Consider the following 57,671-nt stretch of genomic DNA (forward strand, 5'->3'; position numbering starts at 1 on the left):
CCGGTGGCCGTTTGTCTATGCGGGCACCAACCCGTACGCCGGAGCAAACCCCCGGATCAGGTCCACCCCGCTACACCACTTCCAAGGACGCAACCTGATCGCGGCGGAGCTGGTCCGCCGGCTCATCGGTTCCTTCATCTCGCCCAAGGACCGGTGACCGCCGCAAGCACAAGACCGGCGCAGCGGCCTCGCCCGCTGCGCCGGCAGCACGCGTCTGTCGTGTGCCCGGTTGCGATCCGTGCGCCTCAGCGCAGTGGGATACGCCGGTAGCGCGAATCCGGTGGCCCGAAACTCAGGCCGTTCTCATCGAGAGCATTGAAGACGGTCAGTCGGCTGTACGGAAAGCGGAAATTGATGGCAACAGCGCCCTTGGCCATGTCGTTCCCGATCCATTCGAGGAGCTCCACGTCCTGGAGGATCTGGCCTTGGAGGGCTTGGAACTCATGGCGCATGTCGTGGCGCCACCGGAGATCGAAGTCGGGCCACAGGACCGGCTGGTGGGGGTCCACCGTGTTCCAGGTGATCGAGACGTCATCGAATTTCGCATGGTTGATCTCCACCTGTTCTCCGGAGAAGTCGAGCAGGACCGGGCAGTCGGAGAACCATTCGTCGTTCGGGACCTCCCAGACCAGCCAGACATGGGTCAATGGGCGGCCGATGAGCGCTCGCAGTTGTTCGCCTCGGCTTGCCGCGACTGCGGAGTGACCGTTCAACCATTCAGGCCGATACCCCTCGATCCCGAAGTCGAACACCTCGCTCACGTCCTCTCACCCGGCGCCTGGGCCGTGTCACCGGCCCCGATGGTGGACGGGTGCCCTGGGCGGCGGCGCTCGAGCCACACCGCGATGCGCTCCTTGAACTCGCGGTTGGCGTGGGGGCTGTCGTGAAGCGTGATCCACTCCAGGTGCCGCAGGATGTTCTCCGAGTGGTCGGGGTGGCGCACCGCCAGCACGTCGATGCCGGTCTCGCCCGTCGAAGCCTGAACGTACACGCTGCTGTCGAGCGCCATCATGGCGAAGCCGGGGTGACCCGCTCGCACGCCGAGGAACGCCGATGCCGCGCCCCGCCCCATGATGTCCCAGCGCTCCAGGAGCCGGACCCGGGCCCAGACGGCAGGCGGGACTAGGTCGTGGCTGTGCAGGTCCCACAAGACGGCCTGGTGCGTCCGGGCGCCCTGAGGGAGCTGGACGAGGAACTCGCGCTGGCGGTCGAGAAGGCCCGAGGAGACGGCAAGGTCGTACCAGTCCCGGTTGAGACGCTCCACGAGCCGCGGGGTGCCGTACCGGTGGGAGAAGGCACCGCTCACGTCCTCGGCACCGTAGCCGACGACGAACGGCATCGTGCCGTCCGGCACGGCGTCCGGGATCACTTCGAGGCCGGCCCGCCACAGCGGCCGGTGCACCTTGCGGTCGCGCTCGCGGATGCCCATCGCTGACCGTTGTACCAGTTCGTGTCCCTCCCTCTCCCGGCCCCTGAGCCTGGGGTGCACCACCGCAGGGCGACCTCCGCCCTCCCCTGCATCCGCTCCTCCCGCTCGAAGTCGAAGACGTCCGGGTGAACGGGCACGCGCGCCGGCGCGTCGAGGAAGGCGACGAAGTCCCGTGCCCCTCCCGGGAACCGGAGACGTACCGGCTTGGGCTCGCCCGGGACGTGCGCGTCGGTCAGGGAGACAGACGGCCATGAGCTTGTTCAGGAACGCGGGTTCCCCGAAGCGCTCGGCCAGCACGACGAACGAGTACTCCACGGTCTCGAAGATGTCCGAGCCGGGACGGAAGATGGGACCCGTCATACCCCGCGCAGCGAATGCTCACGCCGGAAGCGGGCGGGTGTCGTGCCGAGGTGGGCCCGGAAGGCCCGTGAGAACGCGGACTCGGAGTAGTACCCGACCTGCCCGGCGACGCTCGCGACGGTGGCGTCGGTGGCGGTGAGCAGTTCCGCCGCCGCCATCAGCCGCGCCCGGGTGAGGAAGGCGCCCACGGTCGTCCCCGTGTCCCGGGTGAAGTGGCGCAGGAAGGTGGCGCGGGACATACCGGCCGTACGGCTGAGCCGTTCGATCGTCCAGTCGGCTCCGGGGTCGTCGAGCATGCCTGCGACGGCCGACGCGATGCGGCCGTCGGCCGCCGCCGTCCACAGGGTGCTCCGTGTGGTGTCGCCCCGGGCGGTGCGCAGCACCATCGCCAGCAGCACGGTGCACAGGGCGGAGAGGATCGCCGCGGTGCCCTCGCCCTCACGGCGCGCCTCACCGCGCATCAGGGCGCTCAGCATGCGCAGCACCTCGTCGCTCTCGGCCGACTGCCCGAACGAGACGTGCACCGGGTCGGGCAGGCTCGCGAACAGCAGTGAGCCCGTACCGGCGTCGAACGTGTAGTGCCCGCAGAACAGGTCGATGACCGGCTCCGCACCGTGCTCGCTGCGCGTGGTCACGAACACGTCGCCGGCCGTCTCCGCCGTCCCCACCTCGCCGCCTTCGCCGCCTTGGCCGTCGGTGATCACCCGGTGCGGGGCGCCGCTCGGAATCATCACCACGTCCCCGGGGCGCAGGTCGAGCAGAACCGTGCCCACCTGGAGCCGGCATGTGCCTTCCAGCAGCACGTGGAAGGGCGCCTCGAGTTCGCCGTGAGCCGGCACCTCCATCCTGGTGCCGGCCCCGAGCAGGCAGTGCTTGTCGAGGTCGGCCCGGAGCCGGGCCAGGCGCAGCAGTCGGCTGACTGAGTCCACGGTGAGACTTTCGGGCAGGACAGTGAGACGCTCGAGTCTATTTGTCCCCGTGGGCGCGCCGCAGACTCGACGCATGGAGATCACCACAGCACTCACCGCGGATGTCCTGGTCATCGGCTTCGGCAAAGGCGGCAAGACCGCCGCTCACGTGCTCGCCGAGGCCGGCCGCCGTGTGATCCTGATCGAGCGGTCCGCGAACATGTACGGCGGAACCTGCCCGAACGTCGGCTGCGTACCGACCAAGATGCTCGTCCACTACTCCGGCACCAAGCGCCTCGAGGACGACGCGCAGGAGTTCTTCGCCCAGTCGATCGCCGGCGTCCGCGCGCTGACCAGTGCCTTCCGCGCCGGTAACTTCGAGGCGCTGAACGGCAGGAACACCGCGACGGTCATCACGGGCACGGCCCGGTTCGTCGATCCGTACACCGTCGCTGTCGGGGAGGAACCGGACCTCATCACCGTCACCGCCCCCACCATCCTGGTCAACACCGGGTCGGAGCCGGTGATCCCCCCGATTCCCGGGCTCGCGAGCAGCTCGCATCTGGTCTCCAGCGCGGAGCTCACCCGCACGCAGAACCTGCCCGAGCGTCTCGTCGTCCTCGGAGGCGGCTACCTCGGCCTGGAGTTCGCGGGGATCTACCGGCGCTTCGGCACCGAGGTGACGGTCCTCGAAGCGGCCGACCGGCTCCTGCCCCGGGAGGACGAGGACATCGCCGGGTCCGTCGGCGAGATCCTCACCGGCGATGGCATCCGCGTCGTCACCGGCGCGAGGGTCACGGAGGTGCGTGACAGCGGCGCCGCCTCCACCGTCGTCTACGAGAAGGACGGGCGGACCCACACCGTCGAGGCGTCCGCGCTGCTGCCCGCCACGGGGCGCCGTCCCGTCACGGACGGCCTCCGGCTCGACGCCGCCGGCGTCCGGACCGCGCCGAACGGTGCGATCGTGGTGGACGACCACCTGCGCAGCAGCCAACCGCACATTTTCGCACTTGGGGACGTCAACGGTGGCGAGCAGTTCACCTACATCTCCCTGGACGACGCGCGCATCGTCCTGGACCAGCTCCTCGGTGAGGGCAAACGCACCAGGAGCGACCGCAGGGCTGTGCCCCACACCCTGTTCATCACACCGCCGCTCGCCACGGTGGGACTGACCGAGAGCCAGGCGCGTGCACAGGGGCGGAACATCAGGGTCTCGCGGGAGAAGGTCGCGGACATCGTGGCCATGCCCCGCGCCTACACGGTCGAGGAGACCCGTGGCGTCATGAAGTTCATCGTGGACTCGGACACCGACCTCATCCTCGGGGCCGCCCTGCTCAGCATCGACGCGCAGGAGATCGTCAACACCGTCGCGCTGGCCATGCGGCACGACATCACGGCCACGCAGCTCCGCGACTCGATCTACACCCACCCGAGCTCGACCGAGGCCCTCAACGAGGTCTTCGACAAGGTCCTCCGCTGACCGGTGCGGCCCCGCCCGCGGCAGGCACCTGGCCGGTCCCTGTGTGCGGTCAGGCCCGAGTCGCATGTCTCGACGGCCCCTCACGTGAAGGCGACGGAAAAACGCGTCGGGGCAGGATGCAACCGCCGCCCACTCATGAGACAAATAGGACAGGGCCACAGCACAAAGCGACGTCATCCCTCAAGCCGCGGACGCCGGAGGACACCGACCAGCCGACCAGCCTTCCAGAAGAGAAAAGAACGATGCAGCAGAAGAACAGGCCCTTCGACATCGCCGAAGTCCGTATGCACTCGCGCGAACTCGCCGACGGCGTGTACGCGGTCATGGCAGCGGATGTCGAGGAGACCGACCACACCGCGACCAACGCGGGGTTCGTCGTCGGCGATTCGGGAGTGCTGGTGGTCGAATCGCTGAGCAACGGCCGTTTGGCGTCCCAGGTCATCGGCGCGGTGCGCACCGTGACCTCGCTGCCCATTCGATTCCTGGTCAACACCAGTTTCCACGGTGATCATTGCTTCGGGAATTTCGCCTTCCCGTCACAGACGGTGATCATTCACCATGAGGCGACCAAGCGTGTGATCGACGAGCGCTTCGAGCAGGACCGCGCCTTCATGATCGACCTGCTCGGTGCGAACGTCGGCATCGAGGAGGTCGTGTCCCGCTCGGCGGACATCGCGGTGTCCGGGCCGTGCTCCCTGGATCTGGGAGGAAGGCATGTGGACATCGAGCACATCGGCTTCGCCCAGACCGACGGCGACCTGATCGTCCGCATGCGCGAGGACAACATCGTCTTCGTCGGGAACGTACTGCAGGCCCCGCCCCCGGCATTCCCCTGGCTGCTGGAGGGGCGAGCCGACGAGGCACTCGTCACCTACCGGCGCCTCTACGACATCCTCGACGACGACACCCTGATCGTGCCGGGCCACGGGCGGCCCATGCGCCGTGCGGACATCCTGCACTCGATCGCCTACCTCGAGGAGCTGACCGGCCTTGCGCGGGACGCCCAGGGCAAGGGACTGTCGGCCGACCAGGTCCGCGAAGCACTCGAGATGAAGGAGTACAGCGACTACAGCATGTACGAATTCATCCACTTCCAGGTCAACGTCCCCGCGGCGCTGAACGCGCAGTGAGCAGCGTGCGCACGATGACAACGGGAGCAACTCGACGTCCCGTCAGGCGTCCGTGCGGGCGCCCCGGGTCGCGCCCGCTGACGCGGCGACCACGCACAGCACCGCGATCCACTGCGTCCAGCGCAACAACTCCTGGAGCACAACGAGACCGATGACGGCCGCCATCGCCGGTTCGAGGCTCATCAGGATGCCGAACACGCGTGGGGGGATCCTGCGCAGTGCCTCCAGGTCCAGCGTGTACGGGACCACCGAGGACAGCAGTGCCACGCCGAGCCCCGCGAGCAGGACCCACGGCTGGATCAGCGCCGTTCCGCTGTCGGCGACGCCGAACGGCACAGCCACCAGGGCCGCGACGGCCATGCCCAGGGCCAGGCCGTTGCCTTCCGTGGTGTGGCGGCCCAGTGCCGCGCCGACCAGGATGTACAGGCCCCAGCACGTGCCCGCGGCGAGGGCGAACAGCAGGCCGACGGGGTCGAGGTCGCCGTGTCCCTCCGTCAGCAGGAGCACACCGCCTGCCGCGAGCGCGACCCAGAGGGCGTCCAGCCATCGTCTCGACCCGGCCAGGGCCACGGCCAGCGGGCCGAGGAACTCGACGGTCACCGCGATCCCCAGCGGGATGCGGGCCAGCGACAGATAGAAGCACAGGTTCATCGAGCCGAGGATCACGCCGTAGGCGAGCACCACCGCCCACGCGCGGCGCTTCATGCGCAGCGACGGCCGCCAGAAGAGCATCAGCACGGCCGCCGCGAACAACAGGCGCAACGCGACGGTCCCGAAGCTGCCCACGGCGCTGAACAGGTGCTTGGCCAGTGCCGAGCCCAACTGGACGCTGACGATGCCGAGCAGCACCAGTGCCGTCGGCGGGATCGCGCCGAAGGCCCGTCCGGTCAGAGCGGTCAGGGAGGACCGGGGGGACGGGTCGCGGCTGCTCGTGTCGGCGTTCATGGTGGCCACGCCTGGATTCTCGGCGCTCGGGCGCTTCGCGTCACGTGATTTCCCGGCCCGGGAGTCAGGGGCGACAGTATGCTGTATACGACACGCTCAACGGCCCGAGCCTGGAGGGGACATGGAGCATCTGGATCCCGAGGTGGTGCTGAGCATGACGGCCCAGGCACCCGACGGCGTCGTGATCATCGACAGCGAAGGACTCATCCGCTACTGGAACCACGGGGCGGAACGGATCTTCGGGTTCCCGGCAGCCGAGGTCGCCGGCCGCAGCCTCGACGTGATCATCCCAGAACGGCACCAGCAGCGACACTGGGACGGCTTCCAGAAGTCCATGACCACGGGGACCACCAAGTACGGGGACGACGACCTGCTCTCCGTCCCCGCGGTGGGCGCGGGCGGCCGGAAGCTGTCGATCGAGTTCAGCGTGGTGCTGCTGAACGACGCGGACGGGCAACCGGGTTGGGTCGGGGCGGTCATCCGGGACGTGACGGAACGGCGGGCCCGCGAGAAGGAGCTGTACCGCCAGGCGGCGGCCGCCAAGGCGGACCACACGACGGCCACCTGACCTCCGCCGCCACAAACGCGACGCCCCCGTGCGGAAGATCGGATGCCGCTGGGCGGTCCGCGGGGCGTGACGTCGGCCTTCAAGACACGGCTTCGGTGATCGTGAAGGCCGACGTCGCCGTTCGGGATGAGGTCCGGATGGTAACGCAACCGAGCGGACCGGGTCGGGCATGGCCAACCGAAACGAGACCCCCATGGAGCCCGCGCACTCCCATACGGTCGACGGTCGTTCTCCTGCACCAGGCCAACTGCGGTCCGCAGTTGGCCTGGTGCATCTAGAACGGCGGCGGCTCGTACGGAGGCTCCACGCGAGCAGATTCGGCATCGGTCAAGCCCTCCAGGCCGAACCGCGACGCGTACCGCTCGATACGTGAATCGGACGGAGCCGCAAAGGTCAGCATCCACAGCTGCTCGCCGGGGCTCGCATATCCCGCCGGCGGAGGCGCCATGCGGACGAGTGCGTCCTCGCTGCACCACAGCTTGACCTGAGGCTCTTCACTCCCGAGCGCCACGAACTTCAGCGGCTCGAAAGACTCCAGAGCCTCGTTGATTTCTGAAGCATCGACAAAAACGGTGAACTTGGACGCGCCTCCGATGACGGCTTCCCGCACGGTGCAATGCAGAAGGAAATCACCGAGAGCCTCCCCCGTCCCCGTCCAGCTGTCCTCTCCTGCCTCCCTGGAGAAGACCTGGAGCCTGTCATCATCGAGGTCGACGGCCCAGAAATAACCGTTCTGATTCTCGACCCAGAATTCGAGCATGCCGCAGGAGTCCGGCGCAAGGTCCGTAATCGCAACAGGCCGGTCCTGGAACGCCACAAGGCCACAGGCAAGCGTTGCCGCCGTATGCCACTCAACCAGTTCGGCAGGCACGTGAGGGCCGGCGTCGAGGTGAACTTCGCTCACGCTCCCCACAGTGCCGTACCAACGCCGGAGGAAACGTCCGACGCTGTCCGAATCAATTGAAAGAAGTTCATCCACAACGCCCGAGTATACGCCATGGGCCGGCCCGGCCGACATGTTCACAATCGTCGTACCGATGCACATTCCACTGAAAAGTGTTTCGGCAGGGCGCCTGTCACACCCTGCCGAAACACTCCGGTCGTGACTAGCGGGAATTCCCCGTGAATTTACCGAGGAATTTTCCGGCCTGGTCGTAGACCCACATTTGTGCACCGCTTGGAAGCGCATCCTCGATGGGGTCGACACTAGGGCCACCAGGACGCGTGTACGCCGATCCGTCGCAGAATTGACAGATACCGTCGGGGTGGTTTATATAAAGCACTCCACGTCCGACCTCATTGCGGCGCATATAGGCGGCGGCCTGCATCTCGACGTGATGATAATTCGACGACGTCATGCCGGGCACCCGAGCGCCCATATCGTCAACGAATCCGCCCGAACCGCGACCACCGCTCGCGAACGGGACGACATCCACCTGGATGTCGAGGACTCCCGACGTCACGTGATCCATTTCCTGCACGCCGAGCTGACACTGCTCCGGACTGATGTTGTGAACCAATACCGCAGTGACACCGGCCAGCGCGTAGTACGTGTGGACGTCGGAGACCGTCAGGTTGTGGACGGTGGCGCCCTGCACTGTCCAGCGCCGGATCGACGCGATCTGGACGTAGGTACCCGTGCTCGTCTGCAGCCACTGGCCGGGGCGCAGATCGGTCGCCTTCAGCCACGCGCGCAACTCAGGGACCCAGAAGGGGTGGCCGTCGGTCGCGGTGACCTGGGCCGTCCTCGAACCAGCCTTGCCGTCGACGTCGATCGTGACCTTGACCAGGTGCTTGAGGCCCTGGCCCTTGATCTTGGCGGTGACCGTCTCGATACGGGTCTCGCCCGTCTTCGGGTCGGTCGCCACGACCTTGTCGCCGGTCCTCACCTTCTCGATCGGCTTGGCGGAACCGTCGGCCAACAGGACCTTCGTGCCCGGCACGAAACTGTTGCAGCCACCACCACCGCCGCCGCCCTCGGCCTTGCCGGAGCCGCCGCCGCCGCTGCTTCCGCCGTGGCTGCGGGAGGAACCGCCGGACTTGCCGCCGCCTCCGCCGCCACCGGATTTGCCAGCGCCACCGCCCTTGCCCGCACTCGGGTGCGACGAGGACTTCGGTGCTGCCTTGGCCTGGGACTGCTTCTGGACGGGGTTACCCGTCTTCCGCTTCGCGGCCGCCGCTACGTCTGCTCTTCTCTTGGCGGCCTCGGCCGCCTTCTTCCTGGCCCTTTGTGCGGCTTCCTTCTTTGCTCTCTCGATGGCCAGCTTTTTGGCCCGTAGCGCGGCTGACTCAGCAGCCTTTGCCGCCTTGAGCACCATCTCGGCCGCCCGCTTGGCGACCTTGAACGCCTTGATGGCCTCGATGGTGCGGTTGACCGCCTTGATCACGGCCGGGATCTTCCCGAGCTTGGACCACGGGATGGCGTCGACGGCGATGCTGACGCAGGACCACATGTCGCCGCCGAAGCAGGCTATGGCGTCGTTGATGCCGATGAAGTCCTTCAGCGTCTCCCACGCGACCGCGAGGATGACGGCGGTGAGGGACTTGCCCTGCATCGACTGCGCCTGCGCGACCTGCGCCGCGGACAGACCCGCGCCGGCAAGGGCCGCGGCCTGCTCCGAAGCGGTCAGGACGATCGACTCACCGGTCGGGTCGGAGTACGTGACCGGGTTGTTCTGCGCGTAGGCGTACCCGTTGGACTGCAGCGGGTCGTTCAGGTCCAGCACCGGGTCGACGGACAGGAAGCGTCCGACCACCGGATCGTAGAGACGGACGCCGAGCGGCTGGTAGCCGGAGGAGTCGTCCCGGGTCTGGCCCAGGAAGCCCTCGTGGCTCTGCCGGCCCACATTGGCGGTGCCCCGCTCGTTGCCGAACGGGTCCTGCTTGCGGACGCGCACCGGCATGGAGCCGTAGAGACCGACCTCGGTGTACGCGCTGCCCTGGTGGTCCGTGGTCTGGGCGACCAGGACGTCCGCGCCATTGCCGTAGGCGTAGCGCGCGACGGAACCACCGGGGGCGGCGTAGGTGCGCAGGGTCTTGACCAGGACACCGCCCTTCTGGACGGTGACCTCGGCCTCGCCCAATTGCAGCGTGGCCTGCTTGCCCGCGATGGTCAGCAGGCGGCTGCCGTCGGGGCCGTAGATGTGACGGGTGTCGTTCTGCGGCTCCCACTGCTGCGCCGCCGAGGAACCGTCACAGGTCGCCAGCACGACCGGGGTCGAATTGGCGTTGACGGCACCCTGGACCGCGAGGCACAAGGTGGGCTTGTTGGCCAGCATGAGCTGCCCGACGGCGTTGCGCATCAGCTCTTGCGCGCCGGAGCCGTCGCACTTGCGGATCTGGACCGCCGACCCGACCGACTCCGCGGTGGGCTGGAGGCACCAGGTGTCGTGCGTCGAGAGCGTGCCCCGGTTGGAGTCGGTCTGCCCCGGCGTGGGCGTGAACCTGAAGTTCTGTGCGCCCGACAGGTTGCACGAGTAGAGCTGGATCACCTGGTTGGCCGACGGAACCCCGCCCTTGAGGTCGAGGCACTTCTGCCCCAGGCCCACGTACGGGGTCTTGCCGCCGCTGCCCTGGCCGGTGATCCGGTCGACCTGGCCGTCCCAGGTCCAGGTCAGGTCCTGCTTGTCGCCGTTCTGGATCGAGGTGACGGTCTTGGTCTCACCGGTCAGCTCGTACAGACGCGTGGCCTCGGCCGTGACCTGCGCACCCGCCGGGGTCTTGTACGTCTTCGACACCTTGGTCAGCGTGTGCGGCTGGTCCTTGGCGGCGTTCTTGCCGTACGCGTACGTGGAGACCGCGTTCTTGGTGGTGTCGCCGGAGAGGTCGTTCTCGGTCAGCTTGGTGCGGTTGCCGAGCAGGTCGTACTCGTACTCCTGCCAGTAGCCGGAGGCGTCCGCGCCCGCGGCGACCCGCAGCGTGCCGTCCGCGTTCTTGTTGAGCGAGCCGTCCGGGTTCCTCGGGTTGACGCAGGTCGTCTGGTCCTTGGCGGTCCAGGCCGACTTCAACTGGCCCATCGGGTCGTAGACGAAGCACTGGCGCTCCGCGATCCCGTCGGACTTCTCCTGGATCGAGGTGACGTTGCCGGCCGGGTCGTAGGTGTACGCCCGGTCGGACACCAGGGTGCCGCCGACGACGGTCTTGTCGGCGGTGGCGTCGCCCTTCTCGCGGTAGACCGACTGCTCGGTGAGCTCGCCGCCGCCCTCGTCGTAGGCGTTCTGCGTCCACACGCGGTACGGCTGGGCACCGAGCGTGGAGCGGAGCACCTGGCCGTAGGCGTCGTAGGCGGTCTCGGAGCCGTACCAGTCCTTGCCGGAGATCGAGAGCGGATTGCCGTCCTTGTTGTAGCGGACCACCAGCTTCTCGGCGTCGAAACCGCCCACCGCCGGAACAGTGGACTCGTCCAGCATGCCGTTGTCGTTGTACGTGTAGTCGTACCTGTAGTCCTTCTTCAGACCCCAGGTGTCGACGATGGACTGCGGCAGGGACAGCGTGGTCGAGGTCGGCTGGTAGTCCTTGGTGTAGCCGTCGACCGTCTGCGTGTACCCGAGACCGTCGGTGTAACGGGTGGCGGTGGCGGGCATGCCCTTGCCGCCCGGGGCGGAGTCGTACGTGAACGAGGCCAGCAGCTTGCCGCTGGAGTCGTTCTCCCTCGTCTCCTTGGGACGGGACAGCTCGTCGTAGCCGTTCCAGACCTTGATGCCCCGGTCGTTCGTGGCCGTCTGGGGTCGGCCGAAGACGTCGTACGTCGTACGGGTCGTGCCCGAGTCGGGGTCGGTCGCCGTCTCGACCTGGCCGTTGTGGTTGTACGTCCACGACCACGGGTGCGTGCGGTCCTCCGAGGCGGTCGCCTTCATGACCTGGCCGCGCGCGTCGTACGCGTAGCGCGTCGACGTGAACCCGCCGGGGGCCGCCGGGTTGAAGGTGTCCGTCCGGACGGTGCGACCGGTCGCGTCGGTCCAGACGCGGTAGGTCGAGTCGCCCTGCGGCTGGATGACCTTCGACCAGTCCTCACCGTACTCGTAGCGGACGGCCCGGTCCTCGTACGCCTTGGAGAAGGACTCCTTGGTGTTCGGGTCGATCCACTTGAGGTACGGCGTCTCCTGCAGCACGCGGCCGAGGCCGTCGTAGGTGTAGCGCGTGATGTTGGGGACGGTCGTGTCGGACAGCGGGCTGAAGAGCTCGCCCGGCTTCGCCTCCTGGGTCAGGTAGGCATTGTTGGTCTGGTAGACCTCACCCGAGTTGTTGTACAGCGTGTCGGTGATCAGCCAGCCCGCGTCGTTGTCGGCCTCCTCCTGCGTCTGCCGCTCACGGCCGAGACCGTCGTAGAGGGTGACGGACGTCTCGATCCGGTCCTCGTAGCCGCGCGCGTACGTGGTGACGTACGGAGGCTTGCGGATCTTGATGTTGGGGTCGGTGGGGTCGGTCTCCTCCGGCGGAACCGTGTAGACCGCGCGGAAGTCCGCCACGCCGGTGCCGGGAGTGCGGCCCGGGGCCCAGGCCTCGGCGAGCCGGCCCAGCGGGTCGTACACGGCCTCGCTGACCAGGTTGTTGGCGTCGGTCGTCCTGACGGTGACCGAGCGGCCCGGCTCCAGCTCCTGGATCTGGCTGTGCCCGAGGACGTTGGTCGTGGTGACCTTGAAGACCTGGCCCGTGGCCGGTCCTATGGAGTCGTAGGTGATCGTGGCGGACTTCGGGGTCGGCTGGGTCAGCTGATCCGCCGGAGTCTCCTTGACCACGCGTCCGACGGCGTCGAACTCCGTGGTGCCGGTGGTCTGGAATCCGGTGCCGGCGCCGTTGAGCGTCCACGACTCGCTGGCCAGGCCTCGGGTCGAGGAACCGAGCGCCGTGCCGTACGACGTGCCGTCGTACGCGGTGCGCTGGCCGCCGCTGAGCGTCGACAAGTCCGACCAGTCGGCGTTCGCGCAGGTCGTCGGTGAGACCAGGACCTGCTTGGACAGACCGATGAGGTTCTTGTCGGTCCGGTGCAGGTATTCCAGCTTGGTGCAGGACTCGTCACCGGTCTTGTTGGGGTCGGCGTCGCCCAGGGACTCCACCAGGGTCGGCAGTCCGTAGGTCGGGTCGTACGTCGTGGACGTCCTGACCGTGCGCAGGGTGCGCGCGTCGTCGGTGTTGGTGCCGGACGACCTGGTGTACGCGATCTCCTCGGGCTCCGTGACCCGCCAGGCCCGCAGCGGGCTCAGGCCGTCGTCCCGGTCGCGCCTGGCGAGCTCGGTGGCCTCGGGCTTGGTGACCGAGCGGGACAGCCAGTCGGAGTCGGCCTTGGTGGAGTCGGTGTACGTGATCTCCTCGGCGATCCGGCCGGCGAACGGCTCCTCGTCCTTGGCGATCTCCGCGCCGGTGATGTCCTTGACGGACACGGTGTCGCCGAGGCCCCGGAAGAAGCGGGTGACGGACTTGGAACGCTGGTCGACGGCGTCCGGGGTGCCCTCGATGACCGGACCCGTCAGGACCGTGGTCTGCTCGACGCCCGCGAACTGCGAGTAGGTGCGCTGGGACTTCTTGGTGAACTCGGCCTCGGCGAGCTTCCAGGCCGGGTTCTTGTACCGGTACTCCGTCCTGGTGGTGAAGTTGCCGTCGATGTTCGGGAGTTCCTCGACGGTGTCCACGACGTACTTGTGGAACCAGTCGATGTCCTCGACCTCGGGGTCGGGGTTCCAGAACGACGGGTAGCAGAGCCGGTCGTTCACCTTGAGCTGGGCCTGCAGCCGGGCCATCGCCGTGGCCCTGTCCTCGCCGGGCCGCTGGTCGAGCAGGGGAAGGTCGCCGGTGAGGCAGTCACCCTCGATCGGCTTGTACGTGACGATGGTCTCGCCGCCGTACTCGTTGACGACGCGGCCGATGCGCAGCCGGGAGAAGCCGGGGCGCGACGGGTGGACCGCCTTGACGCGGTTCGGCATGTCCTCGGTGTTCGGCTCGAACCGCACCGAGTTGAGCTGCACGCTCGCGTCGGTGGAGCCCTTGCGGGCGTAGCCGGTGCGCTGGACGGACTCCAGCCACAGGGCCGTGTTCGGGCCGGTCAGCAGCTTGGCGAAGCTCTGCTTCAGCTGGTACTCGTCGACGACCTGGCGGGCGGCGGTGTCGGTGCGCCGCTGGGCCGAGGTCGTGATCTTGTCGAGGCGCTTGCGGGTCCAGAAGGACGGGCCGGCGTTCCAGCACTTCTTTCCGGCCTGACAGCGCAGGTCGGCCGGGGTGTCGAACCAGGGCCGGTAGTTGCGCGGGTCCTTGGAGGTGAAGTTGGCCTCGGAGCAGGTGACGTCGTCGACGGTGTAGCAGCGCTCCGCCACCGTGAAGCCGACCCGGGCCGGGGCTTCCGCCGTGAAGATGGTGTTGCTGCGCTGGCCGTAGTAGATGTGGTCGAGCCAGCCGTCGCGGTCGTAGGGGACCGGGTCCTTGAAGTTGAAGTTGCGGGCGTAGTAGTTCGGGGCGTCCTTCTTCCACCACATCGACATGGCGTTGCCGTGGACGTCCTCGATGTAGTCGAGGCCCCAGCGCCAGCCCTGCGTGCACCAGGAGTTCGTCCAGTCGGTGGTCGTGGGGCCCTTGTAGCAGTCCTCGCCCGAGTGGTTGCCGTAGACCGGGACCGTGAGCACCGAGTCGGTGGTCGGGTCGTCGGCCGCGCTGCCGTGGTCCGACCAGCCCGGCAGCTTGTTCTTGCCGAAGTGGTACTTCGTGCCGTCCTTGGTGGTGACGACCCAGTACTCACCGTCCTTGGCGCCGTTGCCGGTGGCCTCGCCCTTGATCAGCTGGACGGTGGAGCCGTCGCCGTTGGCCGTGAACCACGTGCCCTTGGCCGCGTCCCAGACCAGCTCGGTGGTCATGCCGCCGAGGGAGAGGGTGGCGTTCTCCGAGCCCCAGCACAGGTCCGCGGTGCGGTGGGTGGAGTTGTTGGAGCCGGCCTTCTTGGAGTCCTGGCGGCAGTTGGTGTACGTCCGGGTGATGGAACCCGCGTTGTAGTCCCAGCCGTCGCCGATCCAGGAGGCCTGGTTGTTCGACGAGGACGTGCGGCCGTCGACGGACTGCGAGGAGTACGCCAGGTTGACCTTCGGCATCAGGCCGCCGGCGGTCTCCGGGACCTGGATGTCGTACGAGTAGGTGAAGGCGCCCGAGGAGGAGCCCGACGACCAGGAGCCGGAGGACAGCAGCGGCGAGGCCGTGAAGTCGCCGGACACCGACGAGCCGGTGTCGAGGCCGCCGATGGCGGCGCCGCCGTTCGCGGAGACCGCGGGCTGGACGCCGTCCCGGTAGGAGGCGTTGGTCGCCCGGGAGGGAACGAAGCCCTCGCCGACGAGGCTGGAGACCGGGATGCTGCCGCTGAGGATCTTGCGGGTCCTGGCGTTCTTGGCCGTCTTGGTGTGGGTCGGCGCGTCCTTGGCGGCCACGGTCCTCACCGTGCTGCGCAGCCGCTGGAAGTCCTTCTTGCCGTTCTTGACGTCCTTGTCCCCGTCGGAGAGGGACATCGTGCTCATGCCCCCGGCACCACCGTCGGCGCAGTCGCCCTCGGTCGGGGAGGAGTAGACGCATTCGGGCAGCAGCATCAGACCGAAGCGGTCGGCCGCCTGCGGTCCGTAGAGGTCGGCGAAACCCGTGGTGTCGATGCTGATCGCCACTTCGGCGGCCGGGTCGACCGTGGCCGGCGGGGTGACCTTCATGACGATGCCGGAGACGCCCGCGTCCTGCGAGGTCGTCTGCGGGGCCACGCCCACGGTCCAGTCGCCGGCGAGGGCGGCGGCGTCACCGCCCTCGGGGACGCCGATGGCGACCGGCAGGTTGTTGCTGACCGGCTTGGTGGTGCCGGGCGCGCTGGTCGCGTCGAGCGTGGCCTCACCGGTGCCGGAGGTCCACGTCGCGGTGGCGGTGGGGGTGTACGGGGCGACGGGGTTCTCCGGGGCCAGGGTCAGGGTCTTGTCGGCGGCCTCGTCGCCCTCGACCTCGGTGGCCTTCGGCAGGTCCGGGAGGTCGACCTTGGCGACCGACTCCTCGCGGCTCATGCCGGCGCCGGGAATGGCCAGCGCCTGCCCGCCCAGGCTGGTCACGGTCAGTGTCGAGGACAGCAGAAGGACGATCGCCGTGCGGCTTCGCCGCCGGCGCCGTCGTTGTTGCTCCGTCATGGCTAGGCGTCCCCGCCCCAGCCATGACAGCCGACCTGAAGCACGCATACGCGTCGACTCCCACCCTGGCGATTCAAACAACGGACGAGGTGCGGAAACACCAAAAGGCACACCCCTGGCTCAGGCGTGTGCGTGTGCACCCTCTGTCATGTCCGCCGCGTACGCAAGATCGATTAGGTGTGCCAGAAGCCCGCGAAGGTGATCTGCGACACGGGGCAAAACGGATCAGAACCCCCCACTGACGGCTAATCAGAAGGATGGGGGAATTCCAGTGATCACCACCAATGCGACCACGGAAAAGCCCTGAATCGGACTCAGTTAACAACTGGTCAAGCAGAGCCCTCATTCGTGTAACGGATTCATAAAACCTTCACGCATGGACGTCAATGCTTCACGTGTGTGATCGTGTGCCCGCCTTCTGCCCCGCGGCCTGCCGACCGGGGCTGTCTGTGCTGTCCTCAATCCGCTTGGTTCCCACGGGAGTAGACCGCCGTGACCGCGCCGCCTCGCTTTCTCAGCCCATTCGTGCGCACGCGCACACGGCTGTCCCTGACCCTCGGCCTCGTGCTGGCCGCCCTGACCGCCGCCCTGCTGCCGTGGTGGCAGCCGGACGCCCCTTCCCCGACCACCGCCGGCCGCGGCACCACCCACGCCACCCCCGCCTCCACCGGTCCGCGCGACGAGGCCACCGCGATGGCCCAGGCCCTGCGCACGCACAAGCAGGTACGGGTCGACACGGCGACCAGCGCCACCACTTCGACCTGGGCGCTGCCCAACGGCTCCTTCAAGACCCGGATCACGGCCACCCCGACCCGGGCGAAGAACGCCCATGGCGAATGGGCCCCGATCGACAACACCCTGAAGCGAACGGCCGCGGCCCCCAAGGGCCTTGGCATCGCACCCGCGAACCCGGCCGTTCCCGTCCGCTTCGCGAGCGGCACCGTCCGAAAGGCGCGCGCCGACCGCTCGCTCGCCCGTACCGGGACTCCGGGTGAGACCGTGCTCGCCGAGGTCGAACTCGACGGCCACACCGTCGCGTACACCTGGCCGGGCGCGCTGCCCGCTCCGGTCCTCGACGGGCCGCGCGCCCTGTACTCCGAGGTCCTCCCGGGCGTCGACCTGCTGCTCGTCGCCCGCGAAGAGGGCGGCATGGCGCAGGTCCTGATCGTCAAGACCGCCGAGGCCGCGCGGCAGGAAGCGCTCAGGACCGTCTCGTACGGCCTGCGCTCCGCCACGGCCGTCTTCCGGCAGGACCGCAAGGCCGACCGGGTCCGGGTCCTGGACGAGACCGGCAACGAGGTCGGCTCGATCCCGACGCCGTTCGCGTGGGACTCCAGCGGCCGTGACCCCGAACTGCCCGAGGGCACAGCGAACCGTACGTCCGTCGCCACCCCGGCCGACGTGCTGAAGCTGTCGGGCCTCACCGGCATCGAGCCCGGCGCGCGGTCCGCCCCGCTGCCGATCGCCCTGGACGGCGAGAACACCCACGCCGCCCGGCTCGGCCTCGGCTTCGCCGCCACCGGCCTCGCGGCGCGCGAGGACGTCACGTACCCGCTGTTCGTCGACCCGCCGCTGAACCCCGGCTGGGACGCGTGGACGGTGGCCTACAAGCCGTACCCGAGCACCAGCTTCTTCAACGGCACCAACTTCTCCTCCGGTACCTCCGACGCCCGCGTGGGCCACGAGTCCGACACCGGCGGCACCGCCCGCTCCTTCTGGCGCATGGACTGGAACAAGTCCATCAAGGGCGCGGAGATCACCAGCGCGAGCTTCAAGGTGCTCAACAACCACTCCTGGTCCTGCACGAGCCGCGAGTTCCAGTTGTGGCGCACCGGCGCGATCTCGTCCGGCACGACGTGGAACGCGCAACCGAGCTGGTCCGACGAGATCCAGCGCAAGTCCTTCGCGCACGGCTGGTCGTCGAGCTCCTGCCCGGACGACTACGAGGCCTTCAACGTCAAGGACGCCGCCCAGTACGCCACCGACAGGGGCGATTCGACCGTCACCCTGGGCATGCGGGCCACGAGCGAGTCGGACACCCAGACCTGGCGCAAGTTCAAGGCGACCTCCGCGACCATCGAGGCCGTCTACAACCGCAACCCGTCCGAGCCCACCAGCGGTTCCTCCAAGCCCGGCGGCCCCTGCACGCCCGGCCCCGGCGCGGGAGTGACGGTCGGCAAGACCAACATCACCCTGTCGGTGACCGCCAAGGACCCCGACAACAACATGAGCAAGGTCCGCTTCCGGTTCTGGAAGACCGGCGGCACGGTCCCGGCCGGCGTCGAGATCCCGATCGGCGGGTCCGGCGGAACCGCCACGTACACCATTCCGTCCAGCGATCCGCTGCTGAAGGACATCACCACCAACACCACCTTCTCCTGGGACGCCATGGGCAAGGACTCGGCGGGCGCGACGTCCACCAACTACCCGCCGGGCACCGAGCCCTGCCGCATCACGGTGGACCCGAGCGGACCGTCCCAGCCCGTCGTCACCAGCGATGTGTACCTCAAGGCCACTTCGGACGGCGCCACGTGGGCGACGGTGAAGTTCGGCCTGACCGGACCGATCACCTTCGAATCGCCGGGGGCCGCGAGGTTCACCTACGCGTGGGGCGGGGTCGGCGCGGTCTCCGTCAACGCGGACGCCAACGGGCTGGCCACCGTCCCCGACCTGCGGCCGCTGAACGCCGGCCCCAACACACTCCAGGTCTACGCCTACGACAGCCTCGGCAACGCCAGCGCGCGGACGGACTACACGACCTACGTCCCGCCGAGGGACAACGCCGACGCCCCGGGTGACACCGGCGGCGACGGCACCCCCGACCTGCTCCTCATCGACAACACCGGCGTCCTGCGCACGTATCCGGGCCAGCCGGGCGGCGAGCTGTACGGCCAGCTGACGTCCTCGTACAGCCTGGGCCCCGACGGCAAGGCCGCGCTGACCCCGCCCGGTCACTGGTACAACGCCACGACCGGCAAGGCCGCGCTGATCGCGCACTACCAGGACGCCTACCCGGGCGACGGCACCACGGACCTCTTCGCCGTCGACCCGGACGGCGGGTTCTGGCTCTACCCGGGCGACGGTTACGGCTCGTTCGACGTCGGCCAGCGGCTGAGGATCCGCCTCCCGTCGAACGCGCCCGCGCCGTCCACCTGGACCCAGCTCAAGGCCATCGGCGACATCACCGGCGACAAGCTGCCCGATCTGGTCCTGCGCACCGACGTCGGCTTCTGGGTGCTCTCCGGCTACAGCGGCGCCACCTTCAGGACCGCGACCTTGATGAACCCCGACGCCTGGGGCCGCCGCGACATCGTCAACCTGGCCGACATGAACAAGGACGGCACGCCCGACCTGCTCTGGCGCAACCTGGACAACGGCAACATGTACGTCCGGCACGGCAAGCCCGGCTCCGTCGCCGGCAGCGTCGACCTCAACTCCCTGATGCTGGCGGCCAACTCGCTCAACGGCGACGTCGCGTTCGGCACCAGCTGGACCGAGGCCAACGTCGACGCGGCGATCGGCATCCCGGACATCAACAGCGACGGCATCCCGGACATCTGGGCCCGGTTCCGGTCGGACGGCCACATGGCCGTCTACAACCCGTCCACGACCAACACAAACGGACCGGTGAAGACGGTCATCGGGTCCGGCTGGAACGACAAGTTGGTCTTCGGGTGATCCGGCCCGTCTGACCCGGCCCGAACGAAGACGTCGGCCTCCAGGACCCGGTTGGGGTTCTGGAGGCCGACGTCATGTGGACCCCCGGACCGGCCGACAGCATTCGACGGCCGCCTCGGTGGGACGGGTCAGACGACGACGTTGCCCTCGTGCAGCGCGCGGATGGCGTCCGCGTCGTAGCCGAGGTCGGCGAGCACCTCGTCGGTGTGCTCGCCGAGCAGCGGGGCGCCGATGATCTCGGGCTTGAAGCCGGAGAACTTGATCGGGCTGCCCACGGTCAGGAAGGTGCCGCGCTCCTTCTGCTCGACCTCGACGATCGTGCCGCTCTTGCGCATGTCGGGGTCGGCGGCGAGCTCCTTCATGCTGAGCACGGGCGCGCAGGGCACCTCCCACGTACGGAGGATGTCCACGGCCTCGTACTTGGTCTTGTCGGCCAGCCACTTCTCGATCTCACCGAAGATCTCGAAGATGTGCGACTGGCGGGCCTTGGCGGTGGTGTACTCGGGGTCCTCGACCCACTCGGGCCGGCCGATGGCCTCGGCGGTCCGCTTCCAGTTCTGCTCCTGGATGGTGAAGTAGATGTAGGCGTTGGGGTCGGTCTCCCAGCCCTTGCACTTCAGGATCCAGCCGGGCTGGCCGCCGCCGCCCGCGTTGCCGCCGCGCGGCACCGTGTCGCCGAACTCGCCGTTCGGGTACTGCGGGTACTCCTCCAGGTAGCCGACCTTCTCCAGGCGCTGCTGGTCGCGGAGCTTGACCCGGGTGAGGTTGAGGACGGCGTCCTGCATGGACACCGACACCTTCTGGCCCAGGCCCGTCGCGTTGCGCTGGATGATGGCGGTCAGCAGCCCGATCAGCAGGTGCATGCCGGTGTTGCTGTCGCCGAGGGCCGAGCCGCTGATGGTCGGCGGGCCGTCCCAGAAGCCCGTGGTGGAGGCGGCGCCGCCGGCGGCCTGGGCGACGTTCTCGTAGACCTTGAGGTCGTTCCACGACGACTCGTCGTTGAAGCCCTTGACCGAGCCGAAGATCAGCCGCGGGTTGAGCTGGTGGATGTGGTCCCAGCCCAGGCCCATGCGGTCCATGGCGCCCGGGGCGAAGTTCTCGACCAGGATGTCCGCCTCGCGGATCAGCTTCTCCATGACCTCCTTGCCCTCGGGGGTCTTGGTGTTGATGGCCAGCGAGCGCTTGTTGCTGTTGAGCATCGTGAAGTAGAGCGCGTCGAGGTCGGGGATGTCCCGGAGCTGGTTGCGGGTCACGTCGCCGCCCTGCGGGCGCTCGACCTTGATGACGTCGGCGCCGAACCAGGCGAGCATCTGGGTGCACGCGGGACCGGCCTGGACCCCGGTGAAGTCGATCACCTTGATTCCGGCGAGCGGCTTGTCACTCATGGTGGCTTCCTTCTGGTGAATGTTCGCGGTGCGGGTGGTGGGCTGTGCTGGCGGGATGACGCGGGGTGCGGGAGGGCGGGTGGTGACTGGTCGTCACTTCTTCGCCGGCACGATGTTGCCGACGGTGATGCCCTTCGGGTTGAGGTGCGAGATGTGACCGCTCTCGGTGCCCGCCGAGGGGTCGATCACGCAGTCGATGAGCGCCGGGCCGCCCGAGGCCAGTGCCTCGGTGAGGGCGGCGGTGACCTCGGCGGGCGTGGTCGCGCGGTAGCCCTTGCCGCCGAACGCCTCGATCATCAGCTCGTGGCGGGCGGCGGACATCAGGGTCGTCGGGGACGGGGCGTCGTCGAGGGGGTTGACGTCGTCACCCCGGTAGACGCCGCCGTTGTTCATGATCACGGTGACCACGGGCAGCTTGTAGCGGCAGATCGTCTCCAGCTCCATGCCGCTGAACCCGAAGGCGCTGTCGCCCTCGACGGCCACGACCGGCGCGCCGCTCTCGACGGCGGCGGCGATCGCGTAACCCATGCCGATGCCCATGACGCCCCACGTGCCGCTGTCCAGGCGGTGCCGCGGCACGTGCATGTCGATCACATTGCGCGCGATGTCCAGGGCGTTGGCGCCCTCGTTGACGATGTACGTCTCGGGGCGCTCGCGCACGACGTCGCGCACCGCCTTCAGGGCGCCCATGAACTGCATCGGGTGCGGGTCGGCCTTCAGGCGCTCGGCCATCTTGGCGACGTTCTGCGCCGAGCGCGCCGCCAGTTCCTCGCGCCAGGCGGCCGGGGCGGAGATCTGGCCGGGCTTGGTGCGCTCGGCGAGCGCGTCGAGCACCGACTCGATGTCGCCGACGAGCGGGGCGGCGATGGGCTGGTTGCTGTCCATCTCCTTGGGCTCGATGTCGACCTGGATGAACTTGGCGTCGGGATTCCACTGCGGTGCCTCGCCGTGGTTCAGCAGCCAGTTGAGGCGGGCGCCCACCAGCATCACGACGTCGGCCTTCTTCAGCGCCAGCGAGCGGGCGGTGGCGGCCGACTGCGGGTGGTCGTCGGGCAGCAGGCCCTTGGCCATCGACATCGGCACGTACGGGATGCCGGTGGACTCGATGAACTCGCGTACCTGGTCGTCCGCCTGGGCGTACGCGGCGCCCTTGCCGAGGACCACCAGCGGCCGCCGGGCGCCGGCCAGCAGCTCGATGGCGCGGTCCACCGCCTCGGGCGCGGGGATCTGGCGCGGCGCGGGGTCGACGAGACGGCTGACCGTCCTCGCGCCCTCGTCGGCGTTCATGATGGAGCCGAGCACCGCGGCGGGGATGTCGAGATAGACACCGCCGGGGCGCCCGGAGATCGCGGTGCGCAGGGCGCGGGCGATGCCGCGGCCGATGTCCTCGACCCGGCTCACGCGGTAGGCGGCCTTGCAGAACTGCTGGGCGGCGGCGAGCTGGTCCATCTCCTCGTAGTCGCCCTGCTTGAGGTCGACGAGGTGGCGCTCGCTGGAGCCGGAGATCTGCACCATGGGGAAGCAGTTGGTGGTGGCGTTTGCCAGCGCGACGAGCCCGTTGAGGAAGCCCGGCGCGGACACCGTCAGGCACACGCCCGGCTTCTTCGTCAGGTAGCCGGCCGCCGCCGCCGCGTGTCCCGCGTTGCTCTCGTGACGGAAGCCGATGTAGCGGATGCCCTGCGCCTGGGCGAGGCGGGCCAGGTCGGTGATCGGGATGCCGACCACCCCGTAGATGGTGTCGACATCGTTCGACTTGAGCGCGTCGACGACCAGGTGGTACCCGTCGGTGAGCTCGGCCGGAACGTCGGCGGTCGCCACGGTCTCCAGTGGTGAGGGGGCGGTCATGGTCCGAGGTCCTCCTTGGGCAGGTCATGCCTGTGCGGCTACTCGTCTCACCATCCGCAGCGCGCCCGCCCGCGTCCAAGACCTATCGGCGACCAGCCCATAAGCAGCGTCTATCAACGCACGCCGCGGCGGTCCCGGGCACCCTTGATAGACGTCCGCTATCGACCGTTCACCAGCGCGTATTGGACGCGCGGCGGGCGCCCCGCCCAGTCTCGCTGGGGAGACGGCTCACCAGAGGCGGCTCCACCGACCCGGCGCAAGGAGGTGCGGTCATGACCGTTCCGGCCGCAGCATCCGTGCGCGACCCGAACCGCTACCGGCCGCCGGCCGTCGGCGGCCTCGCCGATCTCCTGGACCGGCACGTCCGCGAGCGTCCCCGCGCCCGCGCGCTCATCGTCACCGGGGACCGGGTGGAGCTGTCCTACGGCGCGCTCTCCGCCCTGGCCGACGACGTGGCCGCCCGGTTCGCCGGTGCGGGGCTGCGGCGCGGGGACGCGGTCGGCCTGGTGTGCGCCAACACCGTCGAGTTCGTCGTCGCGCTCCTGGGCGGGGCGCGTGCGGGGCTGGTGGTCGCCCCCGTGGACCCCGCCCTGCCCAGCTCCCAGGTGTCCGCCCGGATGGAGTCACTGGGGGTGCGGGCGCTGCTGCTCGGTCCGTCCGCGGGCGAGACCGCGCCGGTCACGCCCCCCGGCCTCCCGGCGTGGACCCTGCGCGTGGCGGTGTCCCGCGCCGGGACGGCGTCGGCGGCGCTCGACACCGGCGCGCCCGCGCCCACGGCGGCCGCCCGGGGCACGGCCCGCGAACTCGTCGACGGCGACGCCCTGGTCCTGTTCACCGCGGGAACCACCGACCGGGCCAAGATGGTCCCCCTCAGCCACGCCAACGTGGCCGCGTCCGTACGGAACATCTGCGCCACCTACGAACTGGGGCCCGGCGACGCGACCGTGGCGGTGATGCCGTTCTTCCACGGCCACGGACTGTTCGCCGCGCTGCTGGCCTCCCTGGCGAGCGGCGGCTGCGTGCTGCTGCCCGCGCGCGGCCGGTTCTCGGCGGGCACGTTCTGGGACGACATGCGGGCGGCGGGCGCCACCTGGTTCACCGCGGTACCGACGATCCACGAGATCCTGCTGGACCGCTCGGCGATCGACCACCCGGGCCCGCAGGCGCCCGCGCACGGCCCGCCGCTGAGGTTCGTGCGCAGTTGCAGCGCCCCCCTGAACGCGGCCACCCAGCGGGCGTTGGAGCGCGCGCTGGGTGCGCCGCTGCTGTCGGCGTACGGGATGACGGAGTCCACCCACCAGGCGGCCAGCGAACCGCTGCCGCGCCACGGGCCGTTGAAGCACGGTTCGGTCGGCCGCCCGACCGGGGTGGAGCTGCGGGTCGTGGGCCCGGGCGGGCGGCCCTGCCCATCCGGTGCCGAGGGCGAGGTGTGGGTGCGGGGCGCCACCGTCGCCCGCGGCTACCTCGCCGACCAGGCGGAGACGGAACGCGGTTTCGGCGACGGATGGCTCCGTACCGGCGACCTCGGAACGCTCGACGAGGACGGCTACCTCTTCCTGACCGGGCGCATCAAGAACCTGATCAACCGCGGGGGCGAGAAGATCTCGCCCGAGCACGTCGAGGACGTCCTGGCCGGCTGCCCCGGTGTCGCCGAGGCCGCCGTGTTCGCCGTGCCCGACGCGACGTACGGTCAGCGCGTCGGCGCCGCCGTGGTCCTGTCGCGGGGCGAGAGCGTCGGGCCGGAGGAGATCCTGCGGTACTGCCGCGCCCGGCTGGCCGCCTTCGAGGTGCCCGACCGGCTCTCCGTCGTCGCCGCGCTCCCGCACACCGCCAAGGGCGGGCTCGACCGGGCGGCGGTGAACGCCCTCTACGCGGACCGGACGCCCGGTCCCGGCCTCACCTGACGCGATGCTCGGCCGGCAGCGGCTCGTCGAAGAACTCGTCCAGCGACAGGCCCGCCGCGGCGTTCATGAAGGCCCGTGCCGCGACCGGGCCGGGGGTCGCGGAGTGGATCGCGACCGACACCTGCGCCCTGGCGTCCGGCTCGACCAGGCGCACGGCCCGCATCCTGCCGAGCGGCGGCATGGCCCGCAGCCAGGTGTGCGGCACGATGCTCGCGCACGCGCCGGCGCCCACGCTGGCGTACAGGGCGGCGACCGAGTCGGTCTCCACCTGGGGGGTCACCACGACCCCGCTCTCCGCGAAGGCGCTGTCGATGACCTGACGGATCCTCATGTCGGGGGTCAGCAGGGCGAGCGGCAGCTGCGCCGCGTCCGACCAGCGCATGGTGTCGGCCGGGGACAGCAGCTGGTCGCTGGGGGCGAGCAGCATGTACCGCTCCTCGTACAGCGACATCACCTGGAGGTTCTCCCGGTCGTGGGGAGCGAAGTGGGCGATGGCGGCGTCGAGTTCGAACGCGAGCAGCTGGCGGTGCAGCTCCGTGGTCGACAGCCGGGAGCGGACCTGCACCTTGGCCAGCGGGTGCGCCGCGCAGAACGCGGCGACGGGCAGCACGAGGGTCGTGGACGCCGTGGGTTCCGTGCCCAGCCGCAGGGTGCCGGTGATGCCCGACTGGACGGCGGCGACCTCGGCCTTGAAGGCCTCCTGCTCGGCCAGGATCCGCTTGGCCCACACGACGAGGCGTTCGCCCTCGGGGGTGAGGCCCTGGTAGTTGTGGCCGCGGTTGATCAGGGTGACGTTCAGCTCGCGTTCGAGCTTGGCGATCGCCGCGGAGAGCGCGGGCTGGGACACGTAGCAGGACTCGGCCGCCCGCGCGAAGTGCCTCTCCCTGGCCACCGCCACGAAGTACTCCAGCTGGCGGAACAGCATGAACGACTCCTCTCTGCCTGGGGCCGTGGCCGCGCCGGCGCTTCCTGCTGGAGTCGCAAGGCCGTCATGGGTGCCGCTGGTTGCGGTGGGGCCCGGTCAGCTTACCGAGCGCGGTGTCCCCGCCCTCGTACCTGCCGCGAGGCCGGTGCGGACCCCGGGTCCCGGCACGGTCGTGCCGGGACCCGGGGCCGCACCACTTCGCCGTTCCTCGTGCGGACGGGGCCCGCGTTACGCGGGCTCCGCCTTGTGGGCGCTGTCGTCGATCTCCCAGCCCGCCGCGGCGCGTTGCGCCAGAAGGTCGGTGGCGGCGTGGACCGCGCGCAGGGCGGGTGCCTCGGTGCCGGAAATGTCGGCCATCTCCACCACCGCCGTGACGATGGCGTCGAGTTCGAGTTGCTTGCCGGCCTCCAGGTCCTGGAGCATCGAGGTCTTGTGGTGTCCGACGCCTTCCGCGCCGCGCAGCCGCTTCTCGATCGAGATGTCCGGGGTGCTGCCGACCCTGGCCGCGATGTCCAGGGTTTCCTCCATGAGTTGGGTGACCAGCCGCCGGGTGTGCGGGTTCCGGCAGATCTCGACCATCGTCGCCCTGGTCAGGGCGCTGATCGGGTTGAACGCGACGTTGCCCATCAGCTTGATCCAGATGTCGTCGCGCAGGTTCGGCTCCACCGGGCTCTTGAGGCCGCCCGCGATCATGGCCTCGCTCAGGGCCGTGCACCGGTCGGAGATCCCGCCGGCCGGCTCACCGACGGAGAAGCGGGTGCCCTCCAGGTGCCGGATGACCCCGGGGGCCTCGATGACGGTGGCGGGGTAGACCACGCAGCCGATTGCCCGTTCCGGTGGCAGCACCTCGCTGGTGGCGCCGCCCGGGTCGACCGACTCGATCCGCCGCCCTTCGTAGGGACCGGTGAGCCGGTGGAAGTACCACCACGGGATGCCGTTCTGAGCGGCCACCACCGCGGTGTTCTCGTCGAGCAGCGGGGCGACCATTGATCCGGAGCCCGGGTAGGCGTGTGCCTTCAGGCCGAGGAAGACGTAGTCCACCGGACCGATCTCGGCGGGGTCGTCGGTGGCGTGGGGCCGTGCCACGAAGTCGCCTCGCGGACTGAGTACCCGGACCCCGTCCGCACGTATGGCCCGCAGATGCTCACCTCGGGCGATCAGGTGGACGTCGGCGCCACCACGGTGCAGTGCCGCGCCCCAGTAGGCGCCGATCGCACCGGCTCCGAGGACTGCAATTCTCACGGCGGCTCCTCTCGATTCGAGCGGGAATGAATACTGTATGCAGTGCTGTCCGGCGATGTACAGTCCCTTCACGGAAAGGCGCGCGCCCGTACGCCGGGCCCCGCCGCGGACCGGCACCGTGCCGGGCCCGTGTCAACGCCCCACAAGGCGGCACAACTCACACCCCCGGCTGGTTGGCCGGGCACCCAGCGGGGGAAACCTTCGCCGCACACGCTGTGCCGGCGCGCCACCGCGCATCGAGGCCGGCACGCCGTCGCAAGGAACGCACCGCTGGGCACGTCCGCCGACGGCTCGTGGTGAAGGCCCACGTCAGGAGGGCCGGGCTGGCCACGCGCAGGACGGCCGACGGCCCACCTGGCAACGGAACCGGTACGTCAGTCGGAAGGGACGGAACAGGAGAGCGATGTCGGATTCACCACCGCAGCAGATCGGTGTCGTCACCGAGTCCACCGCCGGGGAGACCCGCGTGGCGGCCACACCGGACAGTGTCCGCAAGCTCCGGGCCATCGGCTACGAGGTCGTCGTGGAGTCGGAGGCCGGCACGGCCTCGGGCTTCTCCGACGAGGCCTACACCGAGGCCGGGGCGCGGATCGGCGACGCCTGGCACGCGGACGTCGTGCTCAAGGTCAACGCGCCCTCGCAGGAGGAGACGGCCAAACTGCGCGACGGGGCGACCCTCGTCGCGCTGATCGCCCCCGCGATCAATCCCGGCCTCGTCGACGAGCTCGCACGGCGGCCGATCACCGTCCTGTCGATGGACGCCGTGCCCCGCATATCCCGGGCCCAGTCGATGGACGTGCTCAGCTCGATGGCCAACATCGCGGGCTACCGGGCGGTGATCGAGGCCGCCCACGTCTTCGGGCGCTTCTTCACCGGCCAGGTCACCGCGGCGGGCAAGGTGCCGCCCGCGAAGGTCCTGGTGGCCGGCGCGGGCGTGGCCGGTCTCGCGGCGATCGGCGCGGCGGGCAGCCTGGGCGCGGTGGTGCGGGCCACCGACCCCCGGGCCGAGGTCGCCGACCAAGTGCGCTCACTGGGCGGCGAGTTCCTCGCCGTGGAGGTCGAGCAGGAGTCCGGCGACGACGGGTACGCCAAGGCGACCTCCGACGCGTACGACCGGCGCGCGGCCGAGATCTACAGCGAGCAGGCAGCCGACGTCGACATCATCATCACCACCGCGCTGATCCCCGGCCGCCCGGCGCCCCGGCTGATCACGGCCGCCGACGTGGCGTCCATGAAGCCCGGCAGCGTCATCGTGGACATGGCCGCGGCGCAGGGCGGCAACGTCGAGGGCACGGTCAGCGGCAAGGCGATCGTCACCGACAACGACGTGACGATCATCGGCTACACCGACCTCGCGGGCCGGCTGCCCGCCCAGGCCTCGCAGCTGTACGGGACCAACCTCGTCAACCTGCTCAAGCTGCTGACGCCGGGCAAGGACGGGCGGCTGACGCTGGACTTCGACGACGTCGTCCAGCGGTCGGTGACCGTGGTGCGGGACGGCGAGAAGACCTGGCCGCCACCGCCCGTCCAGGTGTCCGCCGCGGCACCCGCGCAGCCGGCCGTCGCGGCCCCTGCCGCGGCCCCGCAGTCCAAGGAGGCCCGCCTCTCGCCGGCGGTCCGCTACGGCCTCGTCGGCCTCTGCATGATCGCGATGTTCCTCCTCGTCGCCTTCTCCCCCGCCCAGCTCATCGGCAACTTCACGGTGTTCGCGCTCGCCGTGGTCATCGGCTACTACGTGATCGGCAAGGTCCATCACGCCCTGCACACCCCGCTGATGTCGGTCACCAACGCGATCTCCGGGATCGTGGTGGTCGGCGCGCTGCTGCAGATCGGCCACGACGGGGTGCTCGTCGCCGTGCTGTCGCTCGTGGCGATCACGCTGACCACCGTGAACATCTTCGGAGGATTCGCCGTCACCCGCCGCATGCTCGGCATGTTCTCGAAAGGCTGAGGATCGATGACCGCAACCACGGCCGCACAGGCCGCCGACATCGTCGCCGCACTGCTCTTCATCTTCAGCCTGGCCGGGCTCTCCCAGCACCGCACCTCCCGCGCCGGGGTGGCCTACGGCATCGGCGGCATGGCGCTCGCCCTCGTCGCCACCGTCGTCGTCGCCGCACGGGACATCTCGACGGGCGCCGTCCTGCTGATCGTCCTCGCCACCGCCGTCGGCGGGGCCGTGGGCCTGTGGCGGGCCCGCAAGGTCGAGATGACCCAGATGCCGGAGCTCATCGCCGTCCTGCACAGCCTCGTCGGCCTCGCCGCGGTGCTGGTCGGCTGGAACAGCTACCTGGAGGTCGAGGCGCACGGCGGGGAGCAGACCCGGATCGCCGCCGAACTGCTGCGGATCCACCACGCCGAGGTGTTCATCGGCATCTTCATCGGCGCGGTGACCTTCACCGGCTCCATCATCGCGTTCCTGAAGCTGTCGGCCCGGATCAAGTCCCGTCCGCTCACGCTGCCGGGGAAGAACGCCCTCAACCTCGGCGCGCTGGCCGCCTTCGTGGCGCTGACGGTCTGGTTCTCCGTCAGTCCGAGCCTCGGGCTGATGATCGCCGTCACCGTCCTCGCGCTCGCGCTGGGCTGGCACCTGGTCGCCTCCATCGGCGGTGGCGACATGCCGGTCGTCGTCTCGATGCTCAACAGCTACTCGGGCTGGGCGGCCGCCGCGGCGGGCTTCCTGCTCAACAACAACCTGCTCATCGTCACCGGCGCGCTGGTGGGCTCCTCCGGTGCCTACCTGTCGTACGTGATGTGCAAGGCGATGAACCGGTCCTTCATCTCGGTGATCGCCGGCGGATTCGGCATCGAGGCGGCGCCGAGCGGCGAGGCCGAGCAGGGCGAGCACCGCGAGACCAGCGCCGAGGAGACCGCCGAGCTGCTGGAGAACGCCACCTCGGTGATCATCACGCCGGGCTACGGCATGGCGGTCGCCCAGGCCCAGCACCCGGTGGCCGAACTGACCCAGGCCCTGCGCGGGCGCGGGGTGCAGGTGCGGTTCGGCGTGCACCCGGTGGCGGGACGGCTCCCCGGGCACATGAACGTGCTGCTGGCCGAGGCCCGGGTGCCCTACGACGTCGTGCTGGAAATGGACGAGATCAACGACGACTTCGCCGGCACCACCGTGGTGCTGGTCATCGGCGCCAACGACACCGTCAACCCGGCCGCGCAGGAGGACCCGGCCAGCCCGATCGCCGGCATGCCGGTGCTGCGGGTATGGGAGGCCGAGAACGTCGTCGTCTTCAAGCGGTCCATGTCCTCGGGGTATGCGGGCGTGCAGAACCCGCTGTTCTTCCGCGAGAACACCCGCATGCTCTTCGGTGACGCGAAGCAGAGCGTGGAGGGCATCCTGCGGGCGCTGAGCCCGACGGACTCCGGCTCCGCGGCGTCGCGGCCGGGCCCCCGTGCGGCCGAGCAGCCCTCGCACGCCTGAGCGGGCGCCGCGCCCCGGCACGCGGCGGGGCGGGAGGGCCTCGGCCTCCCGCCCCGCCCGGCACGTCCCCGCCCGGCGCGGCTCGGCCCGCCCTCCACCAGCGTCAACTGCCGGTCGCTTACCAAGTCTTGTAGAAGACTGTGCGTAGATTGCATACCAAAACCTGTATTCTGGCTCCGTCACCGAACCGCAGTCCGATGAGGGGGCCCATGCGCGACACACGCACCGCCGCAGCCGCCACCGTCCGGATCAACCGACCGGCGCCGCTGCGCCAGGCCGTCTACGACGCGCTGATCGACCTGATCATCAACGGCACCCTCACCCCCGGCCAGCACCTGGTCGAGGGCGAACTCGCCGAACACCTCGGCGTCAGCCGCCAGCCCGTACGCGAAGCCCTCCAGCGACTCCAGACCGACGGCTGGGTCGACCTCCGACCCGCCCAAGGAGCCTTCGTCCACTCCCCCACCCAGGAAGAGGCCGCCCAACTCCTCAGCGTCCGCGCCGTCCTGGAGACCCACTCCGCGCACGGCGCCGCACTGCACGCCACCGAGGAGGACGTGGCCCGCCTGTGGGAGCTGCAGGAGGCCGGTATCGCGGCCCTGGCGGCGGACGACGCGCGGGGCATCGTCGAGGCCAACGCGGCCCTGCACGGCTTCATCACCGAGCTGTCCCGCAACAAGGTGCTGGCGGAACTGATCCCCCAGGTCGACCGGCGGGTGCGCTGGTACTACATGCCGATCGCCAAGCCGCGCGGCAAGGAGGCGTGGAACGAGCACGCCTCCCTCATCGACGCCATCGCCGAGGGCGACGCGGAGCGCGCGGAGGAACTGATGCGCTGCCATACCCAGCGCACCACGGATTTCTACGGCCGGCAGATCGCCGCCGCCGGCGCCCGGAACGGGTGACGTGCGGCTGCCCCATCTCCCCGTACGGACAGGGGAAATGGGGCGGGGCCGGACGAAGCAGGGAGCGCACCCCACCGGCCGGCCCCGCTCCCGTGACGCGGACGACCCGGCGCGGAACTGCCGCTGGACCGGGCCGGGCTCCGTTCGCCCGCGCACGTCTCGCGGGAGGGGGCGCCGGGGCGGGCGCCCCCTCCGGTACGGGGCCGCTCAGCCGCTGCTCGCCTCGGCGGGGGACGGCTCGGCCGCCGGGTCGCCGGCGGCCTCCTGCGTCTGGGCGACGGCTCCTGCCACATGCGTGGGCTTCGGCTGGCGCAGGAACAAGGTGATCGCGGCCGACAGGAAGGCGATGCCTCCGGCCAGGCTGTAGCCACCGGTGTAGCCCCACGCACTGATCACCGAGGCGGCCAGACCGCCGCCGAACACGCCGCCGAACAGCTTGGCGCTGTAGACCAGCCCGTAGTTCTGCGCGTTGTTGTTCTCACCGAAGTAGTCCGGCACGAGCGCGGCGAACAGCGGGTAGAAGGCACCGCCGCCGAAGCCGTTCACGAACGCGAAGATCAGGAAGAGGGGTTCGTTGTGGGCCTGGCCCGACCACAGGACGCCGAACTGCGCCACGCCGGCGACGACCAGCACCAGCGTCAGCGTCCGCTTGCGGCCCAGGGTGTCGGACAGCCAGCCCACCGCCGCCCGGCCGACGCCGTTGACCACGGCGAGCACACCGGCGGACGACGCGGCCACCAGCGGCCCGAAGCCGAGGCTCTTGGCGAACGGCACCTGGAAGTTGATGCCGAAGAGCGACACGCCGCCGATGCACACCAGGGCGAACCACATCAGCGGCAGCTGCCCGGTCCTGATCGCCTGCATCGGGGTGAACTGGGCCTTCGCCGGGGGGTTCTTGGCCAGCCGCTTCGCGACGCGCGCGGAGTCCTCGGTCGTGCCCCGGTTCAGCGGGTCCACGTCCTGCGGCCACCAGCTCTTCGGCGGGTCCTTGAAGAACATGCCGCACACGCCCACCACGATCACCATGAATACGGCGATCAAGTCGAGCACCAGCTTGAAGTTCCCGGGGTGGAACCAGTAGCTGAAGACGAAGATGAACGGCAGAGTGCCGTAGGCGAAGCCGCCGTTGACGAACCCGGTGCGGGCGCCCTTGTTGTCCGGGTACCACTTGCCGACCATGTTGATGCAGGTCGCGTACACCAGACCCGCTCCGGTGCCGCCCAGCACCGAGTAGCCGAGGATCACCACGACGGGGTTGCCGAAGTGCGCGACGGCCGAGAGCCCGAGGCCGGACAGCAGCGCGCCGGCGAGCATGGCCGTCCTGGCCGGCAGGACGCCGGTCTCCCTCAGCCGGCCGGCGGGGAACGCCACTCCGGCCTGGAAGACCGCCCAGACACTGGCGATCCAGAACGCCTCCGTGAGCGTCCAGCCGTGGGCGGTCTCCAGCGTCGACTCCGCGGAGCTGTAGCCGTACTCAAAGACGCTGACACCCATCATCGCGAACCACGGCAGCCAGACCATCCAGGCCCGGGGCCTGCCCAGGATGGACCGGTCGGTCTCGCCGACCCGGTACACGCGGCCGTTCACGTCGGTGACCTCCCGATAGGGAGCAGGAGCCACCTCAGGTATTGCTGACATGTGTGCCTTCCCTTGCGTGAAAAGAACCTGGCGTGCGCTCCCTGGGCCTTTCTCTTCATGCGGCGGGGTGGTACGGATTCCCATCCCTGCGGCACGGCCGGCAAGCGGCCGCGCCGGTGGTACGCCGTCCGTTCGGCTGGGGTCCGGGGCGGCATCCCGGGCCGTGCAGCGCATGGTCGGTGGCACATCGGTGCAACCCGCGGGCACGCGAAGAAGCCGCGCCCGGGGCGGAGTTGTGGCTGGTCAGCCGGTCGGTGTGTGCTGCATTACATACTGGAGATTGCATACGGTATGGATCCGCGGAAGCGTGTGTCCAGAGGATGTCGGGAAGATTGACTACCGCATTACCATTGCCGCTTGGGCAGCCCCCGAGCGACGCCGTCATGCGGGCGCCCCGGCACCCCGCGAGAACCCCGCGCCGCGGAACGATCGCCCGACACGTCGTCATGTGGGCTCGATCCAGGGCCACTTCGGACTCACGAGGACATCCCGGCAGCACAGCGGCCCGCATGTCGAGGCGGCGCAGAGGGTGGCCAAACCCCCGGCGATGGACCACGGTCACGCCGGCGCGGGCCACGCGAGTGGCCGTCGCCAAGGTGCACGATGGTCGGCGGTGACCGAGGCACACGGTCCGCGTTCGACCGTGCCGCCCCGCCGTCGGCCCGCGCGAGCTCTGCTGTGCGGGTGGTGGGACCGCACGGAGGTCCGCCCACGCCGCCTCGGTGACACCCCTGGGAAACGCTGTTGAAAACCTGACTTCGCACCCACGTGCGGTCGAGCCTTTTCTTACCGAAGGATTTCGAGTGGTCCCAAGGGGCCGGCTCCCGGTAAGGCACGCGCCGGCGTCGCCGCTAAGGCAGTGATGAGGCCGCCAGGCCTCGTATCAGCCCGGTGGGGAGACCACCGACACCCAGGTGAGGATGATCATGGGAATGTCTTTCCGGACTGCCCGGACAGCCGGTGCAGGCGTTGTCGCTGCGGCGGCGTTGGCGGTATTCGCCGGTCCCGCGTCGGCGCAGGCGGCGCAGTCGGTACACCAGCAGAGTCGCTCCGAAGCTCCGGTGTTCGTGCAGACCGACCGGGCCGCCGGCAACACGGTCGTGGCCTACCACCGTGCGGCAGACGGCTCCCTGGAGCAGCGCGGTGTGTACGCGACGGGCGGCCTCGGGGGGAAGCAGGACGGGGCCGCGGTGGACAACCTGGCTTCCCAGGGCTCCCTGACGTACGACAAGGAGCACGGGCTCCTGTACGCGGTGAATGCCGGGAGCAACACGGTCACGGTGTTCTCGGTGCAGGGCGACCGGCTCACACGGCGCCAGGTGATCTCCTCCGGTGGCGCCTTCCCGGTGTCGGTCACCGTGCACGGCAACCTCGTGTACGTGCTGAACGCTGTGGACGGCGGCTCGGTGCAGGGATACCTGCGAGTCGGGGACCGGCTGGTGGAGGTGCCCTCGTGGCACCGTGAGCTCGGTCTGGACCCGAACGCCACCCCGCAGTTCACCCACACTCCGGCACAGGTCGGCCTGACCCCGGACGGGAGCAAGCTGGTCATCACCACCAAGGGCGTCGGCAACAGCATCGTCGTCTTCCCCGTCGGCATTCTGGGCATCGCGGCGAAGCCCGTCGTCACCCCTACCCCCGGCGCCGTGCCGTTCGGGTTCACCTTCGATGCCGCCGGCCGGCTGGTTGTCACCGAGGCCGGTCCCAATGCCGTGGCGACCTACGCGTTCGGCCGCGACGCCCGGCTCACCAAGGTCAGCGAGGTCGCCACCGGTCAGGCGGCGACCTGCTGGGTGGTCCGCGACGGTGAGAACTTCTACGCGGCCAACGCGGGCAGCGGCTCCCTGACCGGTCTGCACGGCGACACCCGCGGTTCGCTGCGTGCGCTCGGCACCACCTCGACCGGGGCGGGCACGGTCGACGTCGCCGTCTCCTCCGACGGGACGTTCCTCTACGCCCAGACCGGGGCAGCCGGCGGGGTCGATGCGTTCCGCGTCAACACCGACGGCTCGCTGACGAAGGTCGATTCGGTCGTCGTGCCCGAGGCGGTCGGCGGCGAGGGCATCGTCGCCCTCTGAGCAGGGGGGGAAGCGGCCGCCGCCGAGACGCGGCTGCCGCTTCCCCGGTGAGGTCCGGTGCAGCGGACATCCCTCATCCGTACACATGGTGTCCCTCCGCGCCGGCCTCGGGTGAGACGTCCTGCTCGGGCGTCGGGTTAGCCTGAAAGGACACGACAGGAGAGTCACCCTCTTCATGACCGGCACCAGGCCTCAGGGCGCGGTCCTGCGTCGCGAGCGCCTCGACCACTGGTATGTCGAGGAGTGACGGGCCGCACGGGATGCCGGTGCTCCGGAGAGGCTGGTCGACAACCGCACCGGCGCGGCCCGGCTGGAGAAGCCGCCCACCGAGGCGGAGAACGAAAGGCTGCGGTGCCGGAGCCGTCTGCCCAGGAGGCTGCAGGCACCATGGCGAACAGCACGGCCAAAGCCCATGCCGGGCCCGAGCAGGCCGCGCCGATGCCGCCCGCCGGCGCGATGACCGGGCCCGGCAGCGCGATGCGCGCCGGACTCGATCCGGACTCCGACCAGTGGGTCCGTGCCCTGAAGTCGGAGGGACGCCTCTACGAGCAGGCCTGTACCCGGCTCCACGAGGTACTGCTCCGGATCGCGCGCTCCGAGATCGGCCGCCGCAACGCCCACAACATCACGGGTCCCGAGCGGGACGACCTCGCCCACCAAGCGGCCGCGGACGCCCTTCTCGCGATCACGCGCAAGGTCGGGCAGTTCCGCGGCGAGAGCAAGTTCACGACCTGGGCCTTCAAATTCGTGGTCCTCGAGGTCTCGGCCAAGCTCGGCCGCCACTTCTGGCAGACCCCGGGCATCTCGCTGGACACCGAGGAGTGGGACCGGCTGCCGGACTACTTCGGTGTCGACCCGGCCGCCGAGACCGAGGCACGCGACTTGCTGGCAGGTCTGCGCGCGGCCGTGGACGACGTCCTCACCGATCATCAGCGGCGCGTCTTTGTGGCGCTCACCGTCAACGGCGTGCCGCTCGATGCGCTGGTGGACAAGCTCGGCACCAACCGCAACGCCGTCTACAAGACCATGTTCGATGCACGCAGCAGACTGCGGGATCGGCTGACCGCCCTGGGGTACCTGGACACGAACACAGCGAGGCGCCCGTGAACACGACGAAGCTGGAAATGTTCCTGCAGACCGATCCCCGTGACGTCGGCTGCGAGGAAGCCTTGGAAGTCCTGCACATCTATGCGGAGATGTCCCCGGGCGACCGGCGGAGTGGCCGGATGGCGGGTGTGGAGGCCCATCTGCGAGCGTGCGGCCCGTGCTCGGAGGACTATCAGGGGCTGCTGGCCGCCATCGCCCTGGCCGCGGACGACCTCTGACAACCGGCATCTCCAGGCGGCCGGTCATGGTGACCGGCCACGCCGATGGCCGCGCGCAGCGGCACGGCACACGCGTACCCCGCTCGCCTTCGCGGTACCTCTGCGGCGATGACGTGATCATGCCGTTCCGGGCGGAGGGCTGCGCAGAATCCATCCGGGATTCCCGGTAAGAATCCGTTCCTGGGCGCCGCTGATCGAGTATGGACAGCCCGAGGAGGACGGAGAGGTGAAGGCCGTCCACGCCTTCGCCCGCCCGGCCACCAGCGGGGCCGAAGACCCTGCGCCGCGGAATTCACCGCGTCGGCGATGGCCGAGCGGGCTGTCCCGGCCGTTCCGAGGGCCGGTTGCCCCGTGTCCCACCGGCGCACGCTCAAGAGCCTTCGAGGCAACCGCAGCGATCAAGCGAATCCGTACGACAGGAGAAACACCATGAACGACGCCCTGCGCCCCGGGGACTCCTTCCCGGCGATCACCGTCACCGTTCCCGGCGGCGAGCAGGTCTCCCTGCCCGACACCTTGCGGGGAGGCTTCGGCGTCGTGCTCTTCTACCGGGGCTCCTGGTGCCCGTACTGCAAGGGCCAGCTGCGGGCGTTCCAGCGTGCCCGGGAGACCTTCGAGGAACTCGGCGTGAAGGTCGTCGCACTGTCCGTCGACGATGAGGCCACCACCCAGGCACTGGTCGACCATCTCAAACTGACCTTCCCCGTCGGCCACAGCGCGGACGCCAAGGCCCTCGCCGAGGTCACCGGGGCCTTCGTCAACGACGACCCCGAGCACCTGCAGTCCACCGGCTTCGTCCTCGACCCGCAGGGGCGGGTCGTCGTGGCCGTCTACTCCAACGGTGCCATCGGCCGCCTGGTCCCCGAAGACGTCGCCGGCCTCATCCGCTACGTCAAGGAGCACCCCGCGCAGTGAGCACCAGGGTCCCGCCAGGGAATCCTCCCTGGCGGGACCCGCTTGCGGAGGCCCGGTGCCGCATCGGCTCACCCACTCAGCAACACAAAGGGTTGTCATGACCAATCACGCGTTCCGTTTCGGCGTCAGTCTGTTCGAGGTCGGCTCCCGGTCGGCCTGGCGCGCCCGTGTAAGGGAGGTGGAGGACCTCGGGTACGACGTGCTTCAGGTGCCCGACCACCTGGGCATGGCCGCGCCGTTCCCGGCGTTGGTGGCCGCGGCCGACGTGACGAGCATCCGGCTGGGCACGTTCGTACTCAACGCCGCCGTTCTCAGCCCCGCATACCTGGCCCGGGATGTCGCCGAGGTGCAGCGCCTCACCGACGGCCGCCTCGAGCTGGGGCTCGGTGCCGGCTACGTCCCTGCCGAGTTCGAGGCCATGGGCCTGCCATTCGGCACCGGGGGAGAGCGACTGCGGAAACTGGAAGCGACGCTGGCGGCGACGCGGACGCTGCTTGACGCGGAGGCCGGCAATCCCCTGCCGCCGATCATGCTGGGTGGCGCAGGCGACCGCATGCTGCGTCTCGCCGGCCGCGAGGCCGACATCTTCAGCTTCTCCATCATGGCCGGGGTCACGGCTGGTCTCGCCCCGGAGGACGCTCTCGCCCGCCGCATCCAGGTGCTGCGGGAAGCCGCCGGCGACCGCTTCGACGACGTCGAACTGAACTTGTTCGTCGCGGCAGTGGGCGAGAGCGCGGAAAAGGTCGACCTCGCGATCATCCGCCAGGCCAGCGGCCTCGACGACGCCCAGCTGACCCGACTGCCCGGCGTGCTGCTCGGCTCGCCGCGTGAGATCGCGGACCGGCTGCTGCGGTACCGCGAGGAGTTCGGCCTCAGCTACATCAGCGTCCTGGAGCCGCACATGGCCGCATTCGCCGAGGTCGTCAAACACCTGCGCTGACGCTCGGACCCAGGCGAGAGGCCGAGATCTTGGCGGGGAACGCGGTGGGCGTTCCCGCCGTTCCCCGGGGTTCACCGGCGGGACCTGCGGCGTCGCGGGATCCCGGTCGCACGCGACAGGCCGACGTCACGTACACCGAGCCGGGTTGACGGACACTCAGAGTTGACGGGCAGTCGCCGCGGTGAAACCCGCTCGACCCGGGCGGCCCTCTGAAGGGACCCTGCGGGCATGGAGTTTCTCTGCTACCACCGCGACCGGCCCGGTTCCATGGTTCTGCGCGACGAGCTACTCGAAGCGCACTGGTCCTACATGGACCAGTACGCGAAGGAGATGATCGCCCGGGGCCCCACCCTCGCCGACGACCTCGACACAGCCACCGGAAGCGTGCACATCCTCGACCTGCCCGACCCCGCCGCCGCCCGCGCGTTCGCCTTCGAGGAGCCCAACTACCAGGCCGGCGTCTACCGCGACGTGCTGCTGCGCCGGTGGCGCAATGTGCTGGGGCGCACCATGTGGGACTTCCCCGGCGGCCCGACCGGGGGCGACCGGTTCCTGGTGCTCGGCCTCGGCGCGGGCCAGGCGGTCGACCTCGTCCCGCCGCCCGGCGCGGACGACCTGATCGCCTACGGGCCGCTGCTCTCCGACGACGGCAGCGCCTGGCTGGGCACCGCGGTGCTGCTCCGGGCCCCGGACCCGGAGACGGCGCGTGCCGTCCTCACCGCGGACCGGTACGCCGCCGTCGAGGTGCACCACTGGCAGTTCGGCGGGCGGCCGTCCTGACCCCGGGTGCCCCGGGGCCGTCCGCTCAGTTCGCGGAGGAGCGGCGGCCTCCCCGGCCGCCGCGGCCCTCGCCGCCGCCCGTGCCGTCGCCGGAGGCCGGACGCCGCCCGGTGCCGCGGGCGGGCTTGCCGGAGGCGGCACCGCCCGACGTACCCGAGGCGGTACGGCCGCCGGTGGCGCGGCCCGCCGTGCCCGCGGCGCCGCGGGACGCCGTGCGGCGGCCGGAGCCGGCCGCGGCGCGGCGGTCCGCACCCTGACCGGCGGTGCCGGTCCCACCGGCGGTCGCGCCGCCGCCACCACCCGTACCGCTGCGCCGCCTGCGGCTGGGCCGCTTGCCGGGCTCGGAGGTGCGGGGGGCCGGAGCGGCCGGCTGGGGGACCTCGATGGTGATGGCCACGCCGGACGGCTCACGGGCACCGGTGATGGTGGCCAGTGCAGCGTCGCTGGACGTGACGCGTGCCGTACGGGGGCGGATGCCCGCGTCCGACATCAGCCGGGTGACGTCCCGCTTCTGCTCGGGCAGGACCAGCGTGACCACGCTGCCGGAGCCGCCGGCGCGGGCCGTGCGGCCGCCCCGGTGGAGGTAGTCCTTGTGGTCGGTCGGGGGGTCGACGTTCACGACGAGGTCGAGGTCGTCGACGTGTATGCCGCGGGCCGCGACGTTCGTGGCGACCAGCGCGGTGACCAGACCGGTCTTGAACTGCTCCAGGGTGCGGTTGCGCTGCGGCTGGGAGCGCCCGCCGTGCAGTGCCGCCGCGCGGACGCCGACGGACAGGAGCCTCTTGGCGAGCCGGTCGGCGGCCCTCTTGGTGTCGATGAAGAGGATGACCCGGCCGTCGCGTGCCGCGATGCGCGCGGTGACGGCCTTCTTGTCGGTCTCGTCCAGGACGTGGAGCACGTGGTGCTCCATGGTGGTCACCGCGCCCGCGGACGGGTCCACGGAGTGCACCACGGGGTCGGTCAGGAACCGCTGCACCAGCCGGTCGATGTTGCCGTCCAGGGTGGCCGAGAAGAGCATGCGCTGTCCGTCGGGCCGCACGCGCTCGATCACCTTGGTGATCTGCGGCATAAAGCCCATGTCCGTCATCTGGTCGGCCTCGTCCAGCACCGTGATGCGGACGTCGCCGAGCAGGCAGGCGCCTTGCTCCACCAGGTCGTTGAGCCGGCCGGGGGTCGCCACGAGGACCTCGACGCCGCGCTTGAGCGTGGCGGCCTGCTTGGTCAGGGACAGCCCGCCGACCACCGTGGTCAGCCGGAGGTTCACGGCCGTCGCGTACGGGGTCAGGGCGTCCGTCACCTGCTGGGCGAGCTCGCGGGTGGGGACCAGGACGAGGGCGAGCGGCGCCTTGGGCTCCGCGCGCAGTCCGGCCGTGCGCGCCAGCAGCGCCAGCCCGAAGGCGAGGGTCTTGCCGGAGCCGGTGCGTCCGCGTCCGAGCAGGTCGCGGCCGGCGAGCGAGTTGGGCAGCGTGGCGGCCTGGATGGGGAAGGGGTCGGTCACGCCCTGCGCGGTGAGGGTCTTCAGCAGCCCCGCGGGCATGTCGAGGGCGGCGAAGTCCTCGACGGGGGGAAGCGCCGGCGTCGTGCTTTCCGGCAGCCGGAACTCGCGCGGCGGCGCCGCGGAGGGTGCGGGCGACGACGTACGCCGGGTCGGCTTCTGGGGCCTGCGGGACATGCGGTTACTGCCTTCCTGGAACCAGCGCAAACCGGGGTCCGCACCAAAGCGGTGCGGACCCCGGTGAGCAGATACGCGTCCGGCGATCAGGCGGGGACGATGTTCTCCGCCTGCGGGCCCTTCTGGCCCTGCGTGACGTCGAACGAGACCCGCTGGCCCTCCTGGAGCTCACGGAAGCCCTGGGTCGCGATGTTCGAGTAGTGGGCGAAGACGTCGGGGCCGCCGCCGTCCTGCTCAATGAAGCCGAAACCCTTTTCGGCGTTGAACCACTTCACGGTTCCCTGTGCCATGACTCTCTCCTTCAGTAGGCAGAGGCCCCATCCGGAGATGCCGGAGAACAAATAATGCGCCTGAAGGAGAAGTCACTCCCGTCAGGCGCACATAGATCTATGGGTACCACAACTGCAACTTCCAGAACCCTAGCACAGCGCGGTCGCCGGACCGCCGCTCCCCCGGCGCCCGCGCCTGTGAGCCCGCCCACAGCGGCAGGCCGGGCGGGGCGGGGCCGGTCCGGGTCAGGGCCGGCCCCGCGCGGTCAGCGCATGAGCCGCACCGCGGCCACCACCAGGGGGTCCAGGCCGTCCGCGCCGGTGTCGACGTAACTGAAGAGCCGGGCCCGCATCCGCGGGTCCCAGAACCTGCCGATGTGGCCCGCGACGGCCTCGGCGGCCTGCTCGCCCGGCAGGTGCACGAGGTTCGCGGCGATGTCGTTGGCCATCCGCCGTTCCGACGGCACTCCCGCCGCCACGTCAGTCCCCCACCGTGAGCAGACCGTCCTGCGCGGGCTCGGTGTTCCCGGGGCTTTCGGCGGGCTCGGGCCGAGGCGGCCGCGCCAGCCCGACCTGCACGGCGGTCACCTTGTACTCCGGGCAGTTGGTCGCCCAGTCCGAGTTCTCGGTGGTGACCACGTTGGCGCCGGTCACCGGGTGGTGGAACGTGGTGTAGACGACCCCGGTCGGCATGCGGTCGGAGATCTCCGCGCGCAGTGTCGTCTGCCCCACGCGGCTGGCCAGCGTCACCATGTCGCCGTCGGTGATGCCGCGGACCTCGGCGTCGTGCGGGTGCAGTTCCAGGATGTCCTCGGGGTGCCAGGCGACGTTGCCGGTGCGGCGGGTCTGCGCCCCGACGTTGTACTGGCTCAGGATCCGGCCGGTGGTCAGGACCAGCGGGAAGCGCCGGGTGCTGCGCTCGCTGGTCGGCACGAAGGTGGTGACCACGAACCTGCCCTTGCCCCGGACGAACTCGTCCACGTGCATGATCGGCGTGCCTTCCGGAGCCGCCTCGTTGCACGGCCACTGGACGCTGCCGAGCTTGTCCAGCACCTCGAAGGAGACGCCCGTGAAGGTGGGCGTGACCGCGGCGATCTCGTCCATGATCCGGCTCGGGTGGTCGTACGCCATGGGGTAGCCCATGGCCGTGGCGATCTCGCTCACGATCTGCCACTCGTGCTTGCCCGTCCTCGGCTTCATCACCGCGCGCACCCGGTTGATCCGGCGCTCGGCGTTGGTGAAGGTGCCGTCCTTCTCCAGGAAGGACGCGCCGGGCAGGAAGACGTGCGCGAACTTGGCCGTCTCGTTGAGGAACAGGTCCTGGACGACGACCAGTTCCATGGCCGCCAGCGCGGCCGTGACGTGCTTGAGGTTCGGGTCGGACTGGGCGATGTCCTCGCCGTGGACGAACAGGCCGCGGAAGGTGCCGTCTATGGCCGCGTCGAACATGTTGGGGATCCGCAGCCCGGGCTCGGCGAGCAGGGTGCCGCCCCACAGGTTCTCGAACACCTTGCGCACCGCGTCGTCGGAGACGTGCCGGTAACCGGGCAGTTCGTGCGGGAACGACCCCATGTCGCAGGAGCCCTGCACATTGTTCTGGCCGCGCAGCGGGTTCACGCCGACACCGTCGCGGCCGAGGTTGCCGCACGCCATCGCGAGGTTGGCCATCCCCATGACCATGGTCGAGCCCTGGCTGTGCTCGGTGACGCCGAGGCCGTAGTAGATGGCCCCGTTGGGCGCCTGCGCGTACAGCCGTGCCGCGGCGCGCAGTTCCTCCGCCGGCACACCGCTGATCTCCTCGGCCGCCTCCGGGCTGTTCTCCGGGCGGGCGATGAACTCCGCCCACGCCTCGAAGTCCTCGCAGCGCTCGTCCACGAAGGCCCGGTCGACCAGGCCCTCGGTGACCACCACGTGCGCCATGGCGTTGACGACGGCCACGTTCGTGCTCGGCCTGAGCTGGAGGTGGTGCGCGGCCTCGATGTGCGGGGAGCGCACCAGGTCGATGCGGCGCGGGTCGACCACGATGAGCTTCGCGCCCTCGCGCAGCCGGCGCTTCATCCGTGAGGCGAACACCGGGTGCCCGTCGGTGGGGTTGGCCCCGATCACCATGATCACGTCGGCCTGGGCCACCGACCGGAAGTCCTGGGTGCCCGCGGACTCGCCGAAGGTCTGCTTGAGTCCGTACCCCGTCGGGGAGTGGCAGACCCGGGCGCAGGTGTCGACGTTGTTGTTGCCGAAGGCGGCGCGCACCATCTTCTGGACGACGTAGACCTCCTCGTTCGTGCACCGGGAGGAGGTGATGGCGCCGATCGAGCCCGATCCGTACCGCTGCTGGAGCTCGCGCATCCGGCGGGCGACGGTGCCGATGGCCTCGTCCCACTCGACCTCGCGCCACGGGTCGGTGATCCTCTCGCGCACCATGGGCCTGAGCACCCGGTCGGGATGCGACGCGTAGCCGAAGGCGAAGCGGCCCTTGACGCAGGAGTGGCCCTCGTTGGCCCCGCCGTCCTTGTACGGCACCATGCGCACCAGCTCGTCGCCGCGCAGCTCGGCCTTGAACGAGCAGCCGACGCCGCAGTACGCGCAGGTGGTGACGACCGACCGGGTCGGCATACCGAGCTCGACCACCGACTTCTCCTGGAGCGTGGAGGTCGGGCAGGCCTGCACGCAGGCCCCGCAGGAGACGCACTCGGAGTCCATGAAGGTTTCGCCGGCGCCCGCGGAGACCTTGGAGTCGAAGCCGCGCCCCTCGATCGTGAGCGCGAAGGTGCCCTGCACCTCGCCGCAGGCGCGGACGCAGCGGGAGCAGGCGATGCACTTGGACGCGTCGAAGTCGAAGTACGGGTTGGAGGTGTCCTTGGGGGCGTCGAGGTGGTTCTCGCCCTCGTAGCCGTAGCGGACCTGCCGCAGTCCGACGACCCCGGCCATGTCCTGCAGTTCGCAGTCGCCGTTGGCCGGGCAGGTGAGGCAGTCCAGCGGGTGGTCGGAGATGTAGAGCTCCATGACGCCCTGGCGGAGCTTCTCCACCTTCGGCGTCTGGGTGCGCACCTGCATGCCGTCGGCCACCGGTGTGGTGCAGGAGGCGGGGGTGCCGCGGCGGCCGTCGATCTCCACCACGCACAGCCGGCAGGAGCCGAACGGCTCCAGGCTGTCGGTGGCGCAGAGCTTGGGGATGTCGATGCCCGCGAGCGCGGCGGCGCGCATCACGGAGGTGCCCTCCGGCACCGCCACCGGCATCCCGTCGACCTCCACCGACACCGTCGCCGCGCCGGGCCGCTCCGGTGTGCCGAAGTCGGGTTCCTTGAGAAGTGTCATGCCGTGCCCTCCGTCCTGGCGCCACTGGGCTGCCGGTGCCGGCTCCCCTGGCCGGTGTCGCGGTCGAGGAAGTCATCGGGGAAGTGGGCGATGGCGCTGCGCACCGGCATGGGCGTCAGGCCGCCCATCGCGCACAGCGAGCCGTCGGTCATCAGCTCGCACAGGTCCTCCAGCAGGGCGAGGTTCTCGTCCCGCTGCTGACCTGCCACGATCTTGTCGATCACTTCGACGCCGCGGACGGAGCCGACGCGGCAGGGAGTGCACTTGCCGCACGACTCCTCGGCGCAGAACTCCATCGCGAAGCGGGCCTGCGCGGCCATGTCGACGCTGTCGTCGAAGACGACGACGCCGCCGTGGCCGAGCATGGCGCCCGCAGCGGCGAAGGCCTCATAGTCCATCGGCAGGTCGAACATCGTCGTCGGCAGGTAGGCGCCGAGCGGCCCGCCGACCTGGACCGTGCGCACCGGGCGCCCGGAGAACGTCCCGCCGCCGTAGTCCTCGACCAGTTCGCGCAGGGTGATGCCGAACGCGGTCTCGACGATGCCGCCGCGCGCGATGTTGCCGCCGAGCTGGAACACCTGGGTGCCGCGCGAGCGGTCGACGCCGAGCTCCTGGTACGCCTTCGCGCCGTGCGACATGACGACGGGCACGGTGGCGAGGGTGAGGACGTTGTTGACGACGGTCGGCTTGCCGAACAGGCCCTCGATCGCGGGGATCGGCGGCTTGGCGCGCACCGTGCCGCGCTTGCCCTCCAGGCTCTCCAGCATGGAGGTCTCCTCGCCGCAGATGTACGCACCGGCGCCGACCCGCACGTGCAGGTCGAACTCCAGCCCTGATCCGAGGATGTCCTTGCCGAGCCAGCCGTGCTCCCGCGCGCTGTCGATGGCCGCGCGCACGGTGGCCACCGCGTCGGGGTACTCCGAGCGGATGTAGAGGTAGCCCTCGCGCGCGCCGACGGCGTGCGCGGCGATCGTCATGCCCTCGATGAGCATGAACGGGTCGCCCTCCATGACCATGCGGTCGGCGAAGGTGCCGCTGTCGCCCTCGTCGGCGTTGCAGCAGACGAACTTCAGCTCGTCGTCGCAGCCGAGTACGGTCTTCCACTTGATGCCGGCGGGGAATCCCGCGCCGCCGCGGCCGCGCAGTCCGGAGTCGGTGACCTCGGCGACCACGTCCGCGGGGGCGAGTGCCAGCGCCGCGCGCAGCCCTTCCAGCCCGCCGTGCGCGAGGTAGTCCTCCGCCGACAGCGGGTCGGTCACGCCGATTCTGGCGAAGGTGACCCGCGTCTGCCGGGCCAGCCAGGGCAGTTCGTCCACGATGCCGAGGCGCAGCGGATGGTCGGCGCCCTCCAGCAGGCCCGCGGTCAGCAGGCCCTCCACGTCAGAGGGGGCGACCGGTCCGTAGCCGACACGGCCGGCGGGGGTGGCCACCTCGACCAGCGGCTCCAGCCAGAGCATGCCGCGGGAGCCGTTGCGCACCACCTCGACGGGCAGCTCCCGGCCGGCGGCGGCGTGGCGCAGCGCGTCCGCGACCTCGTCCGCGCCGACGGACCGGGCGGCCGAGTCGCGGGGGACGTACACCGTCACGGCGGGATCCGATGAGCGCTGTGTCATGCGACCGTCCCCTTGAGGATCGAGCCCAACCGGGCGGCGTCCACTCGTCCGTACAGCCGGCCGTTCACCTCGGCCGAGGGCCCGAGGGCGCAGTTGCCGAGGCAGAAGACCTGCTCGACGGTCACCGAGCCGTCGGCGGTCGTGCCGCCCGGCCGCAGCCCGGCTTCGCGGGCGTAGTCCATCAGGCTCTCGGCGCCCAGGGCCTGGCACGCCTCGGCGCGGCATATCCGCACGGTGGTCCGCCCCGCGGGCTCACGGCGGAAGTCGTGGTAGAAGGTCACCACTCCGTGGACGTCCGCCCTGGAGAGGTTGAGCTCGTCGGCGAGCACCGCGACGGCCTCCTGCGGCACACAGCCCAACTCGGCCTGGACGGCGTGCAGTATGGGCAGCAGCGGCCCTCTGTGGTCCCGGTGGTCCGCCGCGACGGTCCGGACCACCTGCTCGACGGACCCGCCCGTCCCGCCCGCGCTCCCCGGCGTCATGACCGCTCCGCCTTCGTGGCGCGCGGGATTCCGGGCGCGGGGTGCTCAACTGCCGTCCGACACCTTCGGTACACACACATTCGGGCCCCTTGACCTCTCCTGCGGATGCGCGGGGTCCGTGACCGACGTACAGAGCCGCTTCGGTTTTCAGGCGGTGCTGGCGGTACTCCTAGGACAATAACGCATACAAGCTTCTGCATACAGAATCCCGCAACACTTTTGTCGGCCCGGCAGGCCGGCCGCCGGCGCCGCGCAGGACCCCGCGTGGCGACACCCCGCGGCGACGCCCCGTGCGCCACGTCCGGGCGACGCCGACACACCGCCCCCACACCGGCAGCACACGCCATGTTGCATACCAAAACCTGTATACTGAGGCGTTGCCGCCGACATCGCCCCTCGGCGGAATCCACTGGCAGAGCCGTCGGCCCATCAGGCTCGCCGGCAGAACGGGGAAACGATGCGCGAGGCCCTGACGGCGGCGGCCACCCACCGCGTCGCCCGCCCTGCACCGCTGCGCCAGGCCGTCCACGACGCGCTGATCGAGCTCATCATCAATGGCACCCTCACCCCCGGCCAGCACCTGGTCGAGGCCGAGCTCGCCGAGCACCTCGGCGTCAGCCGCCAACCCGTACGCGAAGCCCTCCAACGACTCCAAACGGACGGCTGGGTCGACCTCCGACCCGCACAGGGAGCCTTCGTCCACGCTCCCACCCAGGAAGAGGCCGCCCAACTCCTCAGCGTCCGCGCCGTCCTGGAGACCTACTCGGCCGAACTCGCCGCCCGGAACGCGACGCCCGCGGACGTGGAACGTCTCTGGGAGCTGCACCAAGACGGCGTCGACGCCCTCGCCGGCGGTGACGTCGAGCGTCTGGTCACGGCCAACATCGCGCTGCACGCCTTCATCACCTCGGTGGCGGGCAATGCCGTACTGGCCGAGCTCATCTCGCAGGTGAGCCGGAAGGTGCGCTGGTACTACACGCCCATCGCCAAGCCCCGCGGCAAGGAAGCCTGGAACGAGCACGCCCAGCTCATCAGGGCCATCGCCAAGGGCGACGCCGGCCGCGCGAGCGAGATCATGCGCAAGCACACCATGCGCACCGGCGAGTACCGCACGGCGGTCGCCGCGAAGGCCGGCCGGGAGGGCTGACCGCGGTCGCCCGCACGCCGCGGCCCCCGGCTCAGGTCGACGCGAGGGAGCCGGCGGGACGGCCGGCGGAGTCCCGGGAGGCGACGGCCACCGAGGGGTGGACGGCGTCCGTGCCGATGGCGGACCGCAGTTCCAGCAGCCACGGCACGACGGTGCGCAGCAGGATGCCGAGCCCTTCGCCGTCCTCCCCCAGCATCGCGTCCGCGGGGACGAGGACCGGGTCGGCGACCACGGTCGAGGTGGCACTGCCGTGCGGCCCTCCCCCGTCCGCCCGGGCGGGGACGAAGAGCTCGGGGGCGTGCGCGGGGACCGTCCACAGCGTCAGGCCGTCCTCCGCGGCGAGCGGCCGGGACGACCACACATAGCTGTCGGCCTCCCCCGCGGAGACCACCTCGCGCTTGTGGGCGCGCAGGGCGACCACGTCGCCGGTGCGGGAGGCCGTGGAGCGCGGGGCCCACTCCCCGGGGACGCCCTCGGTCAGGGCGAGGCTGCCCAGGTGGCGGCCGGCGGCGATCTCGCCCCGGAGCCAGGGGCTGCCGTACGCCTCGACGACGGCGACCGCCGCGTAGTGCGACTGGAGCACGGCCGCGGTGGCCGCGCAGGCGCGGGCGGTCCTGGCCACCACCTCGGCGGCGTCGGACAGGCCCAGCCCGCCGCCGCCCAGGTCCGCGGAGACGGTGAGTCCGAGCAGCCCCGCCCGGCCGAGGGCCGTCACCGAGGCGCGCGGGAACCTCCCTTCGCCGCCGGTCCGCTCGGCGGAGGGCTCGATGACGCTGCTCAGGACGCGGGAGAAAGCGGCGTGGTGCGACACGGGGTGCCCCCTCGGGAGTCGTCGCCGGTCCGCTGTCGGCCGGCGGGAGTGCGGAGAGTCGTGGTTCCTGGGCGTACGGGGCCGGTCCGCGCGGCAATCGCCCGCGCCGGCCGGCCCCGCCGCCGTGCGCGCCGGCCGTCTGCCGGGGCTGCGGTCCCGCAGGCCCCGGCCGGCTGCCGTCCGCAGGCCCGCGCGCACGTCTGCTCAGGGCTGCGCTTCGCCTCGGGGGTCGATCTCCCGTAGCAGCCCCGTCGACACGTCGAACACAAAGCCGCGGACGTCGTCGGTGTGCGGCAGGAACGGCGAGGTGCGCACCCGCCGCATCGACTGGCGTACGTCCTGGTCGACGTCCTGGAACGCCTCCACGGCCCACGCGGGCCGCTGCCCGACCTCCCGTTCCAGTTCCTGCCGGAAGTCCTCGGTCAGGCTCTCCAGGCCGCAGCCCGTGTGGTGGACGAGCACGACGCTGCGGGTGGAGAGCGCCCGCTGACTGATCGTCAGCGAGCGGATGGTGTCGTCGGTGACCACACCGCCCGCGTTGCGGATGGTGTGGCAGTCGCCCAGTGCGAGGCCGAGGGCGGCGTGCAGGTCGATGCGCGCGTCCATGCAGGCCACGACGGCCACCCCCAGGACGGGGCGGGCCCCCATGCCCGGGTCGGTGAATCCCGTGGCGTACTTCCGGTTGGACTCCACGAGGCGGTCGATGACCGCCTCCGGGCCGGTGGCGCCGCCCGTGGACTGCGCGGGGCGGTGCGTCGACGTCGACATGCTGGGCTACCTCGTTCCGGTCGTGGGGGGCGAAGGGACCCGTGCCGCGGTGCCGGACGGTTCGAGCCGGACCACGATTCCCTTCGATGTCGGGGTGTTGCTGATGTCGGCCACGCTGTCCAGCGGCACCAGGACGTTGGTCTCCGGGTAGTACGCGGCGGCGGACCCCGGGGTCGTGGGGTAGGGCACCACCTGGAAGTCCCGGGCACGGCGTTCCACCCCGTCGTGCCACACGCCCACCAGGTCGACGTGGTCACGGTCGGCGAGGCCGAGGGCCTCCAGGTCGACGGGGTTCACCAGGACGACGCGGCGGCCTTCGTGGATGCCTCGGTAGCGGTCGTTCATCGCGTACGGGACGGTGTTCCACTGGTCGTGCGAGCGCAGCGTCTGCAGGACGAGGTGCCGCTCGGGGGCCTGGACCATGGTGAAGTCGTTGCACGTGAAGACCGCCTTGCCGCTGGGGGTGGGGAACGTCCCGTGGTTGACCGGGTTCGGCAGCAGGAAGCCGCCCGGCTCGGCCACCCGTGCGGTGTAGTCGTGGAAGCCGGGCACGACCCGGGAGATCCGGTCCCGGACGGTGCCGTAGTCCGCCTCGAACGCCGCCCAGGGAAGGGACGGGGAGTCGCCGAGGGTCCGGGCGGCCAGCCGGGAGATGATCGCCACCTCGCTGAGCAGCGTGCCGGAGGCGGGCTCCAGCCGGCCGCGGGAGGCGTGCACCTGGCTCATCGAGTCCTCGACGGTGACGAACTGCTCGACGCCGCCCTGGACGTCCCGGTCGCTGCGGCCGAGCGTCGGGAGGATCAGCGCCGTCTCGCCGCAGACCGTGTGGGAGCGGTTGAGCTTGGTCGAGATGTGCGCGGTGAACCGGCACGTGCGCAGCGCCGCCTCGGTGAGGTCGCTGTCGGGGGCGGCCCGGACGAAGTTGCCGGCGACGCCCACGAAGACCCTGGCCCGGCCGTCGCGCATGGCCCTGATGGAGTCCACGGTGTCCCAGCCGTGCCGGGCGGGCGGAGTGAAGCCGAACTCCCGCTCCAGCGCGTCCAGGAACGCCTGCGGCATCCGCTCCCAGATCCCCATCGTGCGGTCGCCCTGCACATTGCTGTGGCCGCGCACGGGGCACACCCCCGCGCCCGGCTTCCCGATGTTCCCGCGCAGCATCAGGAAGTTGACGACCTCGCGGATGGTGGGGACGCCGTGCTTGTGCTGGGTCAGGCCCATCGCCCAGCAGACGATGACACTGCGGCTGCGCAGCACCCGCTCGTGCAGCTGCTCGATCTCCTCGCGGGTCAGCCCGGTGGCCTTGCGGACGTCGTCCCAGTCGGTCTTGCGGGTGTGCCGGGCGAACTCGGCGAAGCCGGTGGAGTGGGTGTCGATGAACTCCTGGTCCAGCACGGTCCCCGGCGCGGCGTCCTCGGCTTCCAGCAGCAGCAGGTTCAGCGCCTGGAACAGCGCGAGGTCGCCACCGGGCCGGATCTGCAGGAACTGGTCGGCGATGGGCGTACCGCGGCCGACGATGCCGCGGGCCTTCTGCGGGTGCTTGAACCGCATCAGCCCGGCCTCGGGCAGTGGGTTGACGGCGACGACCTGGCCGCCGTTCCGCTTGGTCTCCTCCAGCGCGGAGAGCATCCGCGGGTGGTTGGTGCCCGGGTTCTGGCCCACGACGAGGACCAGGTCGCTGCCGTGGATGTCGTCGAGGGACACGCTGCCCTTGCCGATGCCCAGGGTCTCGTTGAGCGCGGAGCCGCTGGACTCGTGGCACATGTTGCTGCAGTCGGGCAGGTTGTTGGTGCCGTAGGCCCGGGCGAAGAGCTGGAGGAGGAAGGCGGCCTCGTTGCTGACCCGGCCCGAGGTGTAGAAGAGGGCCTCGTCCGGGGAGTCCAGGGCGCGCAGTTCGCCGGCGAGCAGGTCGAGGGCGCCGTCCCAGCCGATCGGCTCGTAGTGGTCGGAGCCGGGCCGCTTGACCATGGGCTCGGTGAGCCGTCCCTGCTGGTTGAGCCAGTAGTCGGACTTCCCGTCCAGCTCGGATATCGCGTGTTCCCGGAAGAAGTCCGCGGTGACCCGGCGCGAGGTCGCCTCGTCGCCGATGTGCTTGGCGCCGTTCTCGCAGTACTCCTGAAGGTGCCGGTGTTTCGGGTCCGGCTCCGGCCACGCGCAGCCTGGGCAGTCGAAGCCCTTGGCCTGGTTGATGTTCAGCAGGGTCAGCGCCGTCCGCCGGACGGTGGTCTGTCCGAGGGAGTACTGGAGCGCGTGCGTCACGGCGGGCAGTCCGGTCGCCCAGGTCTTGGGCGGGGTCACCTCCAAGTGCTCGTCGGTGGGGTCCTCGATGGTGCTCATGGTCTGGCCTGTGCCTTTCTGCTGCTGCCCCGGTACCGGCGGATCGCGGTGACCGTCAGATCACGCCCTGCGCCCGCAGGGCGGGCAGTTCGTCCTCGTCGAGGCCGAGTTCGTGGTGGTAGATGTCGTGGTTGTGTTCGCCGAGGAGGGGGGAGCGGTGGATGGTGGTGGGTGAGTCGGAGAGTTTGAGGGGGTTGCCGACGGTGGTGTAGGTGCCGCGTTGGGGGTGCGGGACGTCGACGATGATGTCGTTGGCCTTGAGGCTGGGGTCTTCGATGATTTCCTTGGTGGACAGGACGGGCCCGCAGGGGATGTTGTGGGCGTTGAGGTGCTGCAGGACGGACCATTTGGGTTGGGTGGCGGTCCATTCCTCGATGAGTTGGAACATTTTGGTGAGTTTGGGGAGTCGGGCTTCGGGGGTGGCCCATTCGGGGTCGTGGGCGAGTTCGGGCCGGCCGATGAGCCGGGTGAGGGGCGGCCAGCCGGTGGGTTGGACGATGACGTAGACGTAGTCGTTGGGCCCGCCGGGGGCGCATTTGACGGCCCAGCCGGGTTGTCCGCCGCCGGAGGCGTTGCCGGAGCGGGGGACTTCGTCCGCCGAGGCGGTGTCCTGGGGGTTGGGGTATTCGGCGAGGGGGCCGTGGGTCAGGCGCTGCTGGTCGCGGAGTTTGACCCGGCACAGGTTGAGGACGGCGTGTTGCATGGCGACCTGGACGCGTTGGCCGCGGCCGGTGTGCGTGCGCTGGTAGAGGGCGGCCAGGATGCCGGCCACCGCGTGGATGCCGGTGCCGGAGTCGCCGATCTGGGCGCCGGTGGCAAGCGGTGGTCCGCCGTCGAAGCCGGTGGTGGCCATGGATCCGCCCATGGCCTGGGCGACGACCTCGTAGGCCTTGAAGTCGGTGTAGGGGCCGTCGCCGAAGCCCTTGATGGAGGCGTAGACCAGGCGTGGGTTGATGGAGTGGATGTGCTCCCAGGTGAAGCCCATCCGGTCGATGGCGCCCGGGGCGAAGTTCTCCACCATCACGTCACTGCGGGCGATCAACTCGGTGAGGAGTTCCTTGCCGCGTGGTGTCTTGGTGTTCAAGGTGATGCTCCGCTTGTTCGCGTTGAGCATCGTGAAGTACAGGCTGTCCACGTCCGGCAGGTCCCGCAGCTGACCGCGGGTGATGTCACCGCCCGGCGCCTCCAGCTTGATCACGTCCGCACCCAGCCACGCCAGCAACTGCGTCGCCGACGGCCCCGACTGCACATGCGTCATGTCCAGCACACGAACACCCTCAAGAGCCCTGCTCACAGCTGCCCCCATTCACGCGTTCACCGATCGACCGACTGACTGAACGGCTCCACACTGTAGATTGCATACCGTATGGAGTTCTCCTCATGGTCGCGGCAGCCGCGATGGATGTCCAGGGGGCGCCGGGAAAGATTTCCCTCCGCGAAGTCGCGCCTCACCCGGTTTCCCCCGTTCTCACGATTTTCGCCCGCCCCGTCGGGTTTCCTCACCTAAGGTGTGTTCGTCAAGGGGTGTTCAGGACTGACTTCCTGAAGGGAACAGGCCACTCCTGCCCCTGGGACGCCCGGAACCGGGATCACACGCACGGGGGGCACGCATGGACGCGGAAATGATGGAACTGGTGTCGACGGCGGCGACCACCATCGTGGGCGCACTGGCCACCGACGCCTGGGACCAGACGCGCACGCTCGTCGGACGACTGTGGAACAGGCACGGCTCCCCCGGCCAGACCGCCTTCGTGGAGGACGAGTTGGGCGAGACCCGGCAGCTGCTGCTCCGGGATCCGGCCGACCGGGACAGCGAGTCCGACCTCACCGCCCTCTGGAGACTGAGGTTCCGTCAGCTGCTCGCCGAGGACCCGGCCGCGGCCCGTGCACTCGAGGAGCTCGTCGCCGAACTGCGCAAGCACGACGCGGTCGACGCCGGCCCGGCGCGCCGAATAGACATGCGCGTGGAAGCCAGCGGCCACGCCCAGGTGTTCCAGGCGGGCGGCGACATCACGAACACCCGGTTGCCGTGATGGAGGGCCGGGGACCGGCCGGCGGGGAGACGCTCAACGTCGAACTGCGGGCATGGGCCGAACAGAGCGGCGTGATCTACCAGTCGGCGGGCAACATCGTCGTCGTCAACATCGCCGCCGATCGCGTACGGGACCTGGGCGCACTCGCAGAAGCCGCGCCCTCCACCGTGGAGACCTGCCCGTACCCGGGACTGCAGTCGTTCGGGGCCGGCCAGGCGGAGTGGTTCTTCGGCCGGACCGCGCTGATCGAGCGGGTGGGACGGGAGCTGGGCCGGTGCCTGGCGGACGGCAGTCCGCTGTTCGTGGTCGCGCCCTCCGGAGCCGGCAAGTCCTCCCTGCTGCGCGCCGGGACGATGCCGCGCCTGACCGCCGGGCAGCTGCCGGGTTCCCAGCGCTGGCCGCAACTGCTGCTGACCCCCACCGCCGATCCCCCCGCGGCGCTCGCCTCGGCCCTCGCCGCCCTCACCGGCGCCGGGCAGTCGCTCGTCCGGGCCGCGGCGGACTCCGGTCCGCACGCGCTGCGCGCCCTGCTGCGCGAGCGGCTGGACCTCCCCCCGCACGGCCGGCTGGTGCTGGTCGTCGACCAGTTCGAGGAACTGTTCACGGCCTGCGAGGACGAGTCCGCCCGCGCGCGGTTCCTGGACCTGCTGGCCGCTCTCACCGCTCCCGGCGAGGACCGCGAACCGCTCGCCCTGGCGGTCTTCGGTCTGCGCGCGGACTTCTACGGCCACTGCGCGCCGTTCCCGTACCTGCGCGAGGCACTGGTCGACCACCAGGTCATCGTCGGGGCCATGACGGAGGCCGAGGTACGGGAGGCCGTCGAGGCACCCGCCGAGCGGGTACCGGGGCTGTCGATGGAACCGGGACTGGCCGACGTCGTGCTCGGTGATCTGCGCGGCGGCGCGCGGCACGGCGAGGGGGCCTACGAGGCGGGGCGGCTGCCGTTGCTCGCCCACGCCCTCTACGCGACCTGGCAGGCACGCAGCGGCGACCGGATGACGGTGGCCGACTACCACCGCACCGGCGGCATCGACGGCGCCGTCGACGAGACGGCGCAGGGCGTGTTCCGCAAGCTGTCGGCCGACGAACGCAAAGCCGCCCGGCAGCTGTTCCTCGCCCTGGTCCGGATCGGCGACAACGGGGAGGTGACCCGGCGCCGCAGGACCCGCCGGGACCTGCTCCTGGTCGCGGCCGACGTCCCGGCCGTCCGGCCGGTGGTGGACGCGTTCACCGCCGCCCGGCTGCTCACCCAGGACAACCTGTGGGCCGATCCGCACGGGGAGCGCTCCGAGGACGTCCGGTGGGGCGAGGGGACCATCGAGATCACCCACGAGTCGCTGCTGTGGTCGTGGTCGACGCTGCGCGCGTGGACCGGCCCGGGGCCGGAGGGCGCGCTGGTCCGGCAGGAGGTGTCGGAGGCGGCCGTGGCCTGGGCGCGCAGCGGGGGACGCGACAAGGAACACCTGTTCCGGGGCGCACGCCTGGAGCTGGCCCGCCGCTGGACGTCCACGGCTCCCGAGGAGGACCTTGCACCGCTGATCACCGAGTTCCTCGACGCCTCCGCCCTGGCGCAGCGGCGCGGACGGACGGTCAGGCGCGCCGCCGTCGCCACCGTGACGGTGCTCGCCCTTCTGGCGTCCGCGCTGGCGGCCTTCGCCTTCGACCAGCGCCACGCCGCACTGGACCAGCGCGACGACGCGATCTTCAACCGGGTCACCGCCGAGGCGGACCGGCGCCGCGACTCCGACCCCGCGCTGGCGGCCCAACTGGACCTCGTCGCCTACCGGATGCGCCCGACGGCCGCGCTGCGCACCCGGCTGGTGACCGGGGCCGGCGCGGTGCTGCCCACGCCGCTGCCGCAGCAGCTCGGCACCGTCCACTCGGTCGCCTTCGGCCCGCGCGGCCGGCTGGCCGTCGGCGCGGGCACGCTGCGGCTGTGGAACGCCTCCACGGCCACCCGTCCCGCACCGCTGACCAAGGGGTTCTCCCTGGGGCCTGACGTCAGCGTGCAACCGGTGGCCTACGACTCCCGCGGGGACCTGCTCGCCTGGGGAAGCTCGGACGGCAGATTCCAGATCCTGGACGTCACCGACGCGGCGCACCCCGTGGCGCTGTCCGCGCCGGTCGGCGCCTCGAAGGGGACGGTGGCGGGCCTGAGCTTCAGCCCCGACGGCCGGACCCTGGCGCTCGGCACCGTCCTGCAGGCGGGCAGCACCGCCGGCGGCGACGTGCAACTGTGGGACGTCGCCGACCCCCGGCATCCGAAGCGGCTGGCCACCGTGGGCTCCGTGACCGGGCAGGGCGTGGCCTCCGTCGCCTTCAGCCCGGACGGCAGGACCCTCGCGGTGTCCGGCGGCACCGCCGCCGGGACCGACCGCTCGGTGCTGCTCCGGCTCTGGGACGTCGCCGACCGGGCCCACCCGTCCGCCCTGGGCGACGGGCTGAAGGGCCACACGGCCCTCGTCAACCAGGTGGCGTTCAGCCCCGACGGGCGTGTGCTGGCGAGCGCCGGGGCCGACAACCGGGTGCTGCTGTGGAACCTCGCCGACCGGCGCCGGCCGACGATCGCCGATCAGCTGTTCCTGAGCAGCTCGGCCTCCGCCGTCGCCTTCAGTCCTGACGGCAGGCTGCTCGCCACCGGCGACAACTCCGGCGGCATCAACATCTGGAACGCGGGGAATCCCTCGGCGACCCGGCCGCTCGTGCCGACCCTGCACGGACACACCACCCTGGTCGACAGCCTCTCCTTCGACGCGTCCGGGCACACCCTCGCCAGCGGCAGCGGGGACGGCAAGGTCCTGCTCTGGAGCCTGCCGCGGACCCTGGCCGTGACCGCTGACGGGTTCGGCGCCGGCGCGCTGGCGGTGTCCGGGGACGGCCGGCTGCTCGCCGTGGCCGCGGGTCTCCAGGTGACCCTCTGGGACGTCTCCGACCCGGCACGACTCACCCGCCTCGGCGCCCTCCCGCCGTTCCGCACCGGCGTGAACGCGCTGGCCTTCCGGCCCGGCTCACCGCTGCTGGCCACCGGGGACACCGGCGGCGGGGTACGGCTGTGGGACGTCTCGTCGGCCGCCCGGCCGGTGGAGGTCCGCGGCCGGGCCCCCGCCGGCCAGAGCAAGCCCGTCGCGGCGCTGGCGTTCGACGCCCAGGGGCACACCCTGATCGCGGCCGGGCTGGTCCTGCAGGGGGGCTTCACGGGCGGGCTGCGCGCCTGGGACGTCTCCGACCCGGCCCGTCCCGTCGCCCTGGGCGGCGAACTGCCGGGCGAGACCCTGCCGGTCAAGGCCCTGGCCGCGGCACCGTCGGGCACCCGGGTGTACAGCGGCAGCGCCTTCGGCTTCGTCCGCACGTGGGACGTGCGCGACGGCACGCCTCCCGTGCTGCGCGGCGGTGCGCCCACCCTGCAGGTGATCTTCTCGCTCGCGGTCAGCCCGGACGCGCGGCTGGTGGCGACGGGCCACGGCGACAGCAAGATCCGCCTGTGGGACGTGGCCGGTTCACCGGTTCCGCGGGCCGTCGGCCGCCCGCTGGTCTCCGGCGGCATGGTCACAGGTGTCGGCTTCGCGCCGCGCGACGGGCTGCTCGCGAGCGGCGACGCCGTCGGGCAGGTCCGGCTGTGGGACACCACCGACCCCGGCCGCCCGGCCGCCTACGGTCTGCCGGTCACCGGCCATGCGGGCTCGGTGGACGCCCTGGCGTTCCGCCCGTCCCAGGGCGTACTGATCACCGGCGGCGCCGACGGATCCGTACGGCTGTGGCAGACCGACATGGGCCGCGCCCGCGCCGCGCTGTGCGCTGCCACGGGCACCGCGCTGACCCCCGGGCTGTGGGAGCAGTACGTCTCCCCCGACCTGCCCTACGACCCGCCGTGCGCCGGCGGCCGCTGACCGCCGGTGCGACCGCGGCGCGGGGGCCGCCTCAGTTTCCCGGGATCGTCATCTCCAGCCAGACCGTCTTGCCGCGCCCGTTCGGCGAGCTGTTCCACGCGCTGGTCAGCGCGTCCACGAGGTACAGGCCCCGTCCGGACTCCGCCTGGGAACTGCCCTCCTCGGTCAGGGAGAAGGCCGAGGGCACCGGCGGGTCGCTGGCGGAGTCCCGGACCTCCATGCGGATGTTGTCGTCGAGGGCACGCAGCCGCACGTCGACGTCACTGCCCGCGTGGATGAGCGCGTTGGTCACGACCTCGGAGGCGACCAGCTGGAGGTCCTCCGACATCTCCTCCAGGCCCCAGGCGCGCAGCGAGTCCGCCACGAAGCCCCGGGCGGTCTTGACGCCCAGCAGGT

Annotated in this window: 39 protein-coding genes (1 of these 39 running past the window's edge); 17 read left to right on the forward strand and 22 right to left on the reverse strand. The window is 70.6% G+C overall.

The features are described from left to right. Nucleotides 1-245: 245 nt before the first annotated feature. The 3 genes from ACFYXS_RS37810 to ACFYXS_RS37820 all read right to left on the reverse strand — a co-directional run bounded on the left by ACFYXS_RS37810 (nucleotide 246) and on the right by ACFYXS_RS37820 (nucleotide 2,718). Complete coding sequence (locus tag ACFYXS_RS37810; RefSeq protein WP_389256329.1) at nucleotides 246-761, reverse strand: hypothetical protein; 516 nt, start codon at nucleotides 759-761, stop codon at nucleotides 246-248. Next, a complete protein-coding gene (locus ACFYXS_RS37815; RefSeq protein WP_389256330.1) occupies nucleotides 758-1,429 on the reverse strand; it encodes a hypothetical protein in 672 nt (223 codons plus the stop codon). The genes ACFYXS_RS37810 and ACFYXS_RS37815 overlap by 4 nt, the downstream gene beginning before the upstream one ends. 356 nt (nucleotides 1,430-1,785) lie before the next feature. After that, on the reverse strand, nucleotides 1,786-2,718 hold the full coding sequence (locus ACFYXS_RS37820; protein WP_389256331.1) for a cupin domain-containing protein: 933 nt from the start codon (nucleotides 2,716-2,718) through the stop codon (nucleotides 1,786-1,788). A gap of 73 nt (nucleotides 2,719-2,791) precedes the next feature. On the opposite strand from ACFYXS_RS37820, the gene ACFYXS_RS37825 reads away from it, so the two are divergent. Continuing rightward, entirely contained in the window at nucleotides 2,792-4,177 is a 1,386-nt protein-coding gene (locus tag ACFYXS_RS37825) for an FAD-dependent oxidoreductase (protein ID WP_389256332.1), read from the forward strand. A 242-nt stretch (nucleotides 4,178-4,419) separates the two neighbouring features. Continuing rightward, nucleotides 4,420-5,307, forward strand: a complete 888-nt coding sequence (locus tag ACFYXS_RS37830) for an MBL fold metallo-hydrolase (protein WP_389256333.1) — start codon at nucleotides 4,420-4,422, stop codon at nucleotides 5,305-5,307. A 42-nt stretch (nucleotides 5,308-5,349) separates the two neighbouring features. Here ACFYXS_RS37830 and ACFYXS_RS37835 read toward each other — a convergent pair whose 3' ends face one another. Then, entirely contained in the window at nucleotides 5,350-6,252 is a 903-nt protein-coding gene (locus ACFYXS_RS37835; RefSeq protein ID WP_389256402.1) for a DMT family transporter, read from the reverse strand. Between the two features lie 121 nt (nucleotides 6,253-6,373). Here ACFYXS_RS37835 and ACFYXS_RS37840 point away from each other — a divergent pair, with 121 nt between their 5' ends. Continuing rightward, nucleotides 6,374-6,820 carry a PAS domain S-box protein gene (locus ACFYXS_RS37840; protein WP_389256334.1) on the forward strand — a complete coding sequence of 149 codons (447 nt, stop codon included), beginning with the start codon at nucleotides 6,374-6,376 and terminating at the stop codon, nucleotides 6,818-6,820. A gap of 274 nt (nucleotides 6,821-7,094) precedes the next feature. Here the strand turns inward: ACFYXS_RS37840 and ACFYXS_RS37845 are convergent, their stop codons facing one another. Both ACFYXS_RS37845 and ACFYXS_RS37850 read right to left on the reverse strand, forming a co-directional pair. Then, a complete protein-coding gene (locus ACFYXS_RS37845) occupies nucleotides 7,095-7,799 on the reverse strand; it encodes a hypothetical protein (RefSeq protein WP_389256335.1) in 705 nt (234 codons plus the stop codon). Between the two features lie 127 nt (nucleotides 7,800-7,926). Beyond that, nucleotides 7,927-15,951: a ricin-type beta-trefoil lectin domain protein gene (locus ACFYXS_RS37850; protein ID WP_389256336.1), complete on the reverse strand. Its 8,025-nt coding sequence runs from the start codon at nucleotides 15,949-15,951 to the stop codon at nucleotides 7,927-7,929. A gap of 492 nt (nucleotides 15,952-16,443) precedes the next feature. Between ACFYXS_RS37850 and ACFYXS_RS37855 the strand changes: the two genes are divergently transcribed. Beyond that, nucleotides 16,444-19,629 (forward strand): DNRLRE domain-containing protein, encoded by a 3,186-nt coding sequence (locus tag ACFYXS_RS37855; protein ID WP_389256337.1) that lies wholly within the window; start codon nucleotides 16,444-16,446, stop codon nucleotides 19,627-19,629. 128 nt (nucleotides 19,630-19,757) lie between these two features. Here ACFYXS_RS37855 and frc (ACFYXS_RS37860) read toward each other — a convergent pair whose 3' ends face one another. After that, the gene (gene frc, locus ACFYXS_RS37860) at nucleotides 19,758-21,014 is read right to left on the reverse strand and encodes a formyl-CoA transferase (protein ID WP_389256338.1); all 1,257 of its coding nucleotides are present in this window, start codon (nucleotides 21,012-21,014) and stop codon (nucleotides 19,758-19,760) included. 93 nt (nucleotides 21,015-21,107) lie between these two features. After that, entirely contained in the window at nucleotides 21,108-22,859 is a 1,752-nt protein-coding gene (gene oxc / locus ACFYXS_RS37865; RefSeq protein WP_389256339.1) for an oxalyl-CoA decarboxylase, read from the reverse strand. Between the two features lie 272 nt (nucleotides 22,860-23,131). Here oxc and ACFYXS_RS37870 point away from each other — a divergent pair, with 272 nt between their 5' ends. Continuing rightward, the gene (locus ACFYXS_RS37870) at nucleotides 23,132-24,763 is read left to right on the forward strand and encodes a FadD7 family fatty acid--CoA ligase (protein ID WP_389256340.1); all 1,632 of its coding nucleotides are present in this window, start codon (nucleotides 23,132-23,134) and stop codon (nucleotides 24,761-24,763) included. Here ACFYXS_RS37870 and ACFYXS_RS37875 read toward each other — a convergent pair. Together ACFYXS_RS37875 and ACFYXS_RS37880 are read right to left on the reverse strand one after the other, a co-directional pair. Then, nucleotides 24,756-25,688, reverse strand: coding sequence for a LysR family transcriptional regulator (locus ACFYXS_RS37875; protein ID WP_389256341.1), 933 nt, complete (start codon nucleotides 25,686-25,688; stop codon nucleotides 24,756-24,758). The genes ACFYXS_RS37870 and ACFYXS_RS37875 overlap by 8 nt on opposite strands. A gap of 228 nt (nucleotides 25,689-25,916) precedes the next feature. Continuing rightward, on the reverse strand, nucleotides 25,917-26,930 hold the full coding sequence (locus ACFYXS_RS37880) for a 2-dehydropantoate 2-reductase (protein ID WP_389256342.1): 1,014 nt from the start codon (nucleotides 26,928-26,930) through the stop codon (nucleotides 25,917-25,919). Between the two features lie 403 nt (nucleotides 26,931-27,333). Here ACFYXS_RS37880 and ACFYXS_RS37885 point away from each other — a divergent pair, with 403 nt between their 5' ends. The 3 genes from ACFYXS_RS37885 (at nucleotide 27,334) to ACFYXS_RS37895 (ending at nucleotide 31,268) form a co-directional block, all read left to right on the forward strand. Next, a complete protein-coding gene (locus tag ACFYXS_RS37885) occupies nucleotides 27,334-28,881 on the forward strand; it encodes a Re/Si-specific NAD(P)(+) transhydrogenase subunit alpha (RefSeq protein ID WP_389256343.1) in 1,548 nt (515 codons plus the stop codon). 6 nt (nucleotides 28,882-28,887) lie between these two features. Then, nucleotides 28,888-30,363 carry a Re/Si-specific NAD(P)(+) transhydrogenase subunit beta gene (pntB, locus tag ACFYXS_RS37890; RefSeq protein WP_389256344.1) on the forward strand — a complete coding sequence of 492 codons (1,476 nt, stop codon included), beginning with the start codon at nucleotides 28,888-28,890 and terminating at the stop codon, nucleotides 30,361-30,363. A 209-nt stretch (nucleotides 30,364-30,572) separates the two neighbouring features. Beyond that, the gene (locus ACFYXS_RS37895) at nucleotides 30,573-31,268 is read left to right on the forward strand and encodes a GntR family transcriptional regulator (RefSeq protein WP_389256345.1); all 696 of its coding nucleotides are present in this window, start codon (nucleotides 30,573-30,575) and stop codon (nucleotides 31,266-31,268) included. A 207-nt stretch (nucleotides 31,269-31,475) separates the two neighbouring features. On the opposite strand, the gene ACFYXS_RS37900 is transcribed toward ACFYXS_RS37895, so the two are convergent. Beyond that, nucleotides 31,476-32,906, reverse strand: coding sequence for an OFA family MFS transporter (locus ACFYXS_RS37900; protein ID WP_389256346.1), 1,431 nt, complete (start codon nucleotides 32,904-32,906; stop codon nucleotides 31,476-31,478). Between the two features lie 1,061 nt (nucleotides 32,907-33,967). Between ACFYXS_RS37900 and ACFYXS_RS37905 the strand changes: the two genes are divergently transcribed. The 6 genes from ACFYXS_RS37905 to ACFYXS_RS37930 all read left to right on the forward strand — a co-directional run bounded on the left by ACFYXS_RS37905 (nucleotide 33,968) and on the right by ACFYXS_RS37930 (nucleotide 38,944). Next, nucleotides 33,968-34,984, forward strand: coding sequence for a lactonase family protein (locus tag ACFYXS_RS37905; protein ID WP_389256347.1), 1,017 nt, complete (start codon nucleotides 33,968-33,970; stop codon nucleotides 34,982-34,984). Nucleotides 34,985-35,371: 387 nt separating this feature from the next. Beyond that, nucleotides 35,372-36,091 (forward strand): RNA polymerase sigma factor, encoded by a 720-nt coding sequence (locus ACFYXS_RS37910; RefSeq protein ID WP_389256348.1) that lies wholly within the window; start codon nucleotides 35,372-35,374, stop codon nucleotides 36,089-36,091. Further along, nucleotides 36,088-36,309 carry a hypothetical protein gene (locus ACFYXS_RS37915; RefSeq protein ID WP_389256349.1) on the forward strand — a complete coding sequence of 74 codons (222 nt, stop codon included), beginning with the start codon at nucleotides 36,088-36,090 and terminating at the stop codon, nucleotides 36,307-36,309. The genes ACFYXS_RS37910 and ACFYXS_RS37915 overlap by 4 nt, the downstream gene beginning before the upstream one ends. Before the next feature lie 429 nt (nucleotides 36,310-36,738). Beyond that, nucleotides 36,739-37,224: a peroxiredoxin family protein gene (locus ACFYXS_RS37920; protein WP_389256350.1), complete on the forward strand. Its 486-nt coding sequence runs from the start codon at nucleotides 36,739-36,741 to the stop codon at nucleotides 37,222-37,224. 97 nt (nucleotides 37,225-37,321) lie between these two features. Next, nucleotides 37,322-38,164 carry a TIGR03621 family F420-dependent LLM class oxidoreductase gene (locus tag ACFYXS_RS37925; RefSeq protein WP_389256351.1) on the forward strand — a complete coding sequence of 281 codons (843 nt, stop codon included), beginning with the start codon at nucleotides 37,322-37,324 and terminating at the stop codon, nucleotides 38,162-38,164. A gap of 228 nt (nucleotides 38,165-38,392) precedes the next feature. Continuing rightward, nucleotides 38,393-38,944, forward strand: a complete 552-nt coding sequence (locus ACFYXS_RS37930; RefSeq protein ID WP_389256352.1) for a YciI family protein — start codon at nucleotides 38,393-38,395, stop codon at nucleotides 38,942-38,944. 25 nt (nucleotides 38,945-38,969) lie between these two features. Here the strand turns inward: ACFYXS_RS37930 and ACFYXS_RS37935 are convergent, their stop codons facing one another. From ACFYXS_RS37935 to ACFYXS_RS37960, 6 genes are all read right to left on the reverse strand, one after another. Further along, nucleotides 38,970-40,616, reverse strand: coding sequence for a DEAD/DEAH box helicase (locus ACFYXS_RS37935; RefSeq protein WP_389256353.1), 1,647 nt, complete (start codon nucleotides 40,614-40,616; stop codon nucleotides 38,970-38,972). 86 nt (nucleotides 40,617-40,702) lie between these two features. Next, a complete protein-coding gene (locus tag ACFYXS_RS37940; protein ID WP_030069301.1) occupies nucleotides 40,703-40,906 on the reverse strand; it encodes a cold-shock protein in 204 nt (67 codons plus the stop codon). 245 nt (nucleotides 40,907-41,151) lie between these two features. Next, nucleotides 41,152-41,334, reverse strand: coding sequence for a formate dehydrogenase subunit delta (locus ACFYXS_RS37945; RefSeq protein ID WP_389256354.1), 183 nt, complete (start codon nucleotides 41,332-41,334; stop codon nucleotides 41,152-41,154). Nucleotides 41,335-41,365: 31 nt separating this feature from the next. Further along, nucleotides 41,366-44,200, reverse strand: coding sequence for a formate dehydrogenase subunit alpha (gene fdhF / locus ACFYXS_RS37950; protein WP_389256355.1), 2,835 nt, complete (start codon nucleotides 44,198-44,200; stop codon nucleotides 41,366-41,368). Continuing rightward, the gene (locus tag ACFYXS_RS37955; RefSeq protein ID WP_389256356.1) at nucleotides 44,197-45,813 is read right to left on the reverse strand and encodes a formate dehydrogenase beta subunit; all 1,617 of its coding nucleotides are present in this window, start codon (nucleotides 45,811-45,813) and stop codon (nucleotides 44,197-44,199) included. Before ACFYXS_RS37955 ends, fdhF begins: the two co-directional genes overlap by 4 nt. Beyond that, nucleotides 45,810-46,295, reverse strand: coding sequence for an NAD(P)H-dependent oxidoreductase subunit E (locus tag ACFYXS_RS37960; RefSeq protein ID WP_389256357.1), 486 nt, complete (start codon nucleotides 46,293-46,295; stop codon nucleotides 45,810-45,812). Before ACFYXS_RS37960 ends, ACFYXS_RS37955 begins: the two co-directional genes overlap by 4 nt. A gap of 457 nt (nucleotides 46,296-46,752) precedes the next feature. Between ACFYXS_RS37960 and ACFYXS_RS37965 the strand changes: the two genes are divergently transcribed. Then, entirely contained in the window at nucleotides 46,753-47,442 is a 690-nt protein-coding gene (locus tag ACFYXS_RS37965) for a GntR family transcriptional regulator (RefSeq protein WP_319665586.1), read from the forward strand. A 31-nt stretch (nucleotides 47,443-47,473) separates the two neighbouring features. Here the strand turns inward: ACFYXS_RS37965 and ACFYXS_RS37970 are convergent, their stop codons facing one another. The 4 genes from ACFYXS_RS37970 to frc (ACFYXS_RS37985) form a co-directional block, all read right to left on the reverse strand. Continuing rightward, entirely contained in the window at nucleotides 47,474-48,253 is a 780-nt protein-coding gene (locus tag ACFYXS_RS37970; RefSeq protein WP_389256358.1) for an acyl-CoA dehydrogenase family protein, read from the reverse strand. A gap of 204 nt (nucleotides 48,254-48,457) precedes the next feature. After that, entirely contained in the window at nucleotides 48,458-49,021 is a 564-nt protein-coding gene (locus ACFYXS_RS37975; protein WP_389256359.1) for a beta-class carbonic anhydrase, read from the reverse strand. A gap of 6 nt (nucleotides 49,022-49,027) precedes the next feature. Next, the gene (locus tag ACFYXS_RS37980) at nucleotides 49,028-51,355 is read right to left on the reverse strand and encodes an FdhF/YdeP family oxidoreductase (RefSeq protein WP_389256360.1); all 2,328 of its coding nucleotides are present in this window, start codon (nucleotides 51,353-51,355) and stop codon (nucleotides 49,028-49,030) included. A 55-nt stretch (nucleotides 51,356-51,410) separates the two neighbouring features. Next, nucleotides 51,411-52,661, reverse strand: coding sequence for a formyl-CoA transferase (frc, locus tag ACFYXS_RS37985; RefSeq protein ID WP_389256361.1), 1,251 nt, complete (start codon nucleotides 52,659-52,661; stop codon nucleotides 51,411-51,413). A gap of 304 nt (nucleotides 52,662-52,965) precedes the next feature. On the opposite strand from frc (ACFYXS_RS37985), the gene ACFYXS_RS37990 reads away from it, so the two are divergent. Then, complete coding sequence (locus ACFYXS_RS37990) at nucleotides 52,966-53,388, forward strand: hypothetical protein (protein ID WP_389256362.1); 423 nt, start codon at nucleotides 52,966-52,968, stop codon at nucleotides 53,386-53,388. Then, nucleotides 53,388-57,275: an AAA family ATPase gene (locus tag ACFYXS_RS37995; RefSeq protein ID WP_389256363.1), complete on the forward strand. Its 3,888-nt coding sequence runs from the start codon at nucleotides 53,388-53,390 to the stop codon at nucleotides 57,273-57,275. The genes ACFYXS_RS37990 and ACFYXS_RS37995 overlap by 1 nt, the downstream gene beginning before the upstream one ends. A gap of 31 nt (nucleotides 57,276-57,306) precedes the next feature. On the opposite strand, the gene ACFYXS_RS38000 is transcribed toward ACFYXS_RS37995, so the two are convergent. Continuing rightward, on the reverse strand, nucleotides 57,307-57,671 hold the end of the coding sequence (locus ACFYXS_RS38000) for a SpoIIE family protein phosphatase (RefSeq protein WP_389256364.1). It continues 1,903 nt past the right edge of the window; only the last 365 of its 2,268 coding nucleotides appear in the window; its start codon lies off the right edge, out of view; the stop codon is at nucleotides 57,307-57,309.

This window comes from Streptomyces sp. NPDC002574 (genome assembly GCF_042889545.1).
GTDB lineage: Bacteria > Actinomycetota > Actinomycetes > Streptomycetales > Streptomycetaceae > Actinacidiphila.

Bases quoted from the DNA above. Each gene is read 5' to 3' on its own strand.
- ACFYXS_RS37815 (WP_389256330.1), bottom strand. From the start codon at position 1,429: ATGGGCATCCGCGAGCGCGACCGCAAGGTGCACCGGCCGCTGTGGCGG.
- ACFYXS_RS37825 (WP_389256332.1), top strand. From the start codon at position 2,792: ATGGAGATCACCACAGCACTCACCGCGGATGTCCTGGTCATCGGCTTC.
- ACFYXS_RS37830 (WP_389256333.1), top strand. From the start codon at position 4,420: ATGCAGCAGAAGAACAGGCCCTTCGACATCGCCGAAGTCCGTATGCAC.
- ACFYXS_RS37835 (WP_389256402.1), bottom strand. From the start codon at position 6,252: ATGAACGCCGACACGAGCAGCCGCGACCCGTCCCCCCGGTCCTCCCTG.
- ACFYXS_RS37840 (WP_389256334.1), top strand. From the start codon at position 6,374: ATGGAGCATCTGGATCCCGAGGTGGTGCTGAGCATGACGGCCCAGGCA.
- ACFYXS_RS37850 (WP_389256336.1), bottom strand. From the start codon at position 15,951: ATGACGGAGCAACAACGACGGCGCCGGCGGCGAAGCCGCACGGCGATC.
- frc (WP_389256338.1), bottom strand. From the start codon at position 21,014: ATGAGTGACAAGCCGCTCGCCGGAATCAAGGTGATCGACTTCACCGGG.
- oxc (WP_389256339.1), bottom strand. From the start codon at position 22,859: ATGACCGCCCCCTCACCACTGGAGACCGTGGCGACCGCCGACGTTCCG.
- ACFYXS_RS37870 (WP_389256340.1), top strand. From the start codon at position 23,132: ATGACCGTTCCGGCCGCAGCATCCGTGCGCGACCCGAACCGCTACCGG.
- ACFYXS_RS37875 (WP_389256341.1), bottom strand. From the start codon at position 25,688: ATGCTGTTCCGCCAGCTGGAGTACTTCGTGGCGGTGGCCAGGGAGAGG.
- ACFYXS_RS37885 (WP_389256343.1), top strand. From the start codon at position 27,334: ATGTCGGATTCACCACCGCAGCAGATCGGTGTCGTCACCGAGTCCACC.
- pntB (WP_389256344.1), top strand. From the start codon at position 28,888: ATGACCGCAACCACGGCCGCACAGGCCGCCGACATCGTCGCCGCACTG.
- ACFYXS_RS37895 (WP_389256345.1), top strand. From the start codon at position 30,573: ATGCGCGACACACGCACCGCCGCAGCCGCCACCGTCCGGATCAACCGA.
- ACFYXS_RS37900 (WP_389256346.1), bottom strand. From the start codon at position 32,906: ATGTCAGCAATACCTGAGGTGGCTCCTGCTCCCTATCGGGAGGTCACC.
- ACFYXS_RS37910 (WP_389256348.1), top strand. From the start codon at position 35,372: ATGGCGAACAGCACGGCCAAAGCCCATGCCGGGCCCGAGCAGGCCGCG.
- ACFYXS_RS37920 (WP_389256350.1), top strand. From the start codon at position 36,739: ATGAACGACGCCCTGCGCCCCGGGGACTCCTTCCCGGCGATCACCGTC.
- ACFYXS_RS37925 (WP_389256351.1), top strand. From the start codon at position 37,322: ATGACCAATCACGCGTTCCGTTTCGGCGTCAGTCTGTTCGAGGTCGGC.
- ACFYXS_RS37930 (WP_389256352.1), top strand. From the start codon at position 38,393: ATGGAGTTTCTCTGCTACCACCGCGACCGGCCCGGTTCCATGGTTCTG.
- ACFYXS_RS37935 (WP_389256353.1), bottom strand. From the start codon at position 40,616: ATGTCCCGCAGGCCCCAGAAGCCGACCCGGCGTACGTCGTCGCCCGCA.
- ACFYXS_RS37940 (WP_030069301.1), bottom strand. From the start codon at position 40,906: ATGGCACAGGGAACCGTGAAGTGGTTCAACGCCGAAAAGGGTTTCGGC.
- ACFYXS_RS37945 (WP_389256354.1), bottom strand. From the start codon at position 41,334: ATGGCCAACGACATCGCCGCGAACCTCGTGCACCTGCCGGGCGAGCAG.
- fdhF (WP_389256355.1), bottom strand. From the start codon at position 44,200: ATGACACTTCTCAAGGAACCCGACTTCGGCACACCGGAGCGGCCCGGC.
- ACFYXS_RS37955 (WP_389256356.1), bottom strand. From the start codon at position 45,813: ATGACACAGCGCTCATCGGATCCCGCCGTGACGGTGTACGTCCCCCGC.
- ACFYXS_RS37960 (WP_389256357.1), bottom strand. From the start codon at position 46,295: ATGACGCCGGGGAGCGCGGGCGGGACGGGCGGGTCCGTCGAGCAGGTG.
- ACFYXS_RS37965 (WP_319665586.1), top strand. From the start codon at position 46,753: ATGCGCGAGGCCCTGACGGCGGCGGCCACCCACCGCGTCGCCCGCCCT.
- ACFYXS_RS37975 (WP_389256359.1), bottom strand. From the start codon at position 49,021: ATGTCGACGTCGACGCACCGCCCCGCGCAGTCCACGGGCGGCGCCACC.
- ACFYXS_RS37980 (WP_389256360.1), bottom strand. From the start codon at position 51,355: ATGAGCACCATCGAGGACCCCACCGACGAGCACTTGGAGGTGACCCCG.
- frc (WP_389256361.1), bottom strand. From the start codon at position 52,661: ATGGGGGCAGCTGTGAGCAGGGCTCTTGAGGGTGTTCGTGTGCTGGAC.
- ACFYXS_RS37990 (WP_389256362.1), top strand. From the start codon at position 52,966: ATGGACGCGGAAATGATGGAACTGGTGTCGACGGCGGCGACCACCATC.
- ACFYXS_RS37995 (WP_389256363.1), top strand. From the start codon at position 53,388: ATGGAGGGCCGGGGACCGGCCGGCGGGGAGACGCTCAACGTCGAACTG.